General features: G+C 66.4%; 56 protein-coding genes and 1 tRNA gene (2 of these 57 running past the window's edge). 27 read left to right on the top strand and 30 right to left on the bottom strand.

Features of this window, described 5'->3' with window-relative positions:
- Positions 1–215 carry the 5' end (the start) of an NADP-dependent malic enzyme gene (locus IE187_RS16435; RefSeq protein WP_133190331.1) on the bottom strand. The gene continues 2,053 nt to the left of window position 1, outside the view, so the window shows 215 of its 2,268 coding nt (coding positions 1–215); it begins with the start codon at positions 213–215; its stop codon lies off the left edge, out of view.
- 155 nt (positions 216–370) lie between these two features.
- Here IE187_RS16435 and mutS point away from each other — a divergent pair, with 155 nt between their 5' ends.
- The 5 genes from mutS to IE187_RS16410 all read left to right on the top strand — a co-directional run bounded on the left by mutS (position 371) and on the right by IE187_RS16410 (position 7,307).
- Positions 371–2,944, top strand: coding sequence for a DNA mismatch repair protein MutS (gene mutS / locus IE187_RS16430; protein ID WP_189677203.1), 2,574 nt, complete (start codon positions 371–373; stop codon positions 2,942–2,944).
- Between the two features lie 190 nt (positions 2,945–3,134).
- Positions 3,135–3,422 carry a hypothetical protein gene (locus tag IE187_RS16425; RefSeq protein WP_189677124.1) on the top strand — a complete coding sequence of 96 codons (288 nt, stop codon included), beginning with the start codon at positions 3,135–3,137 and terminating at the stop codon, positions 3,420–3,422.
- Positions 3,423–3,535: 113 nt separating this feature from the next.
- Positions 3,536–6,280: a [protein-PII] uridylyltransferase gene (locus IE187_RS16420; RefSeq protein WP_189677202.1), complete on the top strand. Its 2,745-nt coding sequence runs from the start codon at positions 3,536–3,538 to the stop codon at positions 6,278–6,280.
- A gap of 55 nt (positions 6,281–6,335) precedes the next feature.
- Positions 6,336–6,797: a YaiI/YqxD family protein gene (locus IE187_RS16415; RefSeq protein WP_189677123.1), complete on the top strand. Its 462-nt coding sequence runs from the start codon at positions 6,336–6,338 to the stop codon at positions 6,795–6,797.
- Positions 6,798–6,905: 108 nt separating this feature from the next.
- Entirely contained in the window at positions 6,906–7,307 is a 402-nt protein-coding gene (locus tag IE187_RS16410; protein WP_189677122.1) for a VOC family protein, read from the top strand.
- A gap of 90 nt (positions 7,308–7,397) precedes the next feature.
- On the opposite strand, the gene IE187_RS16405 is transcribed toward IE187_RS16410, so the two are convergent.
- The 3 genes from IE187_RS16405 to thrS all read right to left on the bottom strand — a co-directional run bounded on the left by IE187_RS16405 (position 7,398) and on the right by thrS (position 13,125).
- Entirely contained in the window at positions 7,398–10,223 is a 2,826-nt protein-coding gene (locus tag IE187_RS16405) for a TonB-dependent receptor (protein ID WP_189677121.1), read from the bottom strand.
- A gap of 243 nt (positions 10,224–10,466) precedes the next feature.
- Positions 10,467–10,991, bottom strand: coding sequence for a translation initiation factor IF-3 (gene infC, locus IE187_RS16400; protein WP_037492586.1), 525 nt, complete (start codon positions 10,989–10,991; stop codon positions 10,467–10,469).
- Between the two features lie 130 nt (positions 10,992–11,121).
- The gene (thrS, locus tag IE187_RS16395; RefSeq protein WP_189677120.1) at positions 11,122–13,125 is read right to left on the bottom strand and encodes a threonine--tRNA ligase; all 2,004 of its coding nucleotides are present in this window, start codon (positions 13,123–13,125) and stop codon (positions 11,122–11,124) included.
- A 140-nt stretch (positions 13,126–13,265) separates the two neighbouring features.
- Between thrS and IE187_RS16390 the strand changes: the two genes are divergently transcribed.
- Complete coding sequence (locus IE187_RS16390; RefSeq protein WP_189677119.1) at positions 13,266–13,694, top strand: hypothetical protein; 429 nt, start codon at positions 13,266–13,268, stop codon at positions 13,692–13,694.
- Positions 13,695–13,819: 125 nt separating this feature from the next.
- Here IE187_RS16390 and gorA read toward each other — a convergent pair whose 3' ends face one another.
- The 3 genes from gorA to pgi are packed head-to-tail and all read right to left on the bottom strand — an operon-like array spanning position 13,820 to position 17,076.
- The gene (gene gorA, locus IE187_RS16385) at positions 13,820–15,169 is read right to left on the bottom strand and encodes a glutathione-disulfide reductase (protein ID WP_189677118.1); all 1,350 of its coding nucleotides are present in this window, start codon (positions 15,167–15,169) and stop codon (positions 13,820–13,822) included.
- A gap of 45 nt (positions 15,170–15,214) precedes the next feature.
- Positions 15,215–15,586 carry a DUF4174 domain-containing protein gene (locus IE187_RS16380; RefSeq protein ID WP_189677201.1) on the bottom strand — a complete coding sequence of 124 codons (372 nt, stop codon included), beginning with the start codon at positions 15,584–15,586 and terminating at the stop codon, positions 15,215–15,217.
- Positions 15,586–17,076, bottom strand: coding sequence for a glucose-6-phosphate isomerase (gene pgi, locus IE187_RS16375; RefSeq protein WP_189677117.1), 1,491 nt, complete (start codon positions 17,074–17,076; stop codon positions 15,586–15,588). The genes IE187_RS16380 and pgi overlap by 1 nt, the downstream gene beginning before the upstream one ends.
- 116 nt (positions 17,077–17,192) lie before the next feature.
- Here pgi and lepB point away from each other — a divergent pair, with 116 nt between their 5' ends.
- The 4 genes from lepB (at position 17,193) to era (ending at position 20,144) form a co-directional block, all read left to right on the top strand.
- Positions 17,193–18,014: a signal peptidase I gene (lepB, locus tag IE187_RS16370; protein WP_189677116.1), complete on the top strand. Its 822-nt coding sequence runs from the start codon at positions 17,193–17,195 to the stop codon at positions 18,012–18,014.
- Positions 18,011–18,691: a ribonuclease III gene (gene rnc / locus IE187_RS16365; RefSeq protein ID WP_189677115.1), complete on the top strand. Its 681-nt coding sequence runs from the start codon at positions 18,011–18,013 to the stop codon at positions 18,689–18,691. Before lepB ends, rnc begins: the two co-directional genes overlap by 4 nt.
- A gap of 173 nt (positions 18,692–18,864) precedes the next feature.
- On the top strand, positions 18,865–19,239 hold the full coding sequence (locus tag IE187_RS16360; protein ID WP_189677114.1) for a GIY-YIG nuclease family protein: 375 nt from the start codon (positions 18,865–18,867) through the stop codon (positions 19,237–19,239).
- Positions 19,239–20,144, top strand: a complete 906-nt coding sequence (gene era, locus IE187_RS16355) for a GTPase Era (RefSeq protein ID WP_189677113.1) — start codon at positions 19,239–19,241, stop codon at positions 20,142–20,144. The genes IE187_RS16360 and era overlap by 1 nt, the downstream gene beginning before the upstream one ends.
- Before the next feature lie 67 nt (positions 20,145–20,211).
- On the opposite strand, the gene IE187_RS16350 is transcribed toward era, so the two are convergent.
- Together IE187_RS16350 and IE187_RS16345 are read right to left on the bottom strand one after the other, a co-directional pair.
- Positions 20,212–20,487, bottom strand: a complete 276-nt coding sequence (locus IE187_RS16350) for a GCG_CRPN prefix-to-repeats domain-containing protein (protein ID WP_189677112.1) — start codon at positions 20,485–20,487, stop codon at positions 20,212–20,214.
- A 102-nt stretch (positions 20,488–20,589) separates the two neighbouring features.
- Positions 20,590–21,291, bottom strand: coding sequence for an NAD-dependent deacylase (locus IE187_RS16345; protein WP_189677200.1), 702 nt, complete (start codon positions 21,289–21,291; stop codon positions 20,590–20,592).
- A gap of 174 nt (positions 21,292–21,465) precedes the next feature.
- Between IE187_RS16345 and dapB the strand changes: the two genes are divergently transcribed.
- From dapB to IE187_RS16310, 7 genes are all read left to right on the top strand, one after another.
- Positions 21,466–22,194 carry a 4-hydroxy-tetrahydrodipicolinate reductase gene (dapB, locus tag IE187_RS16340; protein WP_133190359.1) on the top strand — a complete coding sequence of 243 codons (729 nt, stop codon included), beginning with the start codon at positions 21,466–21,468 and terminating at the stop codon, positions 22,192–22,194.
- Positions 22,191–22,853: an endonuclease III gene (gene nth / locus IE187_RS16335; RefSeq protein WP_189677111.1), complete on the top strand. Its 663-nt coding sequence runs from the start codon at positions 22,191–22,193 to the stop codon at positions 22,851–22,853. Before dapB ends, nth begins: the two co-directional genes overlap by 4 nt.
- A gap of 1 nt (position 22,854) precedes the next feature.
- Positions 22,855–23,223 carry a hypothetical protein gene (locus IE187_RS16330; protein ID WP_133190363.1) on the top strand — a complete coding sequence of 123 codons (369 nt, stop codon included), beginning with the start codon at positions 22,855–22,857 and terminating at the stop codon, positions 23,221–23,223.
- Between the two features lie 41 nt (positions 23,224–23,264).
- Positions 23,265–23,341, top strand: a tRNA-Arg gene (locus IE187_RS16325).
- Positions 23,342–23,644: 303 nt separating this feature from the next.
- Complete coding sequence (locus IE187_RS16320) at positions 23,645–24,310, top strand: TetR/AcrR family transcriptional regulator (RefSeq protein ID WP_229839453.1); 666 nt, start codon at positions 23,645–23,647, stop codon at positions 24,308–24,310.
- A 57-nt stretch (positions 24,311–24,367) separates the two neighbouring features.
- Positions 24,368–26,860, top strand: coding sequence for a TonB-dependent receptor (locus IE187_RS16315; protein WP_189677109.1), 2,493 nt, complete (start codon positions 24,368–24,370; stop codon positions 26,858–26,860).
- 60 nt (positions 26,861–26,920) lie between these two features.
- The gene (locus IE187_RS16310) at positions 26,921–28,084 is read left to right on the top strand and encodes a CehA/McbA family metallohydrolase (RefSeq protein WP_189677108.1); all 1,164 of its coding nucleotides are present in this window, start codon (positions 26,921–26,923) and stop codon (positions 28,082–28,084) included.
- A gap of 9 nt (positions 28,085–28,093) precedes the next feature.
- On the opposite strand, the gene IE187_RS16305 is transcribed toward IE187_RS16310, so the two are convergent.
- The 6 genes from IE187_RS16305 to IE187_RS16280 form a co-directional block, all read right to left on the bottom strand.
- Entirely contained in the window at positions 28,094–29,503 is a 1,410-nt protein-coding gene (locus IE187_RS16305) for an FAD-containing oxidoreductase (protein WP_189677107.1), read from the bottom strand.
- On the bottom strand, positions 29,500–29,955 hold the full coding sequence (locus tag IE187_RS16300; protein ID WP_189677106.1) for a DUF4126 domain-containing protein: 456 nt from the start codon (positions 29,953–29,955) through the stop codon (positions 29,500–29,502). The genes IE187_RS16305 and IE187_RS16300 overlap by 4 nt, the downstream gene beginning before the upstream one ends.
- Before the next feature lie 65 nt (positions 29,956–30,020).
- Entirely contained in the window at positions 30,021–31,535 is a 1,515-nt protein-coding gene (locus tag IE187_RS16295; protein WP_189677105.1) for a cation:proton antiporter, read from the bottom strand.
- Positions 31,536–31,607: 72 nt separating this feature from the next.
- Complete coding sequence (locus tag IE187_RS16290; RefSeq protein ID WP_189677104.1) at positions 31,608–32,699, bottom strand: extracellular catalytic domain type 1 short-chain-length polyhydroxyalkanoate depolymerase; 1,092 nt, start codon at positions 32,697–32,699, stop codon at positions 31,608–31,610.
- 129 nt (positions 32,700–32,828) lie between these two features.
- Positions 32,829–33,092 (bottom strand): hypothetical protein, encoded by a 264-nt coding sequence (locus IE187_RS16285; RefSeq protein ID WP_189677103.1) that lies wholly within the window; start codon positions 33,090–33,092, stop codon positions 32,829–32,831.
- Between the two features lie 76 nt (positions 33,093–33,168).
- Entirely contained in the window at positions 33,169–33,450 is a 282-nt protein-coding gene (locus IE187_RS16280; protein WP_133191764.1) for a CsbD family protein, read from the bottom strand.
- Between the two features lie 145 nt (positions 33,451–33,595).
- On the opposite strand from IE187_RS16280, the gene IE187_RS16275 reads away from it, so the two are divergent.
- On the top strand, positions 33,596–33,859 hold the full coding sequence (locus IE187_RS16275) for a DksA/TraR family C4-type zinc finger protein (RefSeq protein WP_133192187.1): 264 nt from the start codon (positions 33,596–33,598) through the stop codon (positions 33,857–33,859).
- A gap of 122 nt (positions 33,860–33,981) precedes the next feature.
- On the top strand, positions 33,982–34,869 hold the full coding sequence (locus tag IE187_RS16270) for a DUF4886 domain-containing protein (RefSeq protein ID WP_189677102.1): 888 nt from the start codon (positions 33,982–33,984) through the stop codon (positions 34,867–34,869).
- Between the two features lie 9 nt (positions 34,870–34,878).
- On the opposite strand, the gene IE187_RS16265 is transcribed toward IE187_RS16270, so the two are convergent.
- Positions 34,879–35,304 carry a pyridoxamine 5'-phosphate oxidase family protein gene (locus IE187_RS16265; protein ID WP_189677199.1) on the bottom strand — a complete coding sequence of 142 codons (426 nt, stop codon included), beginning with the start codon at positions 35,302–35,304 and terminating at the stop codon, positions 34,879–34,881.
- Between the two features lie 181 nt (positions 35,305–35,485).
- On the bottom strand, positions 35,486–35,815 hold the full coding sequence (locus IE187_RS16260) for a hypothetical protein (protein WP_189677101.1): 330 nt from the start codon (positions 35,813–35,815) through the stop codon (positions 35,486–35,488).
- Positions 35,816–35,882: 67 nt separating this feature from the next.
- Here IE187_RS16260 and IE187_RS16255 point away from each other — a divergent pair, with 67 nt between their 5' ends.
- Positions 35,883–36,353, top strand: coding sequence for a hypothetical protein (locus IE187_RS16255; protein ID WP_189677100.1), 471 nt, complete (start codon positions 35,883–35,885; stop codon positions 36,351–36,353).
- Between the two features lie 507 nt (positions 36,354–36,860).
- Positions 36,861–37,532, top strand: a complete 672-nt coding sequence (locus IE187_RS16250; RefSeq protein WP_133191760.1) for an outer membrane protein — start codon at positions 36,861–36,863, stop codon at positions 37,530–37,532.
- Positions 37,533–37,639: 107 nt separating this feature from the next.
- Here the strand turns inward: IE187_RS16250 and IE187_RS16245 are convergent, their stop codons facing one another.
- The 3 genes from IE187_RS16245 to IE187_RS21630 are packed head-to-tail and all read right to left on the bottom strand — an operon-like array spanning position 37,640 to position 41,405.
- Positions 37,640–40,021 (bottom strand): glycoside hydrolase family 31 protein, encoded by a 2,382-nt coding sequence (locus IE187_RS16245; RefSeq protein ID WP_189677099.1) that lies wholly within the window; start codon positions 40,019–40,021, stop codon positions 37,640–37,642.
- On the bottom strand, positions 40,018–41,286 hold the full coding sequence (locus IE187_RS16240; protein ID WP_189677098.1) for an MFS transporter: 1,269 nt from the start codon (positions 41,284–41,286) through the stop codon (positions 40,018–40,020). Before IE187_RS16240 ends, IE187_RS16245 begins: the two co-directional genes overlap by 4 nt.
- Entirely contained in the window at positions 41,283–41,405 is a 123-nt protein-coding gene (locus tag IE187_RS21630; protein WP_268249521.1) for a hypothetical protein, read from the bottom strand. The genes IE187_RS16240 and IE187_RS21630 overlap by 4 nt, the downstream gene beginning before the upstream one ends.
- A gap of 150 nt (positions 41,406–41,555) precedes the next feature.
- Between IE187_RS21630 and IE187_RS16235 the strand changes: the two genes are divergently transcribed.
- A complete protein-coding gene (locus IE187_RS16235) occupies positions 41,556–42,323 on the top strand; it encodes a FadR/GntR family transcriptional regulator (RefSeq protein WP_133191757.1) in 768 nt (255 codons plus the stop codon).
- 168 nt (positions 42,324–42,491) lie between these two features.
- Here the strand turns inward: IE187_RS16235 and IE187_RS16230 are convergent, their stop codons facing one another.
- Together IE187_RS16230 and IE187_RS16225 are read right to left on the bottom strand one after the other, a co-directional pair.
- A complete protein-coding gene (locus tag IE187_RS16230; RefSeq protein WP_189677097.1) occupies positions 42,492–43,382 on the bottom strand; it encodes an HpcH/HpaI aldolase/citrate lyase family protein in 891 nt (296 codons plus the stop codon).
- On the bottom strand, positions 43,379–43,831 hold the full coding sequence (locus IE187_RS16225; protein ID WP_133191755.1) for a MaoC family dehydratase: 453 nt from the start codon (positions 43,829–43,831) through the stop codon (positions 43,379–43,381). Before IE187_RS16225 ends, IE187_RS16230 begins: the two co-directional genes overlap by 4 nt.
- A gap of 140 nt (positions 43,832–43,971) precedes the next feature.
- Here IE187_RS16225 and IE187_RS16220 point away from each other — a divergent pair, with 140 nt between their 5' ends.
- Positions 43,972–44,649, top strand: a complete 678-nt coding sequence (locus tag IE187_RS16220; protein WP_189677096.1) for a response regulator — start codon at positions 43,972–43,974, stop codon at positions 44,647–44,649.
- 4 nt (positions 44,650–44,653) lie between these two features.
- Here IE187_RS16220 and IE187_RS16215 read toward each other — a convergent pair whose 3' ends face one another.
- Entirely contained in the window at positions 44,654–46,084 is a 1,431-nt protein-coding gene (locus IE187_RS16215; RefSeq protein WP_189677095.1) for a glycosyltransferase family 2 protein, read from the bottom strand.
- A gap of 102 nt (positions 46,085–46,186) precedes the next feature.
- Between IE187_RS16215 and IE187_RS16210 the strand changes: the two genes are divergently transcribed.
- Positions 46,187–46,750 carry a cytochrome b gene (locus IE187_RS16210; RefSeq protein WP_189677094.1) on the top strand — a complete coding sequence of 188 codons (564 nt, stop codon included), beginning with the start codon at positions 46,187–46,189 and terminating at the stop codon, positions 46,748–46,750.
- Positions 46,751–46,870: 120 nt separating this feature from the next.
- Here the strand turns inward: IE187_RS16210 and IE187_RS16205 are convergent, their stop codons facing one another.
- From IE187_RS16205 to rpiA, 6 genes are all read right to left on the bottom strand, one after another.
- Entirely contained in the window at positions 46,871–47,884 is a 1,014-nt protein-coding gene (locus IE187_RS16205; protein WP_189677093.1) for an acetamidase/formamidase family protein, read from the bottom strand.
- A 47-nt stretch (positions 47,885–47,931) separates the two neighbouring features.
- Complete coding sequence (locus tag IE187_RS16200; protein ID WP_189677092.1) at positions 47,932–48,729, bottom strand: Cof-type HAD-IIB family hydrolase; 798 nt, start codon at positions 48,727–48,729, stop codon at positions 47,932–47,934.
- Entirely contained in the window at positions 48,726–49,709 is a 984-nt protein-coding gene (gnd, locus tag IE187_RS16195) for a phosphogluconate dehydrogenase (NAD(+)-dependent, decarboxylating) (protein WP_189677091.1), read from the bottom strand. The genes IE187_RS16200 and gnd overlap by 4 nt, the downstream gene beginning before the upstream one ends.
- Positions 49,710–49,856: 147 nt before the next feature.
- Positions 49,857–50,966 carry a transaldolase gene (tal, locus tag IE187_RS16190; protein ID WP_189677090.1) on the bottom strand — a complete coding sequence of 370 codons (1,110 nt, stop codon included), beginning with the start codon at positions 50,964–50,966 and terminating at the stop codon, positions 49,857–49,859.
- A 212-nt stretch (positions 50,967–51,178) separates the two neighbouring features.
- Positions 51,179–53,278, bottom strand: coding sequence for a transketolase (gene tkt, locus IE187_RS16185; protein ID WP_189677089.1), 2,100 nt, complete (start codon positions 53,276–53,278; stop codon positions 51,179–51,181).
- An 81-nt stretch (positions 53,279–53,359) separates the two neighbouring features.
- Positions 53,360–54,028, bottom strand: a complete 669-nt coding sequence (gene rpiA, locus IE187_RS16180) for a ribose-5-phosphate isomerase RpiA (protein ID WP_189677088.1) — start codon at positions 54,026–54,028, stop codon at positions 53,360–53,362.
- 141 nt (positions 54,029–54,169) lie between these two features.
- Here rpiA and IE187_RS16175 point away from each other — a divergent pair, with 141 nt between their 5' ends.
- From IE187_RS16175 to msrA, 3 genes are all read left to right on the top strand, one after another.
- Entirely contained in the window at positions 54,170–54,559 is a 390-nt protein-coding gene (locus tag IE187_RS16175; RefSeq protein WP_189677087.1) for a hypothetical protein, read from the top strand.
- 141 nt (positions 54,560–54,700) lie between these two features.
- Complete coding sequence (locus IE187_RS16170) at positions 54,701–55,330, top strand: DedA family protein (protein ID WP_189677086.1); 630 nt, start codon at positions 54,701–54,703, stop codon at positions 55,328–55,330.
- 90 nt (positions 55,331–55,420) lie between these two features.
- Entirely contained in the window at positions 55,421–56,077 is a 657-nt protein-coding gene (msrA, locus tag IE187_RS16165; protein WP_189677085.1) for a peptide-methionine (S)-S-oxide reductase MsrA, read from the top strand.
- 45 nt (positions 56,078–56,122) lie between these two features.
- On the opposite strand, the gene pdeM is transcribed toward msrA, so the two are convergent.
- A protein-coding gene (pdeM, locus tag IE187_RS16160) for a ligase-associated DNA damage response endonuclease PdeM (RefSeq protein WP_189677084.1) crosses the window boundary here: on the bottom strand, positions 56,123–56,246 show its 3' end. The gene runs 566 nt beyond the window's last position; the window shows 124 of its 690 coding nt (coding positions 567–690); its start codon lies off the right edge, out of view; its stop codon occupies positions 56,123–56,125.

Here is a 56,246-nt window from a genome sequence, read left to right as displayed (position 1 = left end):
CCCTTGGCGGTGTAATCGTAAGCGAGGCTCGGGTCAGCGGCGATCGCCAGCACCGGCACCGCGACGCCCGGCGAATAGGCCAGAGCGAGGTCGCGCTGAGTCGCCATGGGCTTCGACGCGATGATCTCGAGCTTGCCCGGACGCCCCTCCGAATGGAACAGCAGCGCTTCGCGCTCTGAAAACTGGACATTCTGCGGATTGGTGTCTGTGGACATGCTCGGCCTTTCGGAATCGCCTGTGTCTGTAGGCAATGCCTTCCCCCACGTCACCCCGCAGATGCACGCTTCACGATTTGACACGATCGTTCGGCATGACGCGCCGCCAATTCGTTGCTAGTTGCCGGGCGATGGCGAGCACCCCCCCTACCCCGATGATGGCGCAATATCTGGCGCTCAAGGCCGACGCGCGCGATTGCCTGCTATTCTACCGGATGGGCGATTTCTTCGAGATGTTCTTCGAGGACGCCAAGATCGCCGCCGCGGTGCTCGACATCGCGCTGACCGCACGCGGCGAGCATGACGGGGTGCCGATCCCGATGTGCGGCGTCCCGGTCCATGCCGCCGACGCCTATCTCGCGCGGCTGATCAAGGCCGGCCACCGCGTCGCGATCGCCGAGCAGACCGAGAGCCCGGCTGACGCCAAGAAGCGCAGCGGCAAGACGCTCGTCGCGCGCGCGATCGTCCGCGTGGTGACGGCGGGGACGCTGACCGAGGAGGCGCTGCTCGATGCGCGCACCGCGAACTGGTGCGTCGCGATCGGCGAGGCCGCGGGCGGCGTCGCGGTCGCCGCCGCCGACATCTCGACCGGGCGTTTCGAGCTGATCGAGTGCGATGCGGCGAGCCTTGGTGCCGAACTCGCGCGGCTCGCACCCGCAGAGACGATCGCGTCCGAAGCGACGGCGTTTGGCGAAGCGGCGACGATGCTGCGCCCCCGCGCCGATTTCGACAGCGGACGGGGGGAGACGCGGCTCAAGGCGCTGTACGACGTCGCCACGCTCGACGGCTTCGGCCAGTTCGGGCGCGCGGCGCTCGCTGCGGCAGGCGGGCTCGTCGCCTATCTCGACCATACCGCCAAGGGCGCGATCCCCTTCCTGCGCCCCCCACGCCTCGCCCAGACCGCGCAGCAGATGGCGATCGACGCGGCGACGCGCGAAAGCCTCGAACTCACGCAGACCACCAACGGCGCGCGCAAGGGCAGCCTGCTCGACGCGGTCGACCGCACGGTGACCGCCGCGGGTGCGCGACTGCTGGCGGCCGATATCGGTGCGCCGCTAATGGACCGCGGTAGGATCGAGGCGCGGCTCGATCTAGTGACGTTGCTCGCCGAGGATGCGGGGTTGCGCGAGGCCTTGCGCGGGACGCTGCGCAGCATGGCCGACATTGGCCGCGCGCTCGGGCGGCTCGCGGCAGGACGCGGGAGCCCACGCGATCTCGGGCAATTGCGCGACGGGCTCGACGGCGCGTGGCGGCTCGGCGAGCGGCTCGGCAAGATTGAGCAGCCGCCCGCGCTACTCGGCGAACTCGCGCCCGCGCTGCGCGGTCACGGCGCGCTGATCGACCTGCTGACGCGCGCGCTCGTCGCGAGCCCGCCGATCGACGCCTCGGACGGCGGCTATATCGCACCGGGGTATGACGCAGCGCTCGATGACCTGCGCGATGCGGGCGCAGGCGGCAGGCGCGCGATCGCCGCGCTCGAGGCCGAATTCCGTAACCGTACCGGCGTCACCGCGCTGAAGATCCGCCATAACGGCGTGCTCGGCTATCATATCGAAGTGCCGGCGCGCTTCGGCGATGCGCTGATGAAGCCCGACAGCGGCTTTACCCATCGCCAGACGATGGCGGGCGCGATCCGCTTCAATGCGCCCGAACTCCACGAGGTCGCGCTGAAGGTGACGCAGGCCGGCGCACACGCGCTCGCGGCCGAGGCGGCGCATCTCGAGGATCTGATCGCCGCCGCACTCGCCAAGCGCGAAGCGGTCGCCGCCACCGCCGATGCGCTCGCGCGGCTCGATGTTGCCGCCGGCCTTGCCGAGCGCGCGGCCGAAGGCGGCTGGGCGCGCCCTGCCCTTGTCGATCACGCCTGTTTCGACATCGTCGGCGGGCGGCATCCGGTGGTCGAGGACGCGCTCGCCAAGCGCGGCGAGCGCTTCGTCGCCAATGACTGCCGCCTGTCCGAAGACTCGCGGCTGTGGCTTGTCACCGGCCCCAACATGGGCGGCAAATCGACCTTCCTGCGCCAGAATGCGGCGATCGCGGTGCTTGCCCAGGCGGGCAGCTACGTCCCCGCCACCGCCGCGAAGCTCGGCCTGGTCGATCGACTGTTCAGCCGCGTCGGCGCGTCGGACAATCTCGCGCGCGGGCGATCGACCTTCATGGTCGAGATGGTCGAGACCGCCGCTATCCTCGCGCAGGCGACGCCGCGCAGCTTCGTCATCCTCGATGAAGTCGGGCGCGGCACCTCGACCTATGACGGGCTGGCGATCGCCTGGGCGGTGGTCGAGGCGATCCATGAGGACAATCGCTGCCGCTGCCTGTTCGCGACGCATTATCACGAGCTGACGCGGCTCGCCGAGCGCTGCGACGCGCTGACGCTCCATCACGTCCGCGCGCGCGAGTGGAAGGGCGAACTCGTCCTGCTGCACGAAGTGTCCGAAGGCCCCGCCGATCGCAGCTACGGCCTCGCCGTCGCGCGGCTCGCCGGCCTCCCGCCTGCGACGATCGCGCGCGCGAAATCGGTGCTGAGCAAGCTCGAGGCCGGGCGCGCCAAGACCGGCGGGCTCGCGGCAGGACTCGACGACTTGCCGCTGTTCGCCGCCGCGCTCGAAGTCGCCGAGGAGCAATGCGACGCGATCCGCGCCGAAGTCGAAACGCTCGACGTCGATGCGCTGACGCCGCGCGAGGCGCTCGAGACGCTCTACCGGCTCAAGGCGCTCACGCGCGAGTGACGCGGCATGGTGCGTCGGCGAGACCGGGTACCGCGGCGACCGGATATCGTCACGACAAATACCGGGCGGGGCTGGCAAGCCATTGACCGCCACCGCATCCGCGCGCGCTACGATCGTCATCGGCAAGGTTTACGGAACCAATACTAACAAACATAGGTTGTGCAGCCGGGTTCTTAAAAGGAGGATTGAAATGGCTGAGTATCGCGACACGACCGAAAAGGTTTACGTGGAAAAGAAGAGCAACACCGGCATGGTGATTGGCACGATCATCGTCCTGGCGCTCGTCGTCGTGGGCGTGTTGTTCGCGACCGGCTTCTGGAGCGCGGACGTCAAGGGTGGCGAAATGCCGAAGATCAACGTCAGCGCCAAGGAAGGCGCTCTTCCCGATGTCGACGTGAAGTCGAAGGAAGTCGTTGTCGGCACCAAGAAGACCACGGTCGACGTGCCGACCGTTGGCGTCAAGGACGGCGACAAGTAAGCGCCCCCGCCCGCTAACAGCGTATTACAGAGCGCCCCGTCAGCAATGGCGGGGCGTTTTTGCATCGGGTTGCCCGCGTGGACGCGCGCAGCCAAACCCCCTATCTGCACGCTATGGCCTCTCGCTTCGAATCCGTCCCCCAGCGCCGTGCGATCATCGATCGGCGCGGTCTCGCCGATGCGCTTGCAGCGCTCGAGGGCGACAAGGCCGCGCTGCGCACCCAGGGCACCGCCTTGCTCAAGGCCGCACTCGACGCCGGCCGCGAAGAGATTGCCCGGCGGCTGATCGAACATCCCTCGCGCGGGCTCGAGATCGCCGCGAGCCAGGCGTTCCTGACCGACCAATTGCTGCGGCTGCTCTACGATTTCACGACCGAGCGGCTCTACCCCAACAGCAACCCGACCGCCGCCGAGCGCATCACGATCATCGCGGTCGGCGGCTATGGGCGAGGCGAGATGGCGCCCTATTCCGACGTCGATGTCGGCTTCCTCACCCCGTGGAAGCAGACCGGCTGGACCGAGCAGGTCATCGAGACGATGCTCTACGCGCTATGGGACCTGGGCATGAAGGTCGGCCATAGCAGCCGCTCGCTCGACGAGATGGTGCGCCAGGCCAAGAGCGACGTGACGATCCGCACCGCCTTGCTCGAGGCCCGCTACGTGTGGGGCGACCAGGAGGTCTATGACGAGGCGGCACGGCGCTTCAAGGCCGAGGTCCAGGCCGACAGCGCGCGCCAGTTCATCGCCGACAAGCTCGCCGAGCGCGACGTGCGCCACCGCAAGATGGGCGACACGCGCTATGTCGTCGAGCCCAACGTCAAGGAAGCCAAAGGCGGCCTGCGCGATCTCCACGCGCTCTTCTGGATCGGCAAGTTCGCCTATAACGTCAGCGAACCCGCGCAACTGGTCGAAGCGGGGCTGCTCAGCCGCGCCGAATATCGTCAGTTCCACCGCGCCGAGAATTTCCTCTGGGCGGTGCGCTGCCACCTTCACGACATATCGGGCCGCGCCGAGGACCGCCTGACCTTCGACCTGCAGCGCGAGATTGCCGAACGGATGCGCTTTGCCGACCGACCGGGCAAATCCAAGGTCGAGCGCTTCATGCAATTCTATTTCCTGCAGGCGCGGACGGCAGGCGACCTGACCGGTGTCTTCCTCGCGCATCTCGACGAGAAGTTCGCCGCGCGCGGGCGCCGTTTCGGGTTGCCGACGCTGCGCCGGTCCCCCCGCAAGCTCAACGGCTTCATCGTCAACCGCGGGCGCCTGGCGATCCCGAGCGACGACTTCCTTGCGGAGAAACCGACGCGGCTGCTCGAACTGTTCGCGCTCGCCGACAAGCATGGCCTCGAAATCCACCCACTGACGATGCGCGCCGCCGCGCGCGACGCCAAGCTCGCCGACGACATCCGCCAGGACCCGACCGCCAACGCGCTGTTCCTCGACGTGCTGACCTCGCCGCGCGACCCGGAAATCGTACTGCGCTGGATGAACGAAGCCGGCGTGTTCGGCCGCTTCGTTCCGGATTTCGCGCGCGTCGTCGCGCAGATGCAGTTCGACATGTATCACCACTACACCGTCGACGAACACACGATCCGCGCGATCGGGCTGCTCGCGAAGATCGAGCATGGCGATCTCGAGGTCGACCATCCGCTCGCGACGGTGCTGCTTCACCAAATCGTGTCGCGCCGCGCGCTGTATGTCGCGGTGCTGCTCCACGATATCGCCAAGGGCCGCGGCGGCGACCATTCGATCCTCGGTGCCGAGGTGGCGCACAAGCTGTGCCCGCGCTTCGGCCTGTCGCCCGCCGAGACCGAGACCGTCGCCTGGTTGGTGCGCTTCCACCTGCTGATGTCGGCGACCGCGTTCAAGCGCGATTTGTCGGACTTCAAGACGATCCTCGACTTCACCGAGATCGTGCAAAGCCCCGAGCGGCTTCGGCTGCTGCTGCTGCTGACCGTCGTCGATATTCGCGCGGTCGGGCCGGGCGTGTGGAACGGCTGGAAGCGGCAGTTGCTCGCGACGCTCTACGACTCGGCCGAGGAAGTGCTGCGGCTCGGGCACAAACAGAAGGGCCGTAGCGAGCGCGTCGCGGTCAAACAGGCGGCGTTGCGCGATCTGCTCGGCTGGAGCACCGAGCATTTCGACGCGCTCGTTCGCCGCTTGCCCGAGCCCTATTGGGTGGCCGAGCCCGAGGACGTGATCGCCCGTAATGCGCGCTTGGTGGAGGAAGCCGGAGACGCGCAGCTGTCGATCGCAGCGCAAGTCTATCCCGAGCGCGGCGCGACGCTCGTGACGATCTACGCGGCCGATCACCCCGGGCTGTTCTACCGCATTGCTGGCGCAATCAGCGTAGCGGGCGGCAACATCATCGACGCGCGGATTCACACCACGCGCGACGGCATGGCACTCGACAATTTCCTCGTCCAGGATCCGTTCGGCCGTCCGTTCGACGAAGCAGGCCAGCTCGCGCGATTGAAACAGGCGATCGAGGACGCGCTCGCCAATCGCGGCAAGATGATTGATCGGCTGATGGCGAAGCCGCTTCCCCGTCCGCGCGCAGAAGCCTTCGCGATCGCACCCAACGTGCTGATCGACAACAAGGCGTCGAACCGCTTCACCGTCATCGAGGTCAATGCGCGTGACCGGCCGGCGCTGCTCCACCAGCTCGCCTACACGCTGTTCCAGTCGCGGGTGACGATCCATTCGGCGCATGTCGCAACCTATGGCGAGCGCGCGGTCGACACTTTCTACCTGACCGATCTGACCGGCGACAAGATCGCTGCGGCGGCGCGGCTCAAGACGATCGAGCGGCGCCTGCTCGCCGCCGCTGCCGGGGAGCGGATGGCCGACGCGGCATGAGCCGCGACGCGCGGACGGCTTGTCGCCGCGGCGGGCGGCGTGGCATGGGCAAAGCGTGACCATCCAACCGCAGATCCTTGTCGACGCCGATGCCTGCCCGGTGAAGGACGAGATCTACCGCGTCGCGTACCGCGTCGACGTGCCGGTGATCGTGGTGAGCAACATGCACCTGCGCATCCCGGTCCATCCGCTGATCTCACGCGTCGTCGTCGATTCGGGGTTCGATGCCGCCGACGACTGGATCGCCGAGCATGCGCATGCCACGACGATCGTCGTGACCGCCGATATCCTGCTCGCCGATCGCTGTCTCAAGGCCGGCGCGGTCGTGATCGGGCCGACCGGCAAGGCCTTCACCAGCAGCTCGATCGGCAGCGCGATCGCGGTGCGCGCGATCATGGCGGATCTGCGCGCCGGCGGCGAACAGACCGGCGGCCCGGCGCCGTTCCGCAAGGAGGATCGCTCGCGCTTCCTCTCGGCGCTCGATCTGGCGATCACCCGAGTGCTGCGCGCGCGCTGACCCCGCTGCGCTGCGCCATTGGCGATCGCCCCGATCTGCCGTAAACCCCTGGGGGATAATCGATTCCCGCGACGCATCTTGCCCACGCATGCACGAAAGGAACGATCGATGCCGGTACTCGGAATTGGCGGCCTGTTTTTCCGCAGCAAGGATCCGGACGCACTGTCCGAATGGTATCGCCACCACCTCGGGGTCGGTGCGGGGTGCGTCTCGGTCGAGGGTGTGACCCCCGACGAATGGGCGTGGCAAGCGCAAGGCGGCCCCCTGGTGTTCGCGCCGTTTGCCGACGACACCGATTATTTCACGCGCGACAAGCCGTACATGCTGAATTTGCGCGTCCGCGATCTTGAAGGGCTGACGATCGCGCTCGGCCTGGCGGGGATCGAAGTCGTCACCAACGAGGATTGGAACGATCCGGCGGTCGGGCGTTTCGTGCGCATTCACGACCCCGAGGGCAATCCGATCGAGCTGTGGGAGCCGACCGTGCCGCCCGAGCACCCGACCCACTGAGCCTGGCGAACCCGCCGGCTCCGCTATAAAAAAGACGGCCCGCCCCTCGCAAACGAGGAGCGGGCCGCCCGTATTCCTGCAGAATACGCGTCAGAAGCGCGAGCGCAGCGTCACGCCGTAGGTGCGCGGCTCGGCGAGGAAGGCCGAGTAGAGCGCATTGCCCGTTCCGCCGAAGCTTGCGACGTTAGCCGACGAGCCAGCGCCCTGGAACGGCGTGTTGAACGCGACCTGGATGTACTGCTTGTTGAACACGTTCTGTGCCCAGAACTCGATCGCCCACAGCTGATCCTTGCCACGGATGCCGAGACGCGCATTGACCAGCGCAAAGCCGTCCTGCTTCTTCTCGGGCGCCAGATCCGACCCGGTGTTATAGTCGGAGGTCATGCGGCTATCGACGTAGACCAAGCCAGACATGCCGTTCGAGCCGAGATCGGGCGTCCACGCCGCCGACGTCGTCACGACGTGACGCGGGGCGTTCGACAGCTGGCTGCCGGGGAGCAGGAACAACGCCGGATCGAGCGGTGCACCCGCCGAGTTGCCGACCAGATTGCGCGCAATCTTGGTGTCGGCGAAGGTGTAGCCTGCCGTCACCTGGAACTGGCGGATCGGCGTCATCGTCGCTTCGAGCTCGACGCCCTGCGAGATCACGCCGGGCTTGTCCGCCTTGCCCGTGCACTGGCCGGTCGCGGCCAGATTGTCGGTGTCGCCGCCGTTGAGGCTGGTCGAGCAGCCGATCAGGTTCTGCACGACGAAGACCGAGCCGTTGAAGGTGTTGAGCTGGAAGTTCTTGAACTCCGACCGGAACGCCGCGACGTTGAGGCTGAAGCCGCGCGTCTTGAACTTGGCGCCGAGTTCGTAGCTGTTGACCGTTTCCGCCGCAAACCGCAGCGCCGCCGCATCGGCATTGCTGCGCGGGCTGAACACGCCCGATGCACCGCCGAGTGGCGAGCGATCGAGGTTGTAGCCGCCCGACTTGTAGCCCTTGGCGTACGACGCATAGGTCAGCAGGCTGGGGATCGGCTTCCACGACAGCACCGCCGTACCCGTCACCTTACCCTCGCCGAAATTGTTCTGCAGGTTGAGTGCGTTGAGCGACGAGGACGAGTTGCCGGTGCAGCTCAGCGTCAGGATGCCGCCGATAAAGCCCTTGGCCGATGCCGGGACAGCGGCGCTGCTCAGCAGCGGTCCCAGATTGGCCTGCTGCACGGGGCAGACCGTGTTGGTGTTGTTGAAGTTCGCGCTGAAGGTCTTGGCTTCGTGCGTGTAGCGCGCGCCGAGCGTCAGCGAGACGGTGTCGGTGATGTGGAAGATGTTGTGCGTGAAGAACGCGTAATTCTCGCTCTTCTGGCGATAGACCGAACCGTTGTCGCCGACGTTGTTGACGCCGCCGCCGAGGCCCGGGCCACCCGTCAGGCGATCGAGCCCGCCGAGCACTGCGGGTGCCAGCGTACCGAAAGCGCCAGTGACCGTCGCGCGGCCGGCTGCCGACAAGCAGCCCGGCGCGGTGTTGTTCTGCAGCGCGGCATTCTGGCTGATGTTGGTGACCAGACGGCACGCGGCGAACGCGCCGTAATTCGCGCCGAACACCGCGTTATCGACGACGCGGAGCGTCTCCTTCGAGTAGAAGCCGCCGACGAGCCAGTCGAGCTTGTCGCCGAAGGCCGACCCCTGGAGGCGCGCTTCCTGCGTGAAGGTGTGGAACTGGCGGTAGGCGTTGCCGTCGGCCGCGCGGTGCGTCAGATCGATATTGGTGTAGTCGACGTCACCGGCATTGCCGGATTTGTATTCGCGGTATGCAGTGATCGAGGTCAGCGTCGCGCCGCCGAGATTCCAGTCGGCCTGGAGCGACCCGCCATAGTCGACCGTCGTGTTGCGATACGTCTGGCCCGGCGTGATCGCGACTTCGCGGTTGAAGGTGCCCGGCGTGTTGCCAGCCAGCGGATAGGTCGCACCGGCACGGCGCAGGATGTCGACGATCGGATTGGCCGGGCTTACCGAAACGGCGCGGTCGTCATTTACCGAGCTGCCATTGGCCTGGACCGCATTCGCGGTCGGATCGAAGGTCTGCTGCTGGCTGTAATAGGTCGCGCCGCAGCAGCTTTCCTTGCGGTGCGAATAATCGCCGATCAGGCGGAAGCTGAGGTCGGCGGTCGGCTTGAACAGCAATTGCCCGCGGACGAAATAGCGGTCGCGATTGTTGACGCGCGACTCTGTACCGTTCGCCGGGTTGACCGTGCGGTAGAAGCCATCGCGATTGACGTAGACGCCGTCGAGACGGAACGCGAGCTGGTCGGTGATCGGCCCGGTGATCCCGCCAGCAAGGCGCTTCTGGTCGTAATTGCCGTAGGTGCCCTCGGCATAGCCGCCGAAGGTGAATTTCGGCGATGCGGTGATGATGTTGATGAGGCCGGCCGATGCGTTGCGGCCGAACAGCGTGCCCTGTGGCCCGCGCAGCACTTCGACGCGGTCGATCTCGCCGAGTTCGTTGAGACCGACGCCGGTGCGGCTGCGATAGACGCCGTCGATGAACACCGCGACCGAGCTTTCGAGACCGGGATTGTCGCCGACGGTGCCGACGCCGCGGATACGCGCCGAGGCGTTCGATTCGCTGCCGGTCGAGGAAATCAGCAGCGACGGCGCCAGCTGGTTGAGCGCGCGAATGTCGGAACCGCCAGAATTCTGCAGCGATTCCTGCCCGACGGCCGAGACCGCGATCGGCACGTTCGACAGACGCTCGGAGCGGCGCGTCGCGGTGACGATGATGTCGCCGGCATTGTTGTCCTGGGTGGCGGCGGGAGCGGTTGCGGAGGTTCCGACCTGTGCGTCTTGTTGCGTGGTGGCGGGGGCAGTCTGGGCGAAAGCAGGTGCCGAGATCGCGACAGCAGCGACCGACAATAAGTACGCGGTTTTGCGCATTTCAGAACTCTCCAACGTTTTTTAGTTTTTTGGGTATTGTCGCCCCGAATAGCTACGCAAGGCTGAGCGTAAAGCAAAAAGCCCTGCGGAAACACGATTTCGAAGATAGGTGATGTAGTATGGCCACACCGGCCCAGCCGCGCGCGCGATGGCGGCCCCGAAATGACGCTACGTAATGCTGGGAATGCCCCGGGCCGGCGCGCAAACGCGTCGGCCAGCCCGGAAAAGGTTGTATTTCAGGACTTATTTTGGCGCGAGCACCATCAGCATCTGACGGCCTTCCATGCGCGGATAGGCCTCGACCTTGGCGGTCTCGGCGACATCGGCCTGGACGCGCTGGAGGAGGACCATGCCGAGCTGGCCGTGGCTCAATTCACGACCGCGGAAGCGCAGCGTGATCTTGACCTTGTCGCCCTCGTCGATGAACTCGAGCACCTTCTTCATCTTGGTGTCATAGTCATGGTCATCGATGTTCGGACGCATCTTGATCTCCTTGATCTCCTGCGTCTTCTGCGATTTCCGCGCGAGGTTGGCCTTCTTCTGCGCCTCGTACTTGAACTTGCCGACATCGAGGAACTTGGCGACGGGCGGATCGGCGTTGGGCGACACTTCGACCAGGTCGAGACCGACCTCGCGCGCCTGCTCCATCGCCTCGCGGGTGTACATGACACCGAGGTTCTCACCGTCCTGGTCGATCACGCGAACCTTGGGCGATACAATGAATTCGTTGAAGCGAGGGCCATTCATCGGCGGCGCCTGGCGGGTCATCGGGGGTCGGATAGGTGTAGCTCCTGCGATTGTTTCAGGGACGATATAGGGCTTTTTCGGGCAAAACGAAAGGTGGCGTCGCGCATCTTCGTCGCGCGCCCCCCGGCGAAGGCCGGGGAGCGCAACCCGGTTACAGATCCGGGGCCTTGGCCGCCTCGGTCAGCATCGCGATCGCGTCGTCGAGCGTCAGGAACTGCTGGCGGTCGCTGCCCAATTGCCGCAGCGCGACCTTGCCCTCCTCGGCCTCGCGCTTGCCCACCACCAGAAGGTTCGGAACCTTTGCCAGCGAATGCTCGCGCACCTTGTAGTTGATCTTCTCGTTGCGCAGATCGGTTTCGACGCGAATCCCCGCCGCCTTGAGCTTTTCGGCGACCTCACGCGCGTAATCGTCGGCGTCGGAGACGATCGTCGCGACCACCGCCTGGACGGGCGACAGCCACAACGGGAAGCGCCCGGCGTGATGCTCGATCAGGATGCCGATGAATCGCTCGAACGTACCGAGGATCGCGCGGTGGAGCATGATCGGGCGATGCCGCTCGCCATCCGCGCCGACGTACGACGCGTCGAGTCGCTCGGGCAGCACGCGGTCCGACTGGATCGTGCCGACCTGCCACGTCCGCCCGATCGCGTCGGTCAGGTGGAATTCGAGCTTGGGCGCATAGAACGCCCCCTCGCCCGGCAGTTCCTCGAACTTCGCCTTGATCGACTCGCTGAGGCTGGACCCGAGCACCGCCGTGCGCAGTTCGTCCTCGGCCTTGTCCCACATCTCCTCGCTGCCGAAGCGCTTGTCGGGGCGCAGCGCGAGCTTGACCGCATAATCCTCGAACCCGAGGTCGCGGTACACGCTGTCGAGCAGCTCGCAGAATTGCTGCACCTCGGCGACGAGCTGGTCCTCGCGCACGAAAATATGCGCGTCGTCCTGCGTGAACTGGCGAACGCGCATGATACCGTGGAGCGCGCCGTGTGGCTCGTTGCGGTGGCAGCAGCCGAACTCGGCCATGCGGATCGGCAGGTCGCGATACGATTTGATCCCCTGGCGGAAGATCAGCACGTGCGCCGGGCAGTTCATCGGCTTCAGCGCCATCAGGTCGGCGGTACCGCTGAAGATCGCGGCGTCATCCTCGGTATTGGGGATCTCGTCGGGCACCACGAACATGTTCTCGCGATACTTGCCCCAATGCCCCGACTGCTCCCACTGGCGCGCGTCCATCAGCTGCGGCGTCTTGACCTCGGCATAGCCCGCGGCATCGAGCCGGCGGCGCATATAGGCTTCCAGCTGCCGCCACAGGATGAAGCCCTTGGGGTGCCAGAACACCGAGCCCTGCGCCTCGGACTGGAGGTGGAACAGGTCCATCTCCTGCCCGATCTTGCGATGGTCGCGCTTGCCGGCTTCCTCGAGCATCGTGAGATGCGCGTCGAGCTGCTTCTTGTTGAGCCAGCCGGTGCCATAGACGCGGCTGAGCATCGCGTTCTTCTGGTCGCCGCGCCAGTATGCGCCCGAGACGCGCGTCAGCTTGAACGCGTTGGGGTCGAGCTTGCCGGTCGAGGCGAGATGCGGGCCGCGGCACATGTCGAGCCAGGCGCCGGGGCCGTTGCCCGCCTTGTAGACCGTCAGTTCCTCGCCCTCGGGCAGTTCGGCGGCCCATTCGGCCTTGAAGGTCTCGCCCTCGGCCTGCCAGCGCGCGATCAGATCGGCGCGGCTCCACACTTCGCGGATCAGCGGCTCGTTCTTGGCGATGATGCGGCGCATCTCGGCCTCGATCGCGGGCAGATCCTCGTCGGTGAACGGGCGATCCTTCGGCGCGAAGTCGTAATAGAAACCGTCGTCGGTCGAGGGACCGAAGGTGATCTGCGTTCCCGGGAAGAGATGCTGGACCGCTTCGGCGAGGACATGCGCGAAATCGTGGCGCGCGAGTTCGAGCGCATCGGCCTCGTCCTTCGAGGTCACCAGCGCCAGCTGCGTGTCGCCCTCGAACGGGCGCATGATGTCGCGCAGCTCGCCGTCGATCCGCGCGGCGATGGCGGCCTTGGCGAGGCCGGGACCGATCGCGGCGGCCACATCGGCCGGGGTAGTCCCCGGGGCTACCTCGCGGACGGAACCGTCGGGCAGCGTGATGCGGAACATGGCGGACATTATCGCGGTCTTTCGTGGGACAATAGGAACCGGCGGTGACACCGGGAGCGCCGATATAGCCACGTGCAAGCGCGCCGTCATCCCCGGGACTGGTATGGCGGCACGGACACCCCATCTCGGGAATGGGAAACGGGGGAACGATGATGCTGACGGGTCTGCTGGTGTTCGCGATCGTGGTGCTCAAGCGCTTCCCGGAGACCGCAGCCGCGCGCTGGATGATGCGGATGGTCGGCGCGACCCTCACCGCGCTCGGCCGGGTTGAGCGCAAGCATGTGATCTTCCTTGCGCTGATGACGGTCGTTCTCGTCGCGGGGACCGAACTGCTCGCGCTCGCCGGGCCGTTCGACATCGCGCTGGTGCTGCTGTGGGATATCTCGGCGTATGTCGACATCGTGCTGACGACGATGGTCGTCGCCACCGCGACGCGCGGGATGACCGGCTGGCACGCGCTTGTTGCGCGGATCGCTTCGCGCCGGAGCCCGCGCGCGCGGCGGCAGCGGAGCGTGCGCAAGGCAGCGCCGTCGGCGAATGATGACGAGCGACCGGCGGCGTTCGCACGCGCCGCCTAACCCGTCACCCCGGCCTTGTGCCGGGGCCCACCGTGCCGCGCGCGCTGACCCGTCAGTGCGTGCATCCCCGTGGACCCCGGCACAAGGCCGGGGTGACGGAGATTAGATGGGCGCGCGAAAGACCCCTAGCGCAGCAGCACCAGCTCTTCCGCCATCGACGGATGCAACGCGACGGTCTGGTCGAAATCGTCCTTAGTCAGCCCGGCCTTCACCGCGACCGCTGCCGCCTGCAGGATCTCGGGCGAATCGGGCCCGATCATGTGGAGCCCGAGCACCTGCCCCGTCTCGGCATTGCACACCATCTTGTACAGCGCGCGCTCGTTGCGGCCCGCCAGCACGTTCTTCATCGGGCGGAAGTCGGACGTATAGACCTTCACCGATCCGAACTTGTTCTTGGCCTGCGCCTCGGTCAGCCCGACACCCGCCATCGGCGGATGGCTGAACACCGCCGAGGGGATGTTCTCGTAATCGACGCGGTGCGGCTTGTTGCCGAACAGCGTGTCGGCAAACGCCTGCCCCTCGCGAATCGCGACGGGGGTGAGCTGGACGCGGTTGGTAACATCGCCGACCGCATAGATGCTGTCGCAGGTCGACTTGTTGTCCGGATCGACCACGATCGCGCCCTTGTCGTCGAGCTCGACGCCGGCACTCTCGAGCCCCAGCCCCTCGGTGTTGGGCGAACGCCCCGTTGCGAACATCACGCAATCGACGTCGATCGGCTCGTGCCCGGTCATCGACACGCGCAGGCAGCCATCGGGCTGCTTCTCGATCCCGCGGAACGCGGCGTTGAAGCGGAAATCGAGCCCCTTCATCATCGAGATCTGGAGCAAGCGATCGCGGATCGATTCGTCATAGCCGCGCAGGATCACGTCGGTGCGGTTGATCAACGTCACCTTCGAACCGAATTCGTTGAAGATCCCGGCAAATTCATTGGCGATATAGCCAGCCCCCGCGATCAGGATTCGCTTGGGCACGGCGTCGAGGTGGAACACCTCGTTCGAGGTGATGCCGAGCTCGTGCCCCGGGCATTCGGGGACGATCGGCGTCGCGCCGACCGCGATCAGAATGGTGCCCGCGGTGACTTCGCGCCCGTCGCCGAGCTTGACCGAATGCGGCCCCGTCACGGTCGCGCGGTCGAGGATGATCTCGACGCCGTTATTGGTCAGCGTGTCGGTATAGGCGCCGTTGATCCGGTCGACCTCCTCCATCACATTGTCGCGCAGCCGGGCCCAGTCGAACCCGAGATTTTCCGGCACGTCCCAGCCGAAGCGCTTGGCGTCCTTCAGATCCTCGGCGAAATGCGCGCCATAGACGAGCAGCTTCTTGGGCACGCAGCCGCGGATGACGCAGGTGCCGCCGACGCGATATTCCTCGGCCACCGCGACCTTTGCGCCGTGGGCCGCCGCGACGCGCGACGCGCGCGTACCGCCCGAACCCGCACCGATGACGAAAAGATCGTAGTCATACTCAGCCATGTCGTGTCCTCTTGCGGTCGCACAGATGCGGACCGTCGCTCATCTTTATCGTTGCCCGGCGCGGCGCATCGGCATCGCATCGATCGTCGCGACCAACGTGGCGCGATCGATCGGCTCGGCACGACGCAGCGCGGCATTGCCGTCCTTGCCGACCAGGACGATGCCGAACGCCGCCTTGGGCAGCCGCCAGCGCGTCCTGAGCGCCGTCGCGCTATCCGTCGCACCGCGCACGCTATCGCCGGTCACCTCGACGACCGTGACGTCACGATCGCCGAGCTCCTGCGGCATCGCGTCGAGCGAGGCCCGCTGCGCGATGCGTCGCGCATCGGCTTCGTTCGGCGCGGCGACGATCAGCACGCGGCGCTCGTACCGCATATCGGCGACCGTAGCCGCCGCTATCGCCGCCGCGAGCAGCATCACCCGAACGCGCGCTTGATCAGGTCGGTGGTCGACACGTCGAACTCCTGGTCGCCCGCGTCGGCGGCCTTGGCCATTTCCTTGCCGAGCTCGACGCCGAACTGGTCGAACGAGTTGATCCCGAGCAGCACGCCACTCACGAACACGCGCTGTTCGTAGAAGGCGATCAGCGCGCCGAGCGTGCGGGCGTCGAGATCGTCGATCAGGATCGTCGAGCTCGGTCGGTCGCCCGAATAGCTGCGCGCCAGATCGTCGTTGGGACGGCCCTTCATCAACGCCGCACCCTGCGCAAAGGCATTGAGCAGCAACTGGCGGTGATGATCCTCGGACAGCGTATCGCCAGCTTCGATCACTGCGACGAATTCGACTGGCACGAGGTGCGTGCCCTGGTGGAGCAGCTGGAACACCGCATGCTGCGCGTCGGTGCCGACCCCGCCCCAGGTGATCGCCGCGCTCGGCCGGTCGAGCTTCTGCCCGTCGATCGTCGTGCCCTTGCCGTTCGATTCCATCTCGAGCTGCTGGAGATACGACGGCAGCAGCCGCAGCCGCTCGTCATAGGCGAAGGTCGCACGCGTCTCGGCGTGGCGGACCTGCGTGTAATAGAGATCGGCAAACGCCGCGAGCGCGGGCGCATTCTGGCTGAGCGTGGTGTGCTGGAAATGCCGGTCCATCTCGGCCGCGCCCTCGAGCAGCTCGGCGAAATTATCCCAGCCGAGCGCGATCGCGGCGGGGAAGCCGATCGACGACCAGAGCGAATAGCGCCCGCCGACCGAATCGGCGAAGGGCAGCACGCGCGTCTCGTCGACACCCCATTCGACCGCCTTGTCGGGATCGGCCGTCAGCGCGATGACGCGGCCATAGGCGTCCTCGACGCCCGCCTCGCCCATCCACTGCAGCACCGAATCGGCGTTGGTCAGCGTTTCCTTGGTGGTGAAGGTCTTCGACGCGATCACCAGCAGCGTCGCGGTCGGATCGAACTTCTTGAAAACTTCTTCAAGCGCGGCGCCGTCGATGTTCGAGACGATCGCGACCTCGTATGCGGTATCCTCGCGCCCCAGCGCATCGATCAGCAGGTCGGGGCCGAGCGCCGAGCCACCGATGCCGACGTGGAGCACGTGGCGGATGTCACCAAGCGCACCCGCCGCGATCGCGTCGATCAGCGCGCGCATCCGCGCGTGGAGCGCGGCGGCCTTGGCGTTATCGTCCTCGCTCCCCTCGCCGCGCTCGGCGACGTGGGTGACCGAGCGGTTCTCGGTGACGTTGATGACCTTGCCCGAAAACAGCGCCTCGCGCTTGCCGTGCAGATCCTGCGCCTTGGCGAGCGCCTCGAACGCGGTGACCGCCTCGGTCGTCAGATGCGTCTTCGACCAGTCGAAATGGATCCCGGCGACGTCGACGCTGAAGGTCTCGAGCCGATTGGCATCCTCCGCAAACAGCGTCTCGAGCTTGGGCGAGGGCAAAGCCTCGATCGCGGTCCAGTCGGCAGACATGCAGGTACCTCATCGGTCGTGGGGAGGGAAACGATTCCCGCGCTAGATCGCCCTATCGAGGCGGCATTACAACCACCAGCTTGACGATGTTCGCGCACGGCACCAAACCGCGCGATATGGCCGATCCCACCCCGCTTCGCGACGTGTCGCCGCGCAAATCCGAAACGCGCGAAACGCTCGTCTTCTTCCTCAAGCTCGCGATCGTCGTGTTCGTGTTCCGCAGCTTCGTGTTCGCGCCGTTCAGCATCCCGTCGCAGTCGATGCTGCCGCGGCTCTATATCGGCGACTATCTGTTCGTCTCGAAGTGGAATTACGGCTATTCGCGCTGGTCGCTGCCATGGGGCGTGCCGCTGATCCCGGGGCGGATCCTCGGCCGCGATCCGGCGCGCGGCGACGTCGTCGTGTTCCGCGGCCCTCCGGGCGACGACCATGACGTGATCAAGCGCGTGATCGGCTTGCCCGGCGACAGCGTGCAGATGCGGGGCGGCCAGGTGATCCTCAACGGCCGTGCCGTGCCCAAGATCAAGATCGCCGACTTCACGATCCCGCTCTCGCCCAATTACCCCGGCGGCAGCGAATGCCCCGCCGAGTTCGAGGACATGAGCGCGGGCAAGCCGATCTGCCGTTACCAGCAATTCCGCGAGACGCTGCCGAACGGCAAGAGCTATGCCGTGCTCGACCGCGGCGAGCAGATCAATGCCGACGAGACGGGTGTCTACAACGTCCCCGCCGGCCACGTCTTCGTGATGGGCGACAATCGCGACGACAGCGGCGACAGCCGCTTCGCGCCGCCCGAAGGCATGGGGATGGTCCCGATGGAGCGGATCGAGGGCAAGGCGGTGTTCTCCTTCTTCTCGACCGACGGCAGCGCCAATTGGGTCCTGCCCTGGACGTGGTTCTCGGCGGCACGCTGGAGCCGCATCGGGGAAGGCTTTTGAGCGCTGACCTCGGCGCCTGGATCGCCGCGAGCCTCGGCCACACCCCACGCGACATCGCGCCGTTCGAGCGCGCGCTGACGCATGGCAGCCAGGCCAAGGCGAATTACGAGCGGCTCGAATTCCTCGGCGACCGCGTGCTCGGGCTGGTGATGGCGGAATGGCTGTTCGAGCTGTTCCCGAACGAGCCCGAAGGCGCGCTGTCGAAGCGCTTCAATGCGCTGGTGACGGGCGCGGTATGCGCCGATGTCGCGCGCGGCCTGGGCGTCGCGGCACAATTGAAGCTCGGCAAGCAAGCGCGCGACGATGGCGCGTCGGACAGCGACAATGTGCTCGGCGATGTGATGGAGGCGCTGATCGGCGCGCTCTACCGTGAGGCCGGGCTCGATGGCGCCCGCCGCGCGATCCGCACCGCCTGGGCCGACCGCGCCAGCCGCGAACTGACCGTGCCGCAACACCCCAAATCGGCGCTGCAGGAATGGGCCGCGGCGAACAACCGCAAGGCGCCGGCGTACGAAGTGGTCGACCGCTCGGGCCCGCACCACGCGCCGCGCTTCCGCGTGAAGGCGGTGATCGGGACGTTCGCCGAGGCGGAGGCCGAGGGGAGTTCGAAGCAGGAAGCAGAGACCGCGGCGGCGACGGCGTTGCTGGAAAAGGTGCGGCAGGGGTCACGCGGGTAAGGCCCTTCGACAGGCTCAGGGCGAACGGGTATGTGGGGCTCGCTTTATATAGAGCGGGTCACTTCGATCGGCCTTGAGGATCGGGTTTTGAGTGGGGCACCCCCTTCCCCGTTCGCCCGGAGCCTGTCGAAGGGCCCTCGCAACGGGGGAGCGTTATGGCGTTCTGAACCTACATGCTGCGCTGCGCCGACGGGCACTACTATATCGGCCATACCGACAATCTCGAATACCGCATCGGCCAGCATGAGTCCGGCCTGACTGGCGGCTTCACCCACACCCGCCGCCCGGTCACGCTCGTCTGGTGTCAGGATTTCCCCTCCCGTCTCGAAGCGCTCGAAGCCGAACGCCGCGTCAAAGGATGGACGCGCGCCAAGAAGGAAGCCCTAATCGCTGGCGATTGGGCGCGGCTTTCTTTACTGGCGCGCAATCGCCAAGATCGAACGAGCCCTTCGACAGGCTCAGGGCGAACGGAGGTGGGGGCGGGGTCCTTCGTTTCCCCCGTTCGCCCTGAGCCTGTCGAAGGGCCTGTACCGCCCAAGGACCGCTAATGACCTACACCCCCACCCAGAAATGCGGCCTCGTCGCGATCCTCGGCGCGCCCAACGCCGGCAAGTCGACGCTCGTCAATGCGCTGGTCGGCCAGAAGGTCGCGATTGTCAGCCCGAAGGCGCAGACCACGCGTGTCCGGCTAATGGGCGTCGCAATCGAGGGCGATACCCAACTGCTGCTCGTCGACACCCCCGGCATCTTCGAACCCAAGCGCCGGCTCGACCGCGCGATGGTCCAGGCCGCGTGGGGCGGGGCCGACGGCGCCGACGTGCTGGCCCTCGTGGTCGATGCCAAGGGCGGGCTGGGCTCGAAGGTCACCACCATCGCCGAGGCGATCGCGCATCGCCCCGAGCCCAAATATCTCATCCTCAACAAGGTCGATCTCGCCGACAAGGGCAAGCTTTTGCTCCACGCCGAGAAGCTCACCGCGATGGTGCAGTTCGACGAAATCTTCTTCGTCAGCGCATCGACCGGTGACGGCTTGCCCGAATTGAAGGCACATCTCGCGAACCGGATGCCCGACGGCCCGTGGCATTTCCCCGAGGACCAGGTGTCCGACGCGAGTGAGCGCAGCCTCGCCTCCGAAGTGACGCGCGAGCAGCTGTACCTGCAGCTCCACGCCGAGCTGCCCTATGCGTCGACGATCGAGACCGAGCAGTATCTCGAGCGCGAAGACGGGTCGGTCGAGATCCACCAGCAGATCCTGGTCGAACGCCCGACGCAGCGAGCGATCGTGCTCGGCAAGGGCGGCGCGCGGATCAAGGAGATCGGCGCGCGCGCACGGACCGAGCTCGCCGGCATCATGGGTCGCCCGGTGCATCTCTATTTGCACGTCAAGGTTCGTCCCGGCTGGGACGACGAACGCGACGTCTATCGCGACATGGGGCTCGACTGGGTCGATTGATCCTCGCGCCCATGAAAACCCCGCGCCGCAAGCTGCGACGCGGGGTTTTGCACGCGAACGTCAGGGCTTAGCGGTAGCGCCAGCCGCCATGGTGGCGATAGCGGTTCTGCCAGTAGCGGCGACCGTCCCAATAGCCGCGGTCGTAGCGGCGACCGACGATCAGGCGCGGGCCACCGCGATAGACTGGCCCACCGACAAAGGCAGGGCCGCCACGCATCACGCGGCAATGGCCAGCGGGTCCGCGAAACGCGCCACGACCGCAGCCGTCGCGCGCGTCCGCAGCGGTAGTGGTGCCGAGCGTTGCAGCCCCGGTGAGGAGGATGGCGGCAAGAAGCTTTTTCATGAGACCCTCTCGATATAGCGTTAGAGCAAAGCCCGTCGGGCTGACCTCACAAACGAGAGGGGCGGCAACCCGTTCCAAAATGGCCATGCCGGGCCTGCTCGCTCATCCCGCCAGCATCGCATCGACCCAGTGCGGCACCAGGCTTCCCGCCGCGCCGAGCCGCGTTTCGTGGAAGAACGCGCTTCCCGCCGATCGCTCGAGATTGAGCTCGAGCGTGCGCGCGCCGGCATGCCGCGCGCCCTGGACGAAGCCCGCCGCGGGATAGACCGCGCCCGACGTCCCGATCGACACGAACAGGTCCGCCGTCCCGAGCGCGCGCTCAATCGTGTCCATCGCATACGGCATCTCGCCGAAAAAGACGATGTCGGGGCGGAGCGCCGCCGCCCCGCACGCCGGGCACGCCGACCCCGGCGGCATCGCGCCAAGCCAGCGCATGTGCGCACCACACGCCGCGCACAGCGCCGATTGCAATTCGCCGTGCATGTGGAGCAGCCGCTTGGCCCCGGCGCGCTCATGCAGATCGTCGACGTTCTGCGTCACGATCAGCAGATCCCCACCCCACTCGGCATCGAGCCGCGCCAGCGCGTGATGCGCGGCGTTGGGCTCGACGCGCGCCAATGCCGCTCGCCGTGCATCGTAGAAGCGGTGGACAAGCTCGGGATCGTGCGCGAGCGCCTCGGGCGTGCAGACATCCTCGACGCGGTGCCCCTCCCATAACCCGCCGGGCCCACGAAAGGTCGCGATGCCGCTTTCGGCCGAAATACCGGCACCGGTGAGAACGACGATGCTGCGACTGTCCTGCATCATCGAGGTTTAGCCGATCGGGCTGGAAGCTGCTATTCTTGCTGCAACAAAAACCGCGCTCGCAGTAGCCGTGCTTGCAATCCGCGACGAAGCACGAGGCTGGGGCAATTCGCGCATGGCATGTCGCCCGGCCATTGGCTAAGGCCGCCGCGAACCTATCGGAAGGGAATGTGCGTGACCGCGATCGGGATCATTGGCAGCGCTGGGCGGATGGGACATGCCTTGGCGGCGATCGTCCCCGATCTGGGCGCGACGCTCGCCGGCGGGATCGACGCGGGCGGCGACCCTGCGGCGCTTGCGCACGATTCGGACGTGCTGGTCGATTTCTCCTCGCCCTCGGCGCTCGAACGCACGCTCGCCGCCGCGCGCCGGACGGGAACGCCGATCCTGATCGGCACGACCGGCCTCGCTGCCACGCACCACGCGATGATCGACGCCGCCGCTGCCGACATCGCAGTGCTGCAAACGGGCAACGTCTCGCTCGGCGTGACGCTGCTCGCCAAGCTCGTGCGCGACGCCGCCGCGCGGCTTGGGCCCGAATGGGACATAGAAATCTCCGAATTCCACCATCGCCACAAGGTCGATGCCCCCTCGGGCACCGCCTTGCTGCTCGGCGAAGCGGCGGCGGCCGGCCGCGGCATCCCGCTCGCCGAAGCGCGCGTCGCGGACCGTGCCGGGCTGACCGGTGCGCGTTCCGAGGGCACGATCGGCTTTTCCAGCTTGCGCGGCGGCTCGGTCGCGGGGGACCATCAAGTGATCTTCGCCGGCGAAGGCGAGCGGATCGAGCTCGGCCACCGCGCCGAGAACCGCGCGATCTTCGCGCGCGGCGCGATCACCGCGGCACTGTGGCTCGTCGACAAGCCGGCCGGGCGCTACGGGATGGACGAGGTGCTCGGCGTGTGAAGCGCGCCGAAATCGTCGAATTCTACGCGCGGCTCGCCGCCGACAATCCGCATCCCGAGACCGAGCTCGAGGCGGGCAACCCGTTCCAGCTCGTCGTCGCGGTCGCGCTGTCGGCGCAAGCGACCGATGTGGGCGTCAACAAGGCGACGCGGCGGCTGTTCGAAACGGTGACGACGCCGCAGCAAATGCTCGATCTCGGCGAGGATGCGCTGAAGCAGCACATCAAGACGATCGGCCTGTTCAACACCAAAGCCAAGAACGTCATCGCGCTCTCGCAGCGGCTGGTCGACGTCTATGGCGGCGAAGTGCCGAACGACCGCGACGCGCTCGAGACGCTCCCCGGCGTGGGGCGCAAGACCGCCAATGTGGTGCTCAACGTCGCGTTCGGCGCCGAGACTTTCGCGGTCGACACGCACATTTTCCGCGTCGGCAACCGCACCGGCCTCGCGCGCGGGAAAACCCCGCTCGCGGTCGAGCTCAAGCTCGACAAGGCGACCCCGCAACCGTTCCGGCTCCACGCGCATCACTGGCTGATCCTGCACGGTCGCTATGTCTGCAAGGCGCGGCGGCCCGAATGCTGGCGCTGCATCGTCGCCGATCTCTGTGCGTTCAAGCCCAAGACGCCGCCGCCCAAGGCTGCGCTGCCGAAGGAGCCCTGACATGCGCCTGCTGTTCGCCGCCCTCACCCTCGCCGCCTTCGCCGCCCCGAGCGTCGCACGCGACCGCACCCCCGCCGCGACGCCTGCGGGCGTGCCGCAAAGCTGTATCCCCCTTGCATCGATCCGCGAAACGCACGTACGCGACGACCGCACGATCGATTTCATCACGAGCGGCAAGGTCGCCTATCGCAACACCCTGCCCTTCGCCTGCCCGAGCCTCGGGTTCGAGGAGCGCTTCAGCTACGCGACCAGCCTCAGCCAGTTGTGCTCGACCGATACGATCACGGTGCTGTATTCGGGTGCCGCCTTGTCGCCCGGCGCGACATGCGGCCTCGGCCAATTCCAGCCCGTGACGCTCGCGCGCAACTAGGGCTGGCGTCACCGCGCGGGCTTTGCTAGTCGGAGCTCCAGGCACCCGTAGCTCAGCTGGATAGAGCGCTGCCCTCCGAAGGCAGAGGCCACTGGTTCGAATCCAGTCGGGTGCACCAAACTTACCAACAGGTTAGCGGGATACGCTGTCGTCGTACGGAGGCCGTACGCAAAACACTGTTGGACAATTGCGCCTCAATCCGCGCGCGCCACGACGAATCGTAGGGCGCAGCCGGTTGCAATTCCGTCGGGGTCCACTCTCACTCGCCTACGCGGCAAAGCCCTTGGTCGGACGTCACCATAAGCGAATGCAGATGCAGATGCAGATGCGGGGAAAATTGACGGAACGATAGCAATCGGTACCGCATTGCCCCGACTGCTTCCTCGTGACATGCTGCGACCCGAGATCGCTGCGGGAGAGTATGTTGAGCAACCATCGCAAGCCGGTGCAAGCGCGGTCACGCAAGACCTACGAACTGTTGCTCTCCGCCGCCGAGACGCTGCTTGAGGAGGTCGGCGTGGAGCGCATCTCGACGAATCTGATCGTCCAGCGCGCGAACCTGACCGCGCCCGCGTTCTACCGCTATTTCGATGACAAATATTCCGTGATCGAGGCGCTGGCCGAACGGCTGATGCAACGACAGAACACGGCGCTGACCGCGTGGGTCGCGCGCTATCGCGACAAAGGCTATGACGTGCTGGTCGATCGTGCCGAAGAACTGGTGCGCGAGATGGACACCATCACCCGGCAGCAGCCTGGCGCGATCTGGATTATGCGAGCGCTCCGCGCGGTCCCGCGGCTCGCGCATGTCCGGCTCGCCTCGCACCATTTCGTCACCGACCTGCTGACCGACGTTTACGCCACCTACTTGCCCGGCGTTCCGCGCGAACGAATCCGCCGCCGGACCCGACTGGCCGTCGAGATCGCCTATTCGGTCGACGAGATGCTAAAGGAGGATCGCAACGATGAAGCGGAGGTGTTCGAAGACCTGAGCTATATATTCCGCTCGCTCTATTATCATCCCGACCTCGCGGTGCCGCCGCCTGCACGCGATGCGAGCGCGGAGACAATTCCCGCACTGTCATAAAAACGATATCAAGGACTATCATACGCGGCCTCGACACGAATCAGTTGGGGCGCAGACATGATCCATTCCATCGCTCGTTCTGCGGTGTTCGCCACCTTGTTGGCCGGCACCGCGATCACCACGCCGGTGTTGGCGCAACAGGCTAGCGACCCTAAAGCGGCAGAGCCCGACAAGACTCGCGTAGCCGATGGCGACGACATCGTCGTGACCGGCCGCGCCGGCACGTCGCGCCAGCGCAAGGTCGAGACGAGCTATGCGATCTCGACGATTTCGGACCAGGACCTTCGCGTCCGCGCGCCGATCGGCGTCGCCGAGGCGCTGAAACAGGTTCCCGGCTTCTACAGCGCGCCGACGTCGGGCGAAGTCTCGGGCGGGGTGCGCGTCCGCGGCATTCCGAGCGACGGGTATCAGACCGTCGCGCTGCTCGAGGACGGCATCCCGATCCAGGGTGATCCCGGTCTCGGCTGGCTCAACGGCGACCAGTCGCTGCGGATCGACCAGAGTGTCGAGCGGATCGAGGTGGTGCGCGGCGGGCCGTCGGCGATCTTCTATTCGAATGCGCCCGGCGCGGCGATCAACTTCATCACACGCAAGGGCGGCGACACGCTCGAGGGGCTCGTTCGCTACGAGGCGGCAAGCTACAATTCGCACCGTGTCGACGGCTGGATCGGCGGACCGATCGGCGCGAGCGGGTGGCATGTCTTCGCTGGCGGCTATTACCGCGTCTCGGACGGCCCGCACAATTCGGGCTTCACCCAGGATCGCGGCGGCCAGTTGCGCGTCAACGTGTCGAAGGCGTTCGAGCGCGGCGACATCACCTTCGGCGTCAAGCGGATCGATGAGCGCGTCGGCTATTGGGGCGGCGGCATCTATCAGGCCAACGCCAATGGCACGCCGAGCAACGTCGTCGGGCTCGACAACAAGGTCGACAATATCGTCGGCCCCGACACGCGCTATTTCAACTTCCTGACGCCGAACGGCGCGGTCAAGTTCGACGATGGCGTCGGCAGCAGCGTCAAGCTGACGCAGTTCAGCTTCCAGGCGCATTACGACATCAGCGACGCCTTCAAGGTCGAGGAGAATGTCCGCTATCGCACGAGCTGGACGCAGCGCAACAGCATCACCCCGTACACCGTCGCCGCATCGGCGAGCGCGCTTCTGACCAGCACCTTCGGCAAGCCCGCGGCGGGGACTGGCTACGCCTTGCTGTATCGCGACAGCGGGGCTGCGTTCAATCTCGTCAACCAGAACGGCAACGGGCTCGCGCTGATCGATCTGGCGCGCACGCACACCGTGCCGCTCGACGAGTTCATCACCGATACCCGGCTGGTGGGCAAGGTCGATCTGCTCGGCACGCACAATCTCGCGTTCGGCGTCTATTATGCGCGCGAGCAGGAAGATTATAACGCGCTCAGTGCCGCCGTGCTGACCGACGTGAAGGCGCATGCCGAAGTGCTCGATGCCTATCTCGTCGATGCGAAGGGCAACAAGCTCTTCAAGATCAGCGACAATGGCGTGATTCAATATGGCGCCGAATTTGCCAATGCGAGCGGCAGTTCTGACAATATCGCGGCCTATGCCAGCGACGAGTGGCAACTGACCCCCAAGTTCCGCCTCGAGGGCGGCGTGCGCTACGAGCAGATCAAGACGCGCGGACAGGTCGAAGGCACCAAGAAGGTCAATCTCGGCCAGAGCCCGACGAGCGCCGATGACTCGGTCGGCGTCGGCACCGGGGTGTTCACGCCCTTCTCGCGCAAATACGATCATGTCGGCTGGACCGCCGCCGCCAATTATCAGGCGCGCCCGTTCTTCGGCGTGTTCGCGCGCTACACCGACACGTTCCGGCTGCCTGCGGTGTCGAGCTTCATCACCAACGCAAATGCGGCGCCCGTCGTACAGACGCTCAACATGCTCGAAGGCGGGCTCAAATATTCGCGCGGCAAGGTCGATCTCTACGTCACCGGCTTCCGTACGGTGTATAACAGCTACGCGATCAGCGACTATCAACGGCTTGCCAACGGCCTGTTGTCGCCGGTCATCGTCTATGGCGACACCAAGACCACCGGCACCGAAATCGAGGGGACGTGGCGGCCAACCAACTGGTTCGATCTCCACGCGTCGTGGACCTGGCAGGACAATCGCTTCAGCAAGTTCGTCTACACCAACAGCGCCGGCGTGCTGACCGATTATTCGCACCACAAGGTCAACGGCGTGCCCGACAACACCTTCCGCATCACGCCTGGCGTGACGCTGTTCGACCGCAAGGTCCGGCTCCAGTCGGACGTCAACCATGTCGGCGCGCTCTATACCGATGTCGCCAACCAGATCCGGTTGCCAAGCTATTGGTCGGTCGATTTCGCCGCGCAGTTCCAGCTTACTCCCAAGCTGCAATTCGGGCTGATCGTGGCAAACGTCACCAACGCCTTCGGCCTGGTCAACGGCAATCCGCGCGCGGGCACGATCGACAGCAGCCAGGCCGGGCAGCCGGTCTATATCGGCAGCTCGCTCTACCAGCGGAACTATCGTGGGTCGCTCACCTACCGCTTCTGATGCGTCTGCGCGGCGTGAGCGATCACGTCGCGCGTCGCTTTGCTTCGAAAGGATCCTGCCGTGCGTATTGGTCTCCCCCTGCTGGCGCTCGTCCTGGCACAGACTCCGCTACTCGCCGCGCCGGGCGACGCGCCGCGCATCCCGCCTGTCGCCAGCCTGAGCGACGGGCAATGGCTCAAGGGCGATTTGCATCTGCATTCGCGCCACAGCAAGGATTCGACCAACAATCCCGAGGCGAAGATCATCAAGTTCGCCGAGGATACCGGCTTCGACTATCTCGGCATCACCGATCACGACAATCACGTCGCGGGCGACGTCGCGCACAACACGTGGAGCGACCCCGAATTCACCTCCAAATCGGTGATCCTGCTCTACGGCGCCGAATGGACCACCGAGCGCGGCCACGGCAACGTCTTCTCGGCCAAGCCCTACGACCATCGGCGCCTGTTCGACGTGCGCGACGCGCGCGATGCGAAGATCCTCGCGGTCAAGCAATCGCTCGGCATCCACCTCTCGGGCAATCATCCTGCGGGCAAGGACCATTGGGGCTTCAGCTTCGACTTGCTCGATTCGCTCGAAGTGTGGAATTCGGCGATCTGGCCCAACAACGCCGCGGCGATTCTGATCTGGGACGACATGCTCAAATCGGGCCGCAAGCTGACCGGACGCGGCGGCAGCGACTCGCATCACGGTACGCCCGACACGCCCGAACAGAAGACATCGCACACCGCCGAGCGCAGCGCCAACTACGTCGGCACGCCGACCACCTGGGTATTCGCCAGGACGCGCGACGCCAAGGGCGTGGTCGATGCGCTGACCAACGGCCGCGTGTCGATCAGCGCCAACCCGTACGACCCGCGCGTCGAGCTTCGTGCCGATCGCGACGGCGACGGGCGGATCGACATGATGATGGGCGACAATGCGCGCCCGACCGGAAAGCCCGTCACGTTCCAGGTGCGGCTCGTCGGCGGTGGCGTGAAAGGTGCGGTCTATCACGTCCGCGTAATCAAGAACGGCGAGCCGCTCGGCGCCTATGACACCGATCCCGCAAGCAACGCCGTCAGCTTCACCGATACGCCCGCCGCTACGGGTCGCAGCTATTACCGCGTCGAGGTCGAAGGCCCGCAAACCCCCTATCCGCAAGTGCCGGTATCGACCGTGCTGAGCGGCAAGATGATCGCCCTGTCGAACCCGATCTATTTCAATTTCGACCCTGACTTTTGAACCTGCCTGTCAGGCGGCATTACCGATCGGCGATTGTGGATCCGTGCTCGGCGGCGCGAGGCCTTCGAGCACGGTCGGGATCAGTTCGGACACCGTCGGATGGATCGGCACCGCCCAGCGCAGCACGTCGATCGGCTGATCGGCGTTCATCATGTCGAGGATGCCGTGGATCGCCTCGTCGCCGCCCGTCCCGAGGATCGCCGCGCCAAGGATACGCTTGGTCTCGGCATCGGCGACGATCTTGATCATCCCCTTGGTCTCGCCTTTTTCGACCGCGCGGCCGACGCGCGTCATCGGGCGGGTGGCCACCAGGATCGGCCGGCCGGTCTCCGCCGCCTGCGTCTGCGTCATGCCGACGCGCCCGAGCGGCGGATCGATATAGAGCGCATAGCCCGGGATCCGGTCGCTGACCTTGCGATCCTCGCCATCGAGCAGATTGGCGGCGACGATCTCGAAATCGTTATACGCCGTATGCGTGAAGGCGCCGCGCCCGTTGCAATCGCCGAGCGCCCAGATGCCGCGGACATTCGTCTGCAAACCGTCATCGACGGAGATATAGCCGTGCGCGTCGGTCTTCACGCCTGCCGCGTCGAGCCCGAGATCGTCGGTATTGGGCCGTCGCCCGACCGCGAGCAGGACATGACTCCCGACCACGACGGGTGCGCCGTCATGGCAATCGACCGAGACGGCCACCCCGGCGTCGTGCGGCGCAAAGCCGATACAGGTCGCCCCCGCGCGCACGGCAATCCCTTCGTCCTCGAGGATCTGGCGGACCGCATCGGAAATCTCCGGATCCTCGCGCGCAATCAAGCGATCGCCGCGCTCGACGACGGTTACAGCCGCGCCGAAGCGGCGGTACATCTGCGCGAATTCTAGGCCGATATAGCTGCCACCGACGATCACGAGATGTTCGGGCACATGCGCCAGCGCGACCATGTCGGTATTGTCGAGGTGCGGCACATCGCCGACCCCCGGCATGTCGGGCACCGCGGCGCGGCCGCCGACGTTGAGGAAGATGCGCGGCGCAGAGAGCGCCTCGCCATCGACCTCTACGGTGGTCGGCCCGGTCAGACGCGCATGGCCGCGGAGAAACGTCAGCCGCTCCATCTTTTCGAGCCAGCGCTCGTTGCCGCCACGCGCGTCGAGCGTCACCTTGCGCGCACGCGCCGCCACCGCGGGCATGTCGATCGTCACTGGCCCGACCTGTACCCCGAAATCGGCGGCACGGCGCGCGAGATGCGCGGCATAGGCGCTCGCCACGAGCGTCTTGGTCGGCATGCAGCCTGTGTTGACGCACGTTCCGCCGACGAGCTTGCGCTCGATTAGCGCCACGGTCATGCCCGCCGCGGTGAGCCGCCCGGCGAGCGGCGGCCCGGCCTGCCCCGCGCCGACGATGATCGCATCGAACGCGCGGGTCACAGCGCGAAGACCACGGCAACGGCCAGCGCGAGCGCGATGACGTCTTCGACCAGCGCGGCCGGAAGATCTCGCCCGAATGCCAGCGCCAGGCGCGTGCGCAGCGCGGCCCCGCCGAGCGTGCCGACCACCGCGCCGAGCAGCCCAAGCCCGAGCCCGACCAGCGGCATCGCGCTCGCCACGCCGATCGCCGCGCCCGACACCCCGCCGCTCACCAGCCGCGCGCCGAACGGTCCAGCCAGTTTCCGGCTCGGCGTGGTCGGCAAGACATCGCCGACGCACTCACCGAGCGCGAGCAGCGACGCGATCCACGGCGTGAAGCGCCAGCCGAAAAAGGCGAGCCAGCTGCCCTCGAGCGCCAGCCCGCGCGCGGCGGCGGCCCAGGCGATCGCCGCGGGCGCGAGCATCGTACGCGACCCCGCGACGATACCGATCAGGAACGCGAGCACGATCATAAAGCGAGTCCTGCGGGAAATGAGGCCCGTCCCTCCCATGCGCACCGCGCGCGGTCAAACGAGTCCTAGCTTTCCTTGATGCGGCGCTCGCCCTCGGGGAGCAGCGAGAGTTCGCGCCAGTCGATTTCTTCCTGCAGGCGATAATAGCTCTCGTCGCCGATCGCGTCGTCGACTCGCAGCGCCTCGAGCCGTTCGCGCTCGGCAGCGATCCCCGTGAGGCCGACCTTGCGATAGGGCTTCTCCGCCGAAGTGCCGAACAGCGCATAGGCATAGCGGAACTGCTCGGGATCGCGCCCCGGCGCACCGTCGAGCGCCGCAGCGCCCGCCGCCGCCAGATCGCGCCGCGCATCGGCGAGTTCGCGGTCGACATCGTCGACCGAGTCGAGCCCGAGCCAGCGGATCAGCGGCGCAAGCGTCATTCCCTGGACGATCAGCGTCGCGAGCACGACCGCAAAGGCGGTGAGCACCACGACATCGCGCTGCGGGAAATTTGCAGGCAGCGCAAAGGCGGTCGCGAGCGTGATCAACCCGCGCATCCCGCACCACGAGACGAACACACCCTGCGCCAGCGTCGGCGGAGTGAGATCGCCCCGCACTGCCGCAAAGCGCCGCGCAAGCAGGTTCCACGCCATCACGACAACGATCCGCGCGCCGATCACCGCGAGGATCACGACGCCCGCGACCGCGAGCGAATCCCACAAATGCGCTGCCGTCATCCGCCCCACGATCAGCCGCGCCTGCATCCCCATCAGCAGGAATGCGAGCACGTTGAACAGGAACACCACGGTCGCCCACACAGCAAAGCTGTGGACGCGCATCCGCGGCGATCCGCTGCCGCCCGACCGCGCGATCGTCATCGCGCAGCCGACCACCGCGAGCACGGGCGAGAGGTGCAGATGCTCGGCGACGATCCACACCGCGAAGGCGTTGATGAATTGCAGGATGTTGCCGCCGAGCGTCCCGGCGACGAACTTGCCGAGCCACTGGAACACGAACGCGCTGGCGATGCCGAACACGATCCCACCTGGTGCCGCGAACGCGAGCTGCAGCGCGACCCCCGAGCCGAAGCCGCCATTCGCCTGCACCGCGAGCGCCGCGCCGAACAACAGCAGCGCGGTCGCATCGTTGAACAGGCTCTCGCCCTTCAACACCGCGATTGTGCGCTTGGGGAGCGAGACCGTGCCGAGCACCGCGGTCGCCGCCGCCGCATCGGGCGGCGCGACGATGGCGCCGAGCGCCACCGCCGCGGCGAGCGGCAGGCCGACGAACGCGACGCCGATCCACGCGACCGTCGCGGTGGTGACGAGGATCGCCCCGACCGCGAGGATCGACAGCGGGCGCCACAAGCGCTTGGCCGCATGGAGCGGAAAATCGAACGCCGCGTCGAGCAGCACCGGCGCGATGAACAGCGCAAGCACGGTGCCGGGGTCGATCGCGATCGTCGGTGCACCCGGGACGAAGGCGATGACCACGCCGCCGAGTGCGAGAATCGCGGGATACGGCAAGTTCAGCCGCCGCGCTGCCTGGAGCGAGACGATCGCTGCGAACAGCAACGCCAACAGGCTTTCGAAAAACGTCATGGCGCGAGCGTATCAAGCCGCGAGCGCCGTGTCAGGCCCGGCGCAACCGACGCGGCGCGCAGCCCGCGCCGCTTAATGAAGCAGGCCCGCAGCGCGCAGCGCACGCGCGATGATCGCCTGCACCGCGTTTGCCGAATCCGCGGGCTGCGGCGTTCCGCGTCCGGCGGGTCTTTTGGGCGTGCGATCGTTCGGCCGCGTCGCCTGCGCCTCGCTCGTCAATCCCCAGGCATCGGCGATCATCCGGCTGCTCGAAAGCCCGACATCGAGCATATAGGGACCGGCCTGCCCCAGCCGCTCGGAGCCCGATGGATCGATCGGGACGCCGTGGCCCATCCCCGCGACATTCCACTGCTCGACCGCGGCGCGCCCCGATGCATCGCGCCACACGCGCTTTTGCCAGGTCGCGCCGGTCTTTGTCTCGCTCGGTGCGTCGGGCAGGCCGTGCACCGTCCGCCATTGATCGGCGAGTTGGTCGGCATTGGCGGGGACGACGGTACGATCGGCATCGCCGTGCCAGATCGACACGGCGGGAAACCTGTGCGCAACGCCAGGCGCAGCACCGCGCACCACATCTGCCGCAACGGCTGCACTGTCGGCACCGTGGCCGCGCATCCGGTCGAGCGCCTGCAACATGCTCGTCGCGCCGCCATAGGGCAGTCCGCCGATGATCGCGCCCGCCGCGAACAGATCGGGATAGGTGGCGAGCATCACCGCCGTCATCGCGCCACCCGCCGAAAGACCCGTCACGAAGATCCGGCTGCGATCGAGGCGGTGCGTCGCGACCATCGTCTCGATCATCTGCGCGATCGATTCGGCTTCGCCCCCCGTACGCGCGATGTCGCTGCGTTCGAACCAGTTGAAGCACAGGTTCATGTTATTGGCGCGGCGCTGTTCGGGATACAGCAGCGCAAAGCCCGCGCGATCGGCCAGCGTCGACCAGCCACTGCCCTGGTCATAGCCAGCGGCATTCTGTGTGCAGCCGTGCAACACGACGACCAGCGGCGCATTCGGGCGCAAATCGGGGGGGAGATAGCAATGCGCCTCGAGCGCGCCGGGATTGCTTCCGAAATTCTCGAGCAGCGCGAGGCGGCTCGCCACTTCGGGGGGCTGGGTCGCGTAGGGATGCGCCGCCATGCGCGCGATAGTGTCTGAAATGCGCCGCATGATCGGCCTCTTGGGTAACGCCTGCAGGTGCTGGCCGGTCCTTAAAGATAGGGATTATGCTGCACTGCACAATAACAAAGGTTTGGAAATACGTCGCAGTGGATGTGCCACCCAAACCGCAACCATCGACTATTCGGTCGGATCAGGACAGCCGCGCAAATTGATGGCGTCGTATTGGGCGAGCAGCCGGCCGACTTCGGCGACGGTAGTCTCGAGCTCGTGCCGATGGCGTTCGGTCACGTCTTCGGTGGGAATGCCGTTGCGGCCGTCATGAACCGAGAAGCCATTTTCGATCAGCCAGAGCGCGTCGCTTGCGCGCGAGCGTTGGCGGCGCAAATGCATCGCCCATTGCTCGATAAGGCCCGAGGGCACGAGGCGATCGATTTCACTCAAGATCTGTCGTTCGATTGTCTTCATCCCCACGCAGCGTGTCGCCACCGTGCCCGAACGGCACGATGGCGACCTGGCATTACTTGCCGCGCAGCGTGTTCATCACGGCGAGGCCGAGCACGCCGACCAGAGCTGCCGTAGCATACGGCCGGTCACGCGCGAAGGTGCGGACCTTGTCGACCAGCGGGCCGGGGTTCGAGACGGCGTCCATCGCCGCGCCGGCGACCTGCTTGGCATTGCCGACGACCTGATCGGCGACGCCCGAACCCTGCAACGAGGTGTCGCCCGTCAGCTTGCCTGCGGCTTCCTTGATGGTGCCACCGAGATCCTGAGCTTCACCCTTGAACGACGTGCTGTTCATAACTGACCTTTCCATGCGCTCTGCCGGTCTTGGCGCGCGTGCGGCGATAACGAGCGTTTGGCATAGAAGGTCCATCCACCGCCGCACTGCGCTGGAAAAGCTGCGCGTCGTTCCTATTTCTCCGTATCGACAACGGGATACGGACATGGCGAACGGTTGGGCGCAGGACGGCGCGGTACAGGATCAGATCGACGATACGGTGGCGGACGCCGTTTTGGCGGCGCGCGCGCAGCTTCTGGCGGGCGAAGCGGCGCGCTATTGCGAGCAATGCGGCGATGATATTCCCGAAGCGCGCCGCGAGGCGCTGCCCGGTGCACGCACCTGCATCGCGTGCCAGGCCGAACGCGATGCAAAGATCCGCAGCGGCGGGATCAACCGGCGGGGCAGCAAGGACAGCCAATTGCGCTGATCCCGCGTATCCCCAGGTCGCTTCGGCCATCGCCGCGAACATCCCCCTGCGAAACGGCGTTTGCAGTCGCGCGCGACATTGCCGATAGGGCCACACCGCGATCGGCGACGGTAAGGGGTGACATGACGATGAACGGCTTGAAGGCGCTGGCCATGCTGCTGGCGCTCTGCGCGGTTGCCCCAGCGGCAGCGCAGCCGCGGCAGCGCACGATCCTGTTCATCGGCAACAGCTTCACGCAAGGGGCCCATTCGCCGGTGCGCAACTGGCATGCCGGCAGCGTCGTCGATCTCAACCGCGACGGTTATGGCGGCGTGCCGGCCTTGTTCAAGGAATTCACCGAGGAGGCCGGGCTCAATTACGCGGTCAGCCTCGAGACGCAGGGCGGCCAGTCGCTGGCGTTCCATTTCGATGAACGCCGCGCCTTGTTCGAGCGCGCCTGGGATGTCGTCGTGCTGCAGGAATTCAGCACGCTCGACCGCGAACGGCCGGGTGATGCAAGCAGCTATCTGCGCAGCGTGCCGCGTCTGGTGGCGCTGTTCCACGGCTACAATCCGGTGGTGCAGATCGAATTGATGGCGACGTGGAGCCGAGCCGACGAGACCTATCGCCCCAAGGGTCACTGGTACGGCCGCCCCGTCACCGCGATGGCGCTCGATCTGCGCGCCGCCGCCAATCGCGTGCGGGCGGCGACCCGCGGCGTGGCGGGCGTGTTACCGGTCGGCGAGGCGTGGAACCGCGCGATTCAGACCGGCGTGGCCGACGCCAACCCCTATGACGGCGTGGCGTTCGGCAAGCTCGATCTGTGGAGCTACGACCAGTATCATGCGAGCGTCTATGGCTATTATCTCGAAGCGCTGGTCGTGTTCGGCCGGATCACCGGGGTCGACCCGCTGACGCTCGGCAAGGATGAAAGCGCCGCCGACGAGCTTGGCCTGTCCCCCGCGCAGGCGACCGCGCTGCAACGCGTCGCGCACGACCAGCTCGCCGCCGAGGCGCGTCCGCGACGCTAGCCGAAGCGGCTAGGGCCGGACTTCGCCCTGATCCTCGCCGTTCCAGTAATGCACCCGTTGGGCGTGGACCTTGATCAGCACGAGGCCGGGCGTGTCGACACCCTGTTCGAACCAGCGTTCGAGATCGGGATTCCAATGCTTCGCGAACACCGCCTTGTCGCGGATCAGCTCGGCCTCGCCCGCCGCAGCGATGAACAGCGGCGGCTTGCCGAGCAGCCCCGAATTGCCGTGCAGCGTCAGCCCGACCTTGGGGTTGACCGCGATTTCGGCAACGGTCTGCGTGTCGTCGAGCGCGAAGAAGTAGCTGTCGCCGTCATAGTCGACATCGGCATTGTTGCTCATCGGTCGCGCGGCGAGACCACCATCGGGCGCAACCGTCGTCAGCATCGTGAAGTCGATCTTGCGCATCGCTGCGGCAAGATCCTTGAGGGTCATCGTCACTGGCGGCTCTCCTGCTGGTTTGAAAGGATAACCGGCCGTAGCGACGCGGGTTCCGCGATCGTCTCGAGCAAAACGGGCCGGGCGCCGGGCGCGAGCAGTGGACGTCGACAATCGACCCACCGTCACCCCCGTGAAACCCGGAAACTATCCCGATCGCGCAAAAGGCGCCTGACGCTCATTGCGCGGTAAGCCGCAGGATCCGCGCGCGTTTCGGGCGCGGGCGGAGCGAGTCTTGCGCTTTCCAATAGAGCGCGATCGCACCGATACGCAGCAGATCCGGCGCGCCCGACCCCGGTTGGCCCGTACCCGAAACGCTCCGCGCCCACCGCACGCGCATTCCTGATGGCACGCGCCGCCAGCGCGAGGCGAGGTCACCCGCTGCGCCGCGGCCGTCCGACCGGATCATGTCGCGGCGACAGCGGAGGCAGTGGCTGAACGCGAAGCTTTGATTGCGTTGCAGATTGAGCGCCGGCACATGGCCGAGCAGCAGACACAATATCGCCATGAGTGACCTCCTTGGTGACCTGATGGGTTTGTAACAACGCTGCGAGCGTGACGAGGTCCGACGGCCCATGCGCGAGCACGCTTTCGAGATCCCAAAGCTCGAAGCACGCGCCGCTCGCTACCAGCAGAGCCGCAGTCCCGATCCCGCCGCGCTCGCGCATCGTCGCGGGAAGCTGCAACATCCCGTCGGGCGCGAGGGGCGCCGTATCGACAAAACCATAGGTCCGGCGCAGCTGATGGTGATCGTGAAATGCGCGCGGAGATTTGGCGAACCGCTCGGCAATTTCGAACTGGCGTTGCAGGACGTAGACTCGATCGAACGCGATGAGGCAGGGCGATTCCTCGTGCAGGCCAATGAACAGGAATTCGTCGATGCAGCGGGATCGCGAAGTTTCGAAGAAGCGGCGCGGCAACATCAATTCGCCGCCAGGCGTAACTTCGCACAGCGCGCTGCCAATGTACATTTCTTGCATCGCCTGATCCCTTGCCTAAGCAAGAGAATGGTTAATGCCGAAAACCGATACTTTGAAATATCGTAAGATTACCAATCTGATTCCCTCATGAGAGATAAATGCTTTGTTTGTTAAGATCCTACCGCCCTGGAACTGACGACGTCGACGCACATTGTATTTTTACCATATCAACACCGGCGACCGAGCCAGAGCATGGGAGAAGTGCACGACCTTCCAGAAATGGCCTGATGTCTTGGTGAATAGAAAACATCTTCGACACCCCAACCCGCCCCCCGGCGGCCCTCCCGATCAGGCGCCGGAGCAAAGCGCGTTCGCTGTCGGTCGGGAATTTTTCATTCGCCTTCGCGCATTCGGCTGACACGACACGATCAAATGTCGACTCGATTTTGCGCGTCTTTGCGCATATGGCCACGCCGCAGCGCTTCCGGAGAAGAGCGCCGACGTCACGGATACGGTCGATCAACGAGACCGTTGCCATAAAGTCACACACCCAAACCATCGCGTTTCGACCGAGGAACTCTGACGTTCCCGCCGGGTTGAACCGCCACTTGTCAGCATTTCAGAGGCTCAGCCATGTACAAACTTCTCACCGCGTCGCTCGCAGCGACGCTCCTTTCGGCCGTTCCCGCGCTCGCGCAGGACGCCGCCGCACCGATGGCAACGCAGGACACCACGGCAGCAACCCCCGCCGAGGCCGCAGCCAAGAGCACCTCGGGCAGCTTCCGCGGCTTCCGCGTCGAAGGCAATTTCGGTGGCGATCGCTTCCAGTCGCAGGGCGTGCACCGCGACAAGTTCGGCTACGGCGCGTCGGTCGGCTTTGACGGCCAGCTCGGCGAGCGTTTCGTCGTCGGTCCGGAAGCGACCTATTGGCGTTCGAACAACTGGAGCGAGAACTGCACCGGTGCCGCCGGCGGCGCGCTGTGCACCAAGTCGTTCGAGGAACTGGGCGTTGGCGTCCGCGCTGGCATCCAGGCGACCCCGCAGTTCCTCATCTTTGGTAAGGGCGGCTATGTGAACAACCAGCAGCGCAAGCGCTTCACCTCGCCCGTCGCCGGTCGCAGCTTCTACGATCGTTACTCGACCGACGGCTATCAGCTCGGTGGTGGCGTCGAATACGGCATGGGCAGCCGCTTCTCGGGTCCGCTCTCGGGCCTCTACGTTTCGGCGCAGTACGTCTATTCGCAGTATTCGGACCACACGTCGCGTCAGCGCATCATGGGCGGCGTCGGCCTCCGCTTCAAATAAGGTCGAATCGGGCAGCGGCGATCACGCCGTCGCCCGGATCGGATCACGTCGACGGGCGCTCTCGCAAGAGAGCGCCCGTTTTCGTTGGCGCAGCGACGCGAGCGGAATCAGCCGGTGATGCGGAGCGCGCGCCGGCCAGTGACGTCGTGCCGCTCCTCGATGCGCGCACCGGGAATAGCCACGCCCCGCTCCTCGCCGTGTGGAAGCACGATCGTCAGCGGATACGCATCGGCGGCATCGATGGTGAGCGTGATCGCGTCGGCGGTACACTGCCCTGTAATGCGCCAAACGCGCGGTTCTTCGCGTGTTTCGTCATCCTCAAAGGCGCTGACGGTAAAATCGCCCTCCCCGACTGGCGGGAACAGCCACAACCCGCGATCGCGTGGCGCGGGCGCGAAGCCGCCCTGCGCAAGATCGACGAACATCGCCGAACCGGCGCGCGCGAACAGCGGCGGATTGCCCGCAAGCGGCGCGTCGACCTCGATCACGGCGCCGCCGGCATGGCGCCTCCCGCTCCACACGTCGTACCAATCGTCGCGCCCCGGAAGCCGCACGGTGCGCGTCGCGGCACCGTGCTCGACGACGATCGCCGCGAGCACGTCGCGCCCGAGCATATGGTCGTCGCCGTCGATCCAGGCCGCCGCATCGCCGGGATGATCGAGCCATACCGGCCGGACGATCGGCTCGAAATCATGGCTGTAGCGCAGCAGGAGATCGCCGAAGAACGGCAGCAGCGTCTGGCGGAGCGCCATCAAACGCTGGATCGCGGGGAGCGCCTCGGCATGCATCCACGGTTCGTTGACGCTGCGGTCGTCGTTCCAGCTGTGGATGCTGAATCGCGGCATCAGCACGCCGGCTTGTACCCAGCGCACCAGCAGTTCGGCATCGGGCGGCGGTCCGGCAAAGCCGCCGACATCGTGGCCACTGTTCGAGATCCCCGACAGCGCAAGCCCTAGGCCCATTTTGAGATTGTAGCGCAGCGTCTTCCAGTCGGTGCGATTGTCGCCCGACCAAGTCTGTGCGTAGCGCTGCAGGCCGGTCATCCCCGAACGCGTCACGACATAGGGCCGCCTGCCCGGCGCATGCGCGATCTGCGCGGCACGCGACGCGCGCATCATCAGCAACGCCTGCAGCGGCAGCGCTTCGGCCGCCGCGCGCGGGGTGCCGAAACCGTGGATCCGCGCGCGCGCGTCCCACACTTCATATTCGTTATTGTCGTTCCATGTCGCTTCGATGCCGGTGTCGAGCAGTGCTGTCGTCAACTGCGCCTTCCACCACGCCGCGGTCGCCGGGTTGGTGAAGTCGAGATAGACGCCGGGCGCATCCCAGAATTGCGCCTGAGTTTCCACGCCATCCGCATCGGCGACGAGCAGCCCGCATTCGCGCACTTCGTCGATCAGCGGATGATCGAGCAGCATCGCCGGCTTGATGTTGGGGACGAGCCGCACGCCCGCATCGGCATAGCTTTTGACGAAGGCGGCGGGATCGGGAAACTTGTCGCGGTTCCAGTGGAAGACGTAGCGCTTGTCGCCGATCGAGGTGTAGCCCGACGACAGATGAAACGACGTACAGCCGATGTCATGCTCGGCGAGCTTGGCGGTGAAGCTCTGCATCTGCACGGCGGCATCGGGCGCATCGGTGTAGGTCATCGTCGAGCCCGAATAGCCGAGCGACCAGGCCGGCATCAGCGCGGGGCGCCCGGTCAGCCAGGTAAACCGTTTGGTCACCGCGAGCGGGTCGGGGCCAGCGATCATCCACAGATCGACATCACCGTGATCGGCGACGACGTGGCGGTACGGCCCGTGATAATTGTCGAGCTCGCGACCAAAATCGTAGGTGACGCGCGCGAGCGTGTCGTGGAATTCGCCGTGGCAGCGGCCGGCGGCATCGGCGACCAGCACATAGGGGATCGCCTTGTAGAGCGGGTCGCTCTGCTCGGCGTCATAGCCCATCGGATCGAGGCTGGTGAGGCGAAAGCGGCGGCCGGTGCGGTCCATCGCGCCCGCGCGTTCGCCCAGCGCATAATGGCGATCGCCCGCGCGGCGCTCGAGAAAGTGGTGCGCGCGGCCGTCCCACCAGCCGAAATCATACGCCTGGGTCGGGCGGTCGGCGGCGATCGGCTGCCAGGCCGCGCCGTCATGCTGTTCCCAACGGCAGTGCAAGCCGTGGAGCGCGATCGTCACGCGGATCCGCGCGGTCGCGACGACGAGCGTGCCGTCGGTCTCCTCGACCGAAGCCTCGGGGCAAGCGAAGCCCGCGACGTCCATCCGGTCGCGCCCGGGCTCCGCGATATCCTCGGCCCCCGCGGCGATCGCCCAGCTCGGCGGGCTCGTCACCGTGCCGTTCGCGAGCAGCAGGAGGCGGGCGATATCGTCCTCGAGCACGAACAGATGCGCCACCGCGCCAGTATCGGCGGTGAGCGTGATCCGTCCGTGCGCGCGCTCGGTCAGCGCGAACAGCGGCGGATTGGCGATCGTGGCGCGTCTCATGCCAACTCCCTCGAATCAGGCACTTCGGGTAACGTCAGGCGGCTGACGAAGACGATCAGCACCGCTGCACCGATCAGGTCGAACACGGCGAGCGCGCCGAACAACGGCGCATAGCCGACCGTATCCGCCAGCTGACCGATCAGCAGCGAGAAGAGCAGCCCGCCGATCCAGCCGGCCTGCCCGACAAACCCGTTGGCGGTGCCGACTTCCTCGGGCGTGAAGACATCGGCCGACAGCGTGTTGATCAGCACCGAGATCATCTGGTGCGCAAAGCCGCCGATGCAGAACAGCGCGATCGCGGTGTACGGGCTCGCGGCGAGGCCGATACAGCCCGGCGCGATCATCAACACCGCGGCAAGGCTGATGCCGAGCACGCGTGACGGGATCAGCCGCATCCCGAAGCGCTTGATGAAAAACGGCGACAGATACCCGCCGAGCACGCCGCCGAGATCCGCCGCTAGAAACGGCAGCCACGCGAACAAGGCGATCTGCTTCAAATCCATCCCGCGCTCGGTCGCGAGGTAGAGCGGGATCCAGAAGCTGAAGGTCTGCCACGCGGGCTCGGCGAGGAAGCGCGGCACCGCGATCACCCAGAATTTCGCGCTGCCTAGGATCTCCTTCGCGCTCGCGCGGCGCGCCGGGACGAGCGGGCGGTCCTGCGCGATCATGGCGCGTTCCTCGGGCGTGATCGACGGATGGTCGTTCGGCGAGCGATAGAAAGCGTACCACGCACCCGCCCACACCAGCCCGACCGCGCCGGTCACCACGAAGGCCAGCCGCCAGTCGCCCCACAGCGTCACCGCGACGACGATCGGCGGCGCGATCAGCGCGCCGAGCGACGTGCCGGCGTTGAACCAGCCCGTCGCGACCGAACGCTCGCGCGCGGGAAACCATTCGGCGATCGCCTTCATCCCCGACGGGATCGCCGCCGCCTCGCTCATGCCGAGCAAGGCGCGGAAGAAAGCGAGGCTCAGCCAGCCGCCCGCCAGCGCGCTCAGCATGTTCGCCGCCGACCAGGCGACACCGAAAAAGGCGAAGCCAGCGCGCAGCCCGAAATGATCGACGATATAGCCGGCGACGGGCTGCATCACAGTGTAGGCAAGCTGGAACGCCCCGACGACATAGCTGTATTGCTGCGTCGACATCGCGAAGCTCGCCTTCAGCTGCGGGGCGAGCACCCCGAGCGAATTGCGGGCGAGATAGTTGGCGATCGTGCCGACGCAAATCAAACCGACGATCCACCAGCGCAGATGCCGGATCTTCATGCGCTCAACGTCCACGCCATGCCGCGCAAAGCGTCCTGATCTTTCGCCGGACGTGGCGTGTCGGTAGCGGAATCTCGCCCCCACGCGGTGGCGATGACGCGCGCGTCCAGGATCTTCACGATGCGTCCCTCCCCGACATTATGCCGAGGAAGCTAGACAGATCGGTCCGCGCTGTCCATGCTGGTAAGGCCAGATTGGCCAGGGAAGAATTCGGTATCCAAGATGTTGCAGATGTTGCGCTCTTCGCAAAGCTCGGTCACGATCGCATGATGAATGACCAGCCGCGCCGCGTCACAAGGCTTTACGAACAGGTCGCATCCGACGTCCGCGCCGCGCTCGCCAGCGGGCGCTATGCGATCGGTGATCGACTGCCATCCGAGCGCGACCTTGCGCTGCAGTACAAGGTGTCGCGCCCCACGGTACGTGAGGCGATCATCGCGCTCGAGGTCGACGGCATGGTCGAGGTGCGAACCAATTCGGGGGTGTATGTCGCCGCGCTGCATCCGGCGGGTGGGGTGCTCAGTGAAACCGATGTCGGCGGCTTCGAGCTGCTCGAAGCGCGGCGGCTGATCGAATCGCAAGTCGCGGGGCTTGCGGCCGGGCAGATCGACGCCGAGCGCCTTGCGCGGCTGCGGTCGCTGGTGCGCGAGATGGAGAATGTCGATCTCGTCACCGCCGAGGTCGCCGATCGCGAATTCCACCTCGAGATCGCGCGTTCCACCGGCAACAGCGCGCTCGAGATCACCGTCGCGATGCTGTGGGACACGCGCAGCCGCTCGCCGCAATACCGGCTGCTGACCGAGAAGGTCCGCACCGCCGGGGTCGCGCCGCGCCAGTCCGAGCATCTGCGGATCGTCGAGGCGCTGGCCTCGGGCGACGCGAGCCGCGCGCACAATGCGATGTGGGACCATCTCGGGCGCGTGATCGACGCCTTGCTCGAAGCGACCGAAGTCGAAGCGATCGAGCGCGCCCGCGCGGACGTAGATGCCAAGCGGCGGCGCTTCCGCGACAAGGTGGCGGTGGCGAGTTCGGGCTGAGCTGCGCACCGGGGCGATACCGTTGACGGACCCGCGCTCGGCCTGTCGTAGCCGTCACCCCGGCCTCGTGCCGGGGTCTACCGGGATGCGCTGCACTGCGCTGGCAGCATTTGCGGCACGGTGGGCCCCGGCACAAGGCCGGGGTGACGGAGGTCCGATCGTCCAACCCTACCGCGTATAGGCCGCAGCCAATGCGAGCAGACCCTCGGCCTGCTTCAAGTGCGGCAGATCCACCATCCGCCCATCGAGCCCAACGGTCCCCACGCCCGGCGCCGCTGCAAACGCCGCGACGATCCGCTGCGCGTGTGCGATCTCCTCGGGCGACGGCATGAAGCTCGCGTTGATCGCGGCGACTTGCGCGGGATGGATCGCGAGGCGGCCGGTAAAGCCCTCCGCCCGCGCTGCGCGCGAACTCTCGCGCAATCCCGCCTCGTCGCGGAAATCGACATAGAGCGTATCGATCGCCTGCACCCCCGCCGCCTTCGCGCCGAGCAGCGTGAGCGAGCGCACCAAGCGATAGGTCAGCGCCCAGCCGCCGGCGGGATCAAGATTGCTGCTCGCGCCAAGCGCGGCGGAGAGATCCTCCGCGCCCCAAGTCAGCCCGAGCAAGCGATCGAGCCCCGCCCCCGCATACGCGCCAAGCGTGAACGGGGCTGCGGCGGTTTCGGTCGCCACCGGCACGATCCTGATCGATCCCGGCGCGACGCCGGCCTGCGCCTCGAGCGCGTCGAGATAGTGCGACAGCCGGCGGATGTCGTCGGGCCCGTCGCATTTCGGCAGCATGATGCCATTGGGCGCGGCGCCGACCACCGCGACCAGATCGTCGAGCGCGAGGCCGCTGTCGAACGGATTGATCCGCACCCATAACTGGCCCGGACGGGCGCCGCGCGGACGCTCGCCGACGAACGCGGCGACCAGCGCCCGGCCCGCCGGCTTGTTCGCCGCCGCAACCGAATCCTCGAGATCGAGGATCACCGCATCGGCGCCACAAGCATCGACCTTGCCGAGCTTCTTCTCGCTGTCGCCGGGGATGAACAGCCAGGAGCGCAGCGGCGTCATGCCGGCCGCCGCCGCTGCAGCCCCGAACGCTTGCACGAGGCGACCAGCTCGTCGCGCTGATTGTAGGCGCGGTGGATGAAGGTCACGATCCCGGCATTGGGGCGGGACTTCGATTCGCGCAGCTCGGCGACCTCGGTCTCTATCCGCAGCGTGTCGCCGATGAACACCGGTGCGGGAAAGCGTACCTCGTCCCAGCCGAGATTGGCGACCGCAGTGCCAAGCGTCGTGTCGCCGACCGACACGCCGACCATCAGCCCCAAGGTGAAGGTCGAATTGACGATGATGCGACCGTAATCGCTGTCCTTCATGTACTCGGCATCGAGATGGAGCTGCGCGGGGTTATGCGTCAGCGTCGAGAAGAGCAGATTGTCGGTCTCGGTCACCGTCCGCCGGATCGCATGGGCAAAGGTCTGCCCGACCTGCAACTCCTCGAACCACAATCCTGCCATCGCTCTCTGCTCCTTTGCCTGGCGATGGATTAGGCAGGAATTGCGCAAAACGCCATCGCCTCGACGCGGTGGCAGCTCTGCGGGTACCGGGCGTTCGTCGTGGCATGGCCGAATGCGCCGATCGCGCGTACGGGGGGCAAATGACCGCACAGATCTTGATCGTCGACGATGAATCCGCGATCCGCCGCCTGGTGCGCGGCGCGATCGAGCGCGCCGGGCTGACCGCCGACGAAGCCGCCACCGCCGCCGACGCGCTGACGCTGGCGCATCGCCCCGGGTGCGCGCTGGTGCTGCTCGATCTCGGCCTGCCCGACCGCGACGGGATCGAACTCGTGCCGCTGCTCAAGGCGATGGACCGCGCGGTGATCGTCCTTACCGCGCGCGATGCGACCGCGGAGAAGGTGGCCGCGCTCGATCTCGGCGCCGACGATTATGTCGTGAAGCCCTTCGATACCGAGGAATTGCTGGCCCGGGTGCGCGGCGTGCTGCGGCGGCACAATGCCGTGCCGCCGGGCGGGAACCTACTGAAGGTCGGGCCAGTCGAGATCGACCTCGCGGCACACCAGGTGTCGCGCGACGGCGCGGCGGTGAAGCTGACGCGCAAGGAATTCGCCTTGCTCGCCGAGCTCGCGCGGCATGCCGGCAAGCTCCTGACGCACGCGCATCTGCTGCGTGTGGTGTGGGGCGACGGGCATCTCGACGATGTCGAATATCTGCGCGTCGCCGTGCGCGCGCTGCGGTTGAAGCTCGAGCTCGATCCGGGCGCGCCCGCGCTGCTGCTCAACGAGCCCGGGATCGGCTATCGGCTCGTCGCCTAGGCGCTCACTCCGCTGGCGCGACGATCGCGGTGCGCTGTTGCCGGCCCCAGCTTTCGCGCCCCGTCAGGAACGCGTGCCAGCCCCACACCGCCCCGGCATGGCGCAGCAGCTGGAAGCTGAACGGCTCGAGGAGCGCGGCGATCAGCGCGGGGAACAGCGCGAGCCCCTCGCGCTGCCCGGTCCAGCGCTTGTACATGCCGAGCGACCAGAGGTGGAAGGTCAGGTCGATCGCGATCTTTGCGAGCATCACGAGCAGGATCGGCAAGGCAAGCGTGAAGCGCCCGCTGACCACCAGCCCGACGAGGATCGCGAACGCCGCCAGCCCGTAGATCGGCTGCACCGTATCGAGCGCCTTGACCGGTAGCATCGCGGTGCCGAGCCAGCCGAAGCGCCGCGCGCCGACCATGTCGCGGTTCCAACGCTGCGTCTGGAGGAAGCCGCCGAACCAGCGCCGCCGCTGGCGCAGGAATGCCATCGGGCTCGCCGGCGCATCGGTCCGCGCGAGCGCGCCGCCGACCACGCGGATCTTCCAGTCGCGACCATGATCGGCAGCATGGCGATAGAGCCGGTGGATCAGCTCGTAATCCTCGACCATGCAATCGGGGTCGAAGCCGCCGACCGCGACCACCGCCTCGCGCCGGAACGCGGCGAACGCGCCCGAAATCAGCAACAGGCTGTCGAGCCGCTCCCAGGCATGGCGCGACAGGAAGTTGCGGACGTATTCGTAGGTCTGGAACCACTCGAAGAAGCGGCCCTGCAGATCGCGCCCGCAGATCGGCGCGAGCACGCCGGTCGCCGCGACGAGCGTCGGCTCGGCGGCAAACGCCGCGCGCATCGCGGCGATCGCGCCGGGTTCGAGCAGCGTGTCGGCATCGACCGTCAGCACGACCTCGGTATCGACTTGCACCATCGCCGCATTGAGCGCGCGCGCCTTGCCGGTATGGCGCAGCCGCAGCCAGCGCAGCGACGGCAGGATCGCCGAGGGCGGCGTCATCGTGCCGAGCGGCGGGACGGCGAGACCGTAGCGCCGCTCGAGCACTTCGGCGGTCGCATCGCTCGATCCGTCATCGGCGATCAGGATCAGATCGGGCGGCGACGCTTGCCCGGCGAGCCGATCGATCGCCGCGGCGATGACGCTCGCCTCGTTATGCGCCGCGACGATGACGCCGAAGCTGGGCGAGGTGACAGGCGTTGGGTGGGGCGTCTGGCGCAGGTCGCGGATGTTCCATGCGGTGAACGCCAACAGCGCCGTGTCGTAGAGGATATAGGCGATCCCGATCGACCAGACCGCCAGGCTCTGCCGCATGAACGCTTGAACGAACAAAGCGAGGAACAGCAGCGGCCCGATCGCGCCGATCAGGCGGCTTGCGAGCGGCACGCGGCGCGGGGTGAGCCGCGGGGATTCGGCAACGAGCGTTTCGGCGAGCGAGGTCATTGCGGGGGCGTTACCGATAGTGGATGAACAAGCGATGACGCGCCTAGCGCGGCCACGACCGGGCCGCTAGGCTCCGCCTTGCAAATCGCAAGGAGCCGATCGATGTTACAGCGCTACACCCCTGTCGCGATCGTGCTCCACTGGATCATCGCGGTGCTGATCGTCGCCAATGTCCTGCTCGCCTGGACGTGGCCGAATCTTGCCGACGTGCAGGTGCGCCCGGCGATCGACCTGCACAAGTCGATCGGCATCACGATCCTCGGCCTCGCGCTGCTGCGTATCCTGTGGCGCCTCGGCCACCGCCCGCCGCCGCTGCCGCAGGGCTATGCGCGCTGGGAAGTCGCCGCGTCGCATATCGTGCATTGGGGGCTCTACCTGATCCTGTTCGCGATGCCGCTGACGGGCTGGATCATGGATTCGGCCTATAAGGATGCGGCGAGCCATCCGATGTTCCTCTACGGCCTGTTCGAATGGCCGCGGTTGGGGTTCATCATGGCGCTCGATCCCGCGACGAAGAAGGCGGTGCATGACGGCTTTGGCGAAGCGCACGAAATCATCGCTTATGGCGTTTACGCGCTGGTCGCGCTGCATCTGGCGGGGGCGATCAAGCATCAGTGGCTCGATCGGTCGCAGGAGCTCCAGCGGATGTGGTTCGGTCGGCGGTAGACCCGCGCAACCGTCACCCCGGACCTGTTCCGGGGTCTACCGGGATGCGTGTTCTGACGCCTAGTGCGTGCGTCACGGTGGACCCCGGCACGAGGCCGGGGTGACGTCGGAGAGTGGGCGCTACCGCTTGGTGAACACGGCCTTGGGCAGCATCACATGCACGCCCTTGTTGCGATCGACCAGTTCGGTCACCTCTACATCCCCCGCGACGCTGATCAGCATGTACGCGTCATCGCGCGTCATACCCTTCGCGGCCACGAGAAAGTCGATCATGTTGCGCAGCGCTTTGCGCGTCGCATTGCTGAGATCGTCGTCGAACCCCATCGCGATATAGTGCGTCGGGGTCTCCGCGCGCGGATAGGGGGCCTTCTCGCCCTTGTGCAAGATGAACTGCAGCGTCCCCGTCAGCGAGGTTTCGAGCGCGGTGATGTCGACTTCGCCATTGCCCTGTGCGGCATGGCCGTCGCCGACCTGGAACAGCGCACCGCTGGCATGGACCGGCAGGAACAGCGTCGTCCCCGCGACGAGCGCCTTGTCGTCCATATTGCCGCCATTGATCGTCGGCGGAGCCGAATCATAACGGCCGAAGGAAGGCGGCGGTGCCACCCCCATACTGCCGAAGAACGGCCGGAGCGGGACATCGACGCCCGGCGCGAACCGTCCGAGCATCGCCTTCTTGTCGAGCGGGACGATCTTCATCCGCGCATAGGGGAAATCGTCGGTCAGGAACCCCGCGCCATAGCGAAAGGCGTTGTAGGCATAGGGGATCGCGAGATCGATCTTGAGGATGCGGATCTCGAGCGTGTCACCGGGCTCGGCGCCGGTGATCGCGATCGGGCCGGTGAGCACGTGCCCGCCCGGCCCGCGCTCGCTCGCTGGGACGCCGGCATAGACCGCGCGCAACGCGGGCTCGACATCGGCGGGCGCGACGCCCGCTTTCTCGAGCCCTGCCGGGCTGTTGGTCAGCAGCGTATGGACGACGACGGTGTCGCCCGACTCGATCGTCAAGACGGGCTTGGAGGTCGCGTCGTAATGCCCCCAAGCGACGGTCTGCGGCGTGGCGGGCAGATCATGCGTCTTGGCCGCCAGCGGGCTCGCGACGGCCAGCCCGATCAATCCCATCCAGTATCGCATATGCCACCCCTGTTTACCCGTTCGGGCAAAGGTGGCGCACGCGACGCTCAGCGTCCAGCGAGGATCGCGTCGATCGCCTCGGCGACGCCGTCTTGGTCGTTGCTCGCCACGACATGCGTCGCCTTGGCGCGGACCGCCTCGGGCCCCTGCCCCATTGCGTAGGACACGGCGGCGCGGGCGAACATCGGCAGGTCGTTCGCCTGATCCCCCAGCACCGCGATCGCGTCGAGCGGAACGCCGAGCGTCTCCGACAACGCAGCGACGCCGTCGCCCTTGTTGCCGGCAAGTGCTGTCACGTCGAGATAATAGACCTGCGACTGCGCGATCGTCGCGCGGTCGCCGTAACCCTTGGCCTGTCCGGCGAGCGCCTTGAGCAGCTCGGCATCGTCGCTGACGAAGGTCAGCTTGTCGACGCGGTCGAACAGATCGGTGAAGTCCTGCCGCACGACCGGCGCCTGGTTCGACGCCAGCTTCTCGCTGCCGACATGCCCGCCCTGATCGGTGCTGGCATACCATTGATCGTCGGCGAACACCCATATGTCGACCGCTGCGCCTTTAACGACGTCGAACACGCCCTCGACCACCGCGCGCGGGACATAGTGCTGGCTCGTCACCGTGCCGTCGCGGGTGAACACCGTGCCGCCGTTGAACGCCCCCATCGGCGCGTCGATGCCGAGCAGCTCGGCGATCGGCATCATCCCCGAACGCGGCCGCGCGCTGACGATCGTGAACCCGACGCCCGCCTCGCGCAGCCGTGCGACCGCGGCCTTGACGCCGGGTGTAACCTGCTTCTGCTTGTCGACCAGCGTGCCGTCGACGTCGGAAACGACGAGCTTGACGCTCATTGCGGCATCTCGACATGCCCGCCGAAGCCGAAGCGCATCGCCGACAGCAACTTGTCGCCGAAGGTATGATCGACGCGGCTGCGATAGCGCGCAAACAGCGCGGCGGTCAGCACGTTGGCGGGGACTTTCTCCTCCATCGCGGCGTCGATCGTCCACTGGCCCTCGCCCGAATCGGCGACGCTGCCGGTGAATTGTTCGAGGTTCTGGTCCTTGGCGAGGCCGATCGCGGTGAGATCGAGCAGCCACGACGAGATCACGCTGCCGCGGCGCCAGACTTCGGCGATGTCGGTAAGGTTGAGATCGAAGCGCTCGTCCTCGGGCAGCTTGTCCGAGGCCTTGCCCTTGAGGATGTCGAAGCCCTCGGCATAGGCTTGCATCAGGCCGTATTCGATGCCGTTGTGCACCATCTTGACGAAATGCCCGGCGCCCGCCGGCCCGGCATGGATATAGCCCTGCTCGGCGCGCGGATCCTCATTCTCCTCGATCCGGCCCGGCGTGCGCGGGATCGTGCCGATGCCGGGGGCGAGCGCTGCGAGGATCGGGTCGATCGTGTCGACCGCTTCCTTCGATCCGCCCACCATCATGCAATAGCCGCGCTCGAGCCCCCACACGCCGCCCGACGTGCCGACATCGACGTAGTGCGTGCCCTGCTCGGTCAGCGCCTTGGCGCGGCGGATGTCGTCCTTGTAGAAGCTGTTGCCGCCATCGATGATGATGTCGCCTTTGGTGTCGAAGCCGCCGATCGTCGCGATCGTCTGTTCGGTCGGGTCGCCGGCCGGGAGCATCACCCAGTAGATGCCGGGTTTGTCGAGCTTGTCGCGCATGTCCTCGAGCGAGCTCGCGCCGATCGCGCCATCGGCGACGAGGCCCTCGACCGCGGGGGCGTTGCGGTCGAACACGACCGTCTCGTGCCCCGCGCGCATCAGCCGGCGCGCGATGTTGCCGCCCATGCGGCCCAAGCCGATGATCCCGATCTTCATGTGGACAATCCTTCGATCAAAAAGCGGTACAGCTTCCCCGGCGGAGGCCGGGGCCCAGTCGCGCAGACCGTGATCGTGAAAGGCTGTCTGCCGCCAGGACCGTGTCTCGACTGGGCCCCGGCCTCCGCCGGGGAAGAAAGTGACAGGTCAGGCGTTCGCTGGGTGCTTCGCCGCGATCGCGCCGAGCAGGTCGTCGAACGCCTTGGAGAAGGACGCGACGCCCTCCTCGACCAGCGTGTCGGTGACACCGTCAAGGTCGAGCCCGAGCCGCTCGGCCTCCGAGATCACGTGGCGCGCACCGGCGACGTCCTGGCCGAGCGTCGCCGCCGCAGTGCCGCGCTCGCGATACGCGTCGAGCGTCTTGGGCGGCACGGTGTTGACGGTGTCCTTGCCGATCAGCGTGTCGAGATACAGCGTGTCGGGATATTCAGGGTTCTTGGTGCCGGTCGACGCCCAAAGCAGCCGCTGGACCTGCGCGCCCTTGGCGGCGAGCGCCTGCCAGCGGGCCGAGGCGATGAACTCTTCGTACCAGGCATAGGCCAGCTTGGCGTTGGCGATCGCGACCTTGCCCTTGAGCGCCTTGGCTTCGTCGCCACCGACGCCGGCATCGATCTTGTCGTCGATCTTCGAATCGATCCGGCTGATGAAGAAGCTTGCGACGCTGGCGATCTTGTCGATCGGCTCGCCGCGCGCGACGCGCTTCTCGAGCCCCTCGACATAGGCTTCGGCCACCGCCTGATACGCGTTCTGCGAGAAGAGCAATGTGACGTTGACGTTGATCCCGGCATCGATCGTCGCAGCGATCGCGGGGACGCCGGCGGGGGTGCCGGGGATCTTGATCATCAGGTTCGGACGGTTGACCGCCTTCCACAGCTTCTGCGCCTCGGCGATCGTACCGTCGGTGTCGTTGGCGAGATAGGGCGAGACTTCGAGGCTGACATAGCCGTCCTTGGCCTCGAGCCGGTCGTAGACCGGGCGCAGCGTGTCGGCGGCGGCCTGGATGTCGAGGATCGCGAGATGCTCGTAGCGGTCCATTGTCGGCGCGTCGGGGTGGGTCTTGTCGTAGGCGGCGAGTTCGGCGTCATACGCGTCGCCGTGGCCCATCGCTTTTTCGAAGATCGACGGGTTCGACGTGACACCGGTCAGCGAGTCCTCGTCGACCATCTTCTGCAGGCCGCCCTCGGCCAGGAACTTGCGGTCGACGAAGTCGAGCCACACGGCCTGACCCAATGCTGCGAGATCGTTCAAACGGCCCATCAGTGCTTCTCCGAAAATCTGTGTCGTGCGCCCTTGTAGCCCTGCATTTGGGCACGGCGGTTACGCGAACAACCCCGGGGGGGCTAATAGTGTTGGGTCCCCTCCCCGTCATCCCCGCGAAGGCGGGGATCCCGCTGCCTTGCCCCGCGCTTGCGAGAAGAAGCGGGACCCTCGCTTTCGCGAGGGTGACAGGGAGGTAGGCCCTGGCTTCGTTACTTCGCCGCGTTGACCATTTCGGTCGCGACCTTCACGACATGATCGACGGTGAAGCCGAACTTGTCCTGCAGCTTGGCGATCGGGGCCGAAGCACCGAAGGTCGACATGGTGATCGTCTTGCCGTGCGTGCCGACATAGCGATCCCAGCCGATCTCGCTGCCCATCTCGATCGCGAGGCGCGCGGTGACCGCCTTTGGCAGCACGGATTCCTTATAGGCTTCGTCCTGGCTCTCGTAGCGATGCCAGCTCGGCAGCGAGACGACGCGCGACGCCACACCCTGCGCGACGAGCTTGTCGTGCGCTTCGAGCGCGAGCGACACTTCCGAGCCGGTCGCGATCAGGATGACCTGTGGGGCGCAGTCGGTTTCTGGGCTATCGGCCAGCACATAGCCGCCCTGCATGAGCCCTTCGGCACTCGCATATTTGGAGCGGTCGATCGTCGGCAGCGCCTGACGCGACAGGATCAGCGCGGTCGGGTGATTGCCCGACTGCATCGCCGCCTTCCACGCCCAGGCGGTCTCATTGGCATCGGCCGGGCGGATCGTGTCGAGGCCGGGGATCGCGCGGAGCGAGATGACCTGCTCGATCGGCTGGTGCGTCGGGCCGTCCTCGCCGACACCGATCGAATCGTGCGTGAAGACATAGGTCGCGCCGAGTTCCATCAGCGCGCCGAGCCGTATCGGCGGACGCATGTAATCCGAGAAGACCAGGAAGGTCGCCGAGTAGGAGCGCAGGTAGGACAGCGCCATGCCGTTGACGACCGCGCCCATGCCATGCTCGCGCACGCCGAAGTGCAGGTTGCGCGCCCCATAGCTGTCCGCCTGGAACGAACCGCCATTGTCGATCAGCGTCTTGGTCGAAGGCGCGAGATCGGCCGAGCCGCCGACCAGCCACGGCACCTTGGCGGCGATCGCATTCATCACCTTGCCGCCGGCATCGCGCGACGCCATGCCCTTGGCATCGGCGTCGAAGGTCGGGATATCGGCATCCCAGCCCTCGGGGAGCTGGCTGGTGAGCAGCGCGTCGAGTTCCTTCGACAGCTCGGGATACGCATCGGCATAGCGCGCGCGCATCTCGTCCCAGGCTTCGCGCAGCGGCGTTCCGCGATCGGCGACCGCCTTGTGGAAGCCTTCCTTGACGCCGTCGGGGACGAGGAACTTGGCCTCGGGATCCCAGCCATAGGCCTTCTTGGTGTTGGCGATGTCGTCGAGCGTCATGCCCTCGCCGTGCGCCTTGGCGGTGCCCTGGATCGAGCTGCCATAGCCGATGATGCTCTTCACCACGATGAAGGTCGGCTTGTCGTCGCAGGCCTTGAAGCTGTCGAGCGCCGCCGCCATCGCCGCGCAGTCATTCGCGTCGTCGACGTGAAGAACGTGCCAACCATAGGCCTCGAAGCGCTTGCCGACGTCCTCGTCGAACGCAAGGTCGGTGCCGCCCTCGATCGAGACGTGGTTCGAATCGTAGACCCAGCACAGGTTCGACAGCTTGAGATGCCCGGCGAGGCTGGCGGCTTCGCTGGCGACGCCCTCCATCATGTCGCCGTCGCCCGAGAAGACATAGACGTCATGGTCGAACAGCTTGAAGCCATCGCGATTGTAGCGTGCCGCGAGCCAGCGCTCGGCGATTGCCATGCCGACCGAATTGCCGCAGCCGGCACCGAGCGGGCCGGTGGTCGTCTCGACCCCGGTGGTGTGGCGATATTCGGGATGACCCGGCGTCTTCGAGCCGAGCTGACGGAACGCCTTGATGTCGTCGAGGCTGACCGCGGGCGCGCCGGACTTCTTGCCGTCGCGATCGATCTCCTCGACGCCGGCGAGGTGGAGCAGCGCGTAGAGCAGCATCGACGCATGGCCGACCGACAGCACGAAGCGGTCGCGGTTGGGCCAGTCGGGGGTCGATGGATCGGTGCGCAGGAACTTGGTCCACAGCGTATGGCCGACCGGCGCGAGCGCCATCGGTGTGCCGATATGGCCGGACTTTGCGGTCGACACCGCATCCATCGACAGCGTGCGGATCGTGTCGATCTGCAGCCGCTCGGGGCTGCCATCCTCTTGGAGCGCGGTTGCGGGGTTCGCTTGGGTCTGGGTGTCGGCCATGCAGGGGGTCGCCTTTTACTGTGGTCGCTGAACGCTCGCGCGTCGGTCGGGTTGCCCGAAGGTGAAGATAACGCTCGCGCTTTAGGCGCTCGTTTCGCCGCGTTCCAGCCGCGTAACGACTCCATCGGTCGCGATATAGGCGGCATCGACCTCGGCGAGGAACAATCCGTGGCCCAGTGCGCCCGGAATTGCGTCGATCGCCGCGGCGAGCGCGGCGTGGTCGATATCCGCGGGGAAGCGGCAATCGAGGATCGGATTGCCCTGGTCGCTGGTGAAACCCGCCCGCAGCACCGGTGCGCCGCCGAGTGCGGCGAGTCGGTCGGCGACGAAGGCGTGCGCGAAGGGCAAAACTTCGACCGGGATCTTGGCGGCACCGATCGCGCCTACGCGCTTCGAGCCGTCGGCGATGACGAGCATCCGGTCGCTTGCCGCGGCGACGACCTTCTCGCGCAGCATCGCACCGCCCGCGCCCTTGATGGCATTGAGCGCGGAGTCGATTTCGTCGGCACCGTCGATCGTGAGGTCGATCCTGGCGGGCATCTCGATCAGCTGGATGCCGGCCTCGCGGGCGCTCGCTTCGGTGGCGAGGCTGGTGGCGACGGCCTTGATCTGAAGACCGGCGCGAACCTGTTCGCCAAGCGCCGCGATCGCGAACGCGGCGGTCGAGCCGGTGCCGAGCCCGACGATCATCCCGGCGCGGACTTCGGCAATCGCGGCCAGCGCGGCGAGGCGTTTGTCGGAGTCGTTCATCGGGAGCCCCTACCATCCTTCCTTGGCCGGGCCCATGGTGAGCGTCGCAATGTGGTCTCAACACGCTAATTTGCCTTGCCCAGCGGCGATAGCTTAAGCTCGACTTAAGTCCCCGCCGGACCACCAAGGGTATCGCGACGCATGGAAATCATATTCGAGATCCTCTTCCAGTTCCTAGGCGAGTTTGTGCTGCAAATCCTTTTCGAAGCTCTTTCCGAGCTTGGCTTCCACAGCCTCGCGGATACCTTCGAAAAGCCGAGAAACCCGATCTTATCGACAATAGGGTTTGCGATGTGGGGCGCGCTGGCTGGCGGCATCAGCCTGTTGATCATGCCGCGATCGTTTATTTCCAACCTCGGTCTTCGCGAAGCGAACGTCCTGATAACGCCGATCGCCGTCGGTGCAGCCATGACGCTCATCGGGCGATGGAGGGCCAGCAAGGGTCAGACGCGGATCGGAATCGACCGGTTTGGATATGCCTTCATCTTTGCATTTTTGATGGCGATCGTTCGCTTCAATTGGGCCCATTGAAGCGGCGGTACGGTCTGCGCCACCAGCGCGCGTGTCGCATACCAACGCGGCACATCCGGTCGATGACCAAGCGACGGGCTGTATCGACTGGCGTATCTTTCCCCTAGCCCTTGCCCCCAGGCCACGGCAAAGCACGCGGCCATGATCGAACGAATCCTCGGCATCCTCGCCACCTTCACCATCGGCGTCATTTCGAGCGGGGGCTATCTTGGCATCGCGCTGCTGATGGCGATCGAGTCGGCGTGCATTCCGCTGCCGTCCGAGATCATCATGCCGTTCGCGGGCTATCTCGTCTCGACCGGGCGCTTCGACCTGTTCCTTGCCGCGACCGCGGGCGCGATCGGGTGCAATCTCGGTTCGATCGTCGCGTATGAAATCGGCAAGCGCGGCGGGCGGCCGCTCGCCGAGCGTTGGGGGCGCTATGTGCTGGTCGGTCCGGGCGAGCTCGATGCCGCCGATCGCTTCTTCGCGCGCTTCGGCAACATGGCGGTGCTGATCGGGCGGCTGCTGCCGGTGATCCGCTCGTTCATCGCCTTCCCGGCGGGCGTCGCGCGGATGCCGCTGGTGCCGTTCCACATCTACACCTTTCTCGGCTCGTGGCCGTGGTGCTTCGGGCTCGCCTGGGTCGGGATGAAGCTCGGCGATCAGTGGAACAAGAGCCCGGCGATGAAGGCGGCATTCCACAGCGCCGATGCGGTGATCGCGGTCGTGCTCGTCGCCGCGGTCGCTTTCTACATCTGGCACCGCGTCCGCGGGTTGAAGCGGCGCTGATTCGACACGACATCTTTGTCGACCGCCAAAGCGTAACTTGGCGCGTGCATGACGCGAATTGCGTTATGTCCTGGCCCCAGAGGTGTTTCGATGTTCAAGCCCGTCCTGATCACTGCCGGCCTTGCCGGAATCGCGCTCTACGCGCTTGGCGGCGGCACGGCGAAAGCCGAGCGCGCGGTGCCGATCCCCGCGTCCAAGACCGACGTCACCGCGAAGGGCCCGCAGACCGCGGTGTTCGCAGGCGGCTGCTTCTGGGGCATGGAAGCGGTGTTCGAGCATGTGAAGGGCGTGAAGAGCGTCACCGCGGGCTATGCCGGTGGCACGCGCGAGACCGCGACCTACGACCAAGTCTCGACCGAGACGACGCAGCATGCCGAGGCGATCCGCGTGGTCTACGATCCCGCCAAGGTCAGCTATGCGACGCTGCTGCGCGTCTATTTCTCGGTCGCGCACGATCCGACGCAGCTCAACCGCCAGACGCCCGACAGCGGCTATAGCTATCGCTCGGCGATCTTCCCGCAGAGCGCGGCGCAGCGCGGCGTTGCTGCGGCGTATATCGCACAGCTCGGGCAGGCGAATGTGTTCGGCAAGCCGATCGTGACGAAGATCGAGAACGGCTCGTTCTTCCCGGCGGAGGCGTATCACCAGAACTTCTTCGATCGGAACCCCAACCACCCGTATATCGTGACGTTCGACAAGCCGAAGGTGGCGGCGTTCCGCGCGGGGTTCCCGCAGCTGGCGAGCTGATGTTCTGAGCCCCTCCCCTTTACGGGAGGGGCTTTTCTTGTCCCGCTACGCCGCGACCTTGAAGCGCAGCAACTTATCCTCGACCGGGATCAGCGCCTCCGCCCCCGGCCCGACCGCGCGGACGATCTCGGGGTGATCGACGTCGAGCCCGCCGGTCAGCGCGCCGAAT

It is taken from the genome of Sphingomonas glacialis (assembly GCF_014653575.1).
GTDB lineage: Bacteria > Pseudomonadota > Alphaproteobacteria > Sphingomonadales > Sphingomonadaceae > Sphingomonas > Sphingomonas glacialis.
This window is presented reverse-complemented; position numbering and strand designations above follow the sequence as displayed.

Bases quoted from the DNA above. Each gene is read 5' to 3' on its own strand.
- IE187_RS16420 (WP_189677202.1), top strand. From the start codon at position 3,536: ATGGCCTCTCGCTTCGAATCCGTCCCCCAGCGCCGTGCGATCATCGAT.
- IE187_RS16260 (WP_189677101.1), bottom strand. From the start codon at position 35,815: ATGGCGATATTGTGTCTGCTGCTCGGCCATGTGCCGGCGCTCAATCTG.
- pgi (WP_189677117.1), bottom strand. From the start codon at position 17,076: ATGTCTGCCGACTGGACCGCGATCGAGGCTTTGCCCTCGCCCAAGCTC.
- IE187_RS16220 (WP_189677096.1), top strand. From the start codon at position 43,972: ATGACCGCACAGATCTTGATCGTCGACGATGAATCCGCGATCCGCCGC.
- IE187_RS16290 (WP_189677104.1), bottom strand. From the start codon at position 32,699: ATGCGGCGCATTTCAGACACTATCGCGCGCATGGCGGCGCATCCCTAC.
- IE187_RS16315 (WP_189677109.1), top strand. From the start codon at position 24,368: ATGATCCATTCCATCGCTCGTTCTGCGGTGTTCGCCACCTTGTTGGCC.
- IE187_RS16350 (WP_189677112.1), bottom strand. From the start codon at position 20,487: ATGAAAAAGCTTCTTGCCGCCATCCTCCTCACCGGGGCTGCAACGCTC.
- gnd (WP_189677091.1), bottom strand. From the start codon at position 49,709: ATGAAGATCGGGATCATCGGCTTGGGCCGCATGGGCGGCAACATCGCG.
- infC (WP_037492586.1), bottom strand. From the start codon at position 10,991: ATGACCCGCCAGGCGCCGCCGATGAATGGCCCTCGCTTCAACGAATTC.
- IE187_RS16425 (WP_189677124.1), top strand. From the start codon at position 3,135: ATGGCTGAGTATCGCGACACGACCGAAAAGGTTTACGTGGAAAAGAAG.
- IE187_RS16175 (WP_189677087.1), top strand. From the start codon at position 54,170: ATGGAAATCATATTCGAGATCCTCTTCCAGTTCCTAGGCGAGTTTGTG.
- IE187_RS16270 (WP_189677102.1), top strand. From the start codon at position 33,982: ATGACGATGAACGGCTTGAAGGCGCTGGCCATGCTGCTGGCGCTCTGC.
- era (WP_189677113.1), top strand. From the start codon at position 19,239: ATGACCTACACCCCCACCCAGAAATGCGGCCTCGTCGCGATCCTCGGC.
- IE187_RS16215 (WP_189677095.1), bottom strand. From the start codon at position 46,084: ATGACCTCGCTCGCCGAAACGCTCGTTGCCGAATCCCCGCGGCTCACC.
- IE187_RS16245 (WP_189677099.1), bottom strand. From the start codon at position 40,021: ATGAGACGCGCCACGATCGCCAATCCGCCGCTGTTCGCGCTGACCGAG.
- gorA (WP_189677118.1), bottom strand. From the start codon at position 15,169: ATGGCTGAGTATGACTACGATCTTTTCGTCATCGGTGCGGGTTCGGGC.
- IE187_RS16320 (WP_229839453.1), top strand. From the start codon at position 23,645: ATGTTGAGCAACCATCGCAAGCCGGTGCAAGCGCGGTCACGCAAGACC.
- IE187_RS16405 (WP_189677121.1), bottom strand. From the start codon at position 10,223: ATGCGCAAAACCGCGTACTTATTGTCGGTCGCTGCTGTCGCGATCTCG.
- IE187_RS16330 (WP_133190363.1), top strand. From the start codon at position 22,855: ATGCGCCTGCTGTTCGCCGCCCTCACCCTCGCCGCCTTCGCCGCCCCG.
- IE187_RS16275 (WP_133192187.1), top strand. From the start codon at position 33,596: ATGGCGAACGGTTGGGCGCAGGACGGCGCGGTACAGGATCAGATCGAC.
- IE187_RS16360 (WP_189677114.1), top strand. From the start codon at position 18,865: ATGCTGCGCTGCGCCGACGGGCACTACTATATCGGCCATACCGACAAT.
- mutS (WP_189677203.1), top strand. From the start codon at position 371: ATGATGGCGCAATATCTGGCGCTCAAGGCCGACGCGCGCGATTGCCTG.
- IE187_RS16280 (WP_133191764.1), bottom strand. From the start codon at position 33,450: ATGAACAGCACGTCGTTCAAGGGTGAAGCTCAGGATCTCGGTGGCACC.
- IE187_RS16205 (WP_189677093.1), bottom strand. From the start codon at position 47,884: ATGCGATACTGGATGGGATTGATCGGGCTGGCCGTCGCGAGCCCGCTG.
- rpiA (WP_189677088.1), bottom strand. From the start codon at position 54,028: ATGAACGACTCCGACAAACGCCTCGCCGCGCTGGCCGCGATTGCCGAA.
- IE187_RS16225 (WP_133191755.1), bottom strand. From the start codon at position 43,831: ATGGCAGGATTGTGGTTCGAGGAGTTGCAGGTCGGGCAGACCTTTGCC.
- IE187_RS16410 (WP_189677122.1), top strand. From the start codon at position 6,906: ATGCCGGTACTCGGAATTGGCGGCCTGTTTTTCCGCAGCAAGGATCCG.
- tal (WP_189677090.1), bottom strand. From the start codon at position 50,966: ATGGGCCGTTTGAACGATCTCGCAGCATTGGGTCAGGCCGTGTGGCTC.
- lepB (WP_189677116.1), top strand. From the start codon at position 17,193: ATGGCCGATCCCACCCCGCTTCGCGACGTGTCGCCGCGCAAATCCGAA.
- IE187_RS16230 (WP_189677097.1), bottom strand. From the start codon at position 43,382: ATGACGCCGCTGCGCTCCTGGCTGTTCATCCCCGGCGACAGCGAGAAG.
- IE187_RS16345 (WP_189677200.1), bottom strand. From the start codon at position 21,291: ATGCAGGACAGTCGCAGCATCGTCGTTCTCACCGGTGCCGGTATTTCG.
- IE187_RS16265 (WP_189677199.1), bottom strand. From the start codon at position 35,304: ATGACCCTCAAGGATCTTGCCGCAGCGATGCGCAAGATCGACTTCACG.
- tkt (WP_189677089.1), bottom strand. From the start codon at position 53,278: ATGGCCGACACCCAGACCCAAGCGAACCCCGCAACCGCGCTCCAAGAG.
- IE187_RS16250 (WP_133191760.1), top strand. From the start codon at position 36,861: ATGTACAAACTTCTCACCGCGTCGCTCGCAGCGACGCTCCTTTCGGCC.
- IE187_RS16300 (WP_189677106.1), bottom strand. From the start codon at position 29,955: ATGATCGTGCTCGCGTTCCTGATCGGTATCGTCGCGGGGTCGCGTACG.
- IE187_RS16210 (WP_189677094.1), top strand. From the start codon at position 46,187: ATGTTACAGCGCTACACCCCTGTCGCGATCGTGCTCCACTGGATCATC.
- IE187_RS16295 (WP_189677105.1), bottom strand. From the start codon at position 31,535: ATGACGTTTTTCGAAAGCCTGTTGGCGTTGCTGTTCGCAGCGATCGTC.
- msrA (WP_189677085.1), top strand. From the start codon at position 55,421: ATGTTCAAGCCCGTCCTGATCACTGCCGGCCTTGCCGGAATCGCGCTC.
- IE187_RS16380 (WP_189677201.1), bottom strand. From the start codon at position 15,586: ATGCTGCTCGCGGCGGCGATAGCGGCGGCTACGGTCGCCGATATGCGG.
- IE187_RS16390 (WP_189677119.1), top strand. From the start codon at position 13,266: ATGATGCTGACGGGTCTGCTGGTGTTCGCGATCGTGGTGCTCAAGCGC.
- IE187_RS16240 (WP_189677098.1), bottom strand. From the start codon at position 41,286: ATGAAGATCCGGCATCTGCGCTGGTGGATCGTCGGTTTGATTTGCGTC.
- IE187_RS16235 (WP_133191757.1), top strand. From the start codon at position 41,556: ATGAATGACCAGCCGCGCCGCGTCACAAGGCTTTACGAACAGGTCGCA.
- IE187_RS16255 (WP_189677100.1), top strand. From the start codon at position 35,883: ATGCGCGAGCACGCTTTCGAGATCCCAAAGCTCGAAGCACGCGCCGCT.
- thrS (WP_189677120.1), bottom strand. From the start codon at position 13,125: ATGTCCGCCATGTTCCGCATCACGCTGCCCGACGGTTCCGTCCGCGAG.
- IE187_RS16200 (WP_189677092.1), bottom strand. From the start codon at position 48,729: ATGAGCGTCAAGCTCGTCGTTTCCGACGTCGACGGCACGCTGGTCGAC.
- IE187_RS16170 (WP_189677086.1), top strand. From the start codon at position 54,701: ATGATCGAACGAATCCTCGGCATCCTCGCCACCTTCACCATCGGCGTC.